Here is a 57,671-nt window from a genome sequence, read left to right as displayed (position 1 = left end):
CGCCCACCTGGAGCGCACCACCGGTCTCGAAGTAGTCGATGATGTCCTCGACGTCTGCGCCGCCCGCCCGGATGTCGAAGGTGAACGACGCGCCCTGCTGGATGAGCTCCTGCGCAATCTTGTCCGACCCGTGAAGCTCGCCCTCGTACTCGAGCTCCAGCTTGCCGGTGATTGCGGGAAGCGCGGCATACAGATCCCCGATGCGCGGCACGGCGGTGTCTTCCCCGTGCTGGATCGCGCGTCGCTCAGCATTCGAGACGATTGTCTCCATCACGGTGATCGGCATTCGCTGGCTGACGCCCGAGCGCTGATCGACGCGCTTGTCCTCGCGCGCGATGAACGCGACGCGCTCCACCGTCTCTTCCATGAAGTCGGGGATCTCCACGGACGTGCCTCCCCGGCCGACCCACGCCTCCTGACGCGTGATGTCGATTCCGGTCTCGAGATCCGGCGGGTAATGTGTGCTGATCTCAGCTCCGATTCGGTCCTTGAGCGGCGTGATGATCTTCCCGCGCGACGTGTAGTCCTCGGGGTTTGCCGTGAAGACCATGAACACATCGAGCGCGAGGCGAACGGGGTATCCCTTCACCTGAACATCCCCCTCCTCGAGGATGTTGAAGAGGCCCACCTGGATCTTGCCTGCGAGGTCGGGCAACTCGTTGATCGCGAAGATGCCGCGGTTCGCACGCGGGAGCAGCCCGTAGTGGATCGTCAGCTCGTCCCCGAGGATATGCCCACCGTGCGCTGCCTTGATCGGGTCGAGGTCACCGATCATGTCCGCGATGGTCACGTCGGGGGTGGCGAGCTTCTCTACGTAGCGGTGGTCGCGCCCGATCCACGCGATCGGCGTCTCGTCACCGTACTCCTCCAAGCGTTGCCGGCCGTACTTCGAGATCGGCGCGAGGGGATCATCGTTGATTTCGCTTCCGGTGATGATCGGTACCGACTCGTCGAGTAGCGAGACGAGTTGGCGCAGAATCCGGCTCTTCGCCTGGCCGCGGAGCCCGAGCAGAATGAAGTCGTGCTTGGCCAGGACCGCGTTGACGATCTGGGGCACGACGGTGTCGGAAAAGCCCATGATGCCAGGGAACAGCTCTTCGCCTGAACGCAGCTTGCCTATGAGGTTGGAGCGCATCTCGTCTTTGACGGTACGCGGCTCGTAGCCCTCAGCCTTCAGCTCACCCAGTGTGGTCGGACGGTGCTCGCTCATGCGCCGGACACTCCTCATGGAGTCAACGAACGGGGCCCCCGGAAGGGTAGAGCCCCGCACGCGAGTTGGCGATCTTTTGAGTCGATTCAGGTACACGCTTCCGATTCCACGGATCCCGCCACCTCCACATCCCGGAGCACACATGTCCGAGGGCACCAGCGTCCTCCGCACATCTGTACGTTCGATCGATGCCCAGCCGCCGCTTCCGCGCGACCGGTTCATCGTGGAGGATCAGCCCGACGCCGAGGCGATCCCCATGGACGTGGTCTTCGTGGGTGGTGGTCCAGCAGGCCTTGCGGGAGCGATCGAGCTCGCGCGGCTCGTTCAGGGGGACAACGAGGCAGGCGGAGGGCTCGGAGACGTCGAGATCGGCGTATTGGAAAAGGCAGGCCAGCTCGGGGAGCACAGTCTTTCAGGGGCGGTAGTGAACCCGAGCGGCTTCCAGGAGCTCTTTCCGGAGTTGTCGCTGGCGGACTTCCCGTTCCGGCGTCCGGTCGACAGGGAGTCGGTCTATTTCATGACTGGGTCGAACGCGTTCAGGATCCCGACGCCTCCGACCATGAAGAACCACGGCAACCACATCGCGTCGATCTGTGAGATCGTGCGCTGGCTAGGCGACAAGGCCGAGGGTCTCGGCGTCAATGTCTTCCCGGGTTTCCCGGTGGACTCGCTGCTGGTCGAGGGCCAGAGAGTGATCGGGGTGCGAACGACCCCGGCGGGACTCGACCGCAACGGCGAACCAACCGGCCCGGACGCGATGCCCGCGACGGACCTCACTGCCCGAGTCACGGTGCTCGCCGAGGGTACGCGCGGGCCGCTCTCCCAAGCGTGGCTGGAGTGGCAGCAGGTCGCTTCGGACAATCCGCAGATCTTCGCGCTCGGCGTGAAAGAGCTGTGGGAGGTGAAGAAGCCTCTGGACCGGATCATCCACACCATGGGGTGGCCGCTGCCGAGGGACGCATTCGGCGGCTCCTTCATGTATCCGATGTCGGACGATGTCGTCGCTCTCGGCCTGGTGGTCGGACTCGACTACCGGGACGCGCGCTTCGACGTACACGAGGCGCTGCAGCGCATGAAGCTGCACCCGCTTTTTCGGCAGTACCTCGAAGGCGGTGACATGGTCGAGTGGGGCGCCAAGACGATCCCGGAAGGAGGCTTCTATTCGGTGCCCTCGCGGCGTCACGGGGACGGCGTGTGCCTCGTAGGGGACGCGGCGGGCTACGTGGAAGTCTCGTCGCTCAAGGGGATCCACTACGCGATGCATTCCGGCATCATGGCCGCGCGCCAAATTTTCGAGGCGCTGAAGGTGGACGACACCTCGGAAGTGGGACTTGCCGGCTACACCGAGGCGGTCGACTCGAGCGTGATCATGAAGGACCTCGAGGAGTGCCGTAACTTGCGGCTCGCCTTCAAGAGCGGCTTCTTCATCGGAGGAGCCAAAGCGGTGCTCATGTCACTCACGAAGGGCATGTTTCCCGGCGGCAAGATCTCGATCCAGGAAGATGCAGCGGAGTCGCGCACGCTAGGCATCGCCGCCGAGCCATTCGTGCCGGACGGGAAGCTGACCTTCTCCAAGGTCGACGGCGTCTACAAGTCTGGGAATCAGACCCGGGACGATATCCCGTCACACCTCCTCGTGGGCGAACACGTGAGCGCGGAGGCCGCCGAGCTGTTCGTGCACATGTGCCCAGCCGGGGTCTACGAGCGCGATGGGAGCGAGCTGCGCGTCAACGCTCCGAACTGTGTCGACTGCAAGGCGACAGACGTGTTGGGGCCTCGGTGGACGCCGCGTGAGGGTGGGAGCGGGCCGGCGTACCGGCAGATGTAGGGCGCCTTGGGCCGACGCCCGCCGTCCTGGAGGCGCGAGCCCGCCTGGTTACCCCCTACCTTCTCGCGCGCAGCTCCCGGAACCGGTTCACGACCCATACGAAGCGCGCGGGCACGTCAGGGTCCCGCTGGTCAGGCAACGAAGGGGCTGGTCAGACGGTCTCGATGGGACAGGTAAAGCCCTCGATGGGTAGCTCGACGCCCACCTCGTCGCATGCGCGGCACAGGCCGTAGATCTCCAGCCGGTGCCGCAACGGGAGGAAGCCGCGTTCGCGGCGGACCCGGTTCTCAACGCCGTACAGCTCCCTGCTCTCGAACTCCACCACGATTCCGCACTCGAGACAGATGAGGTGCTCGTGGACGGGGCGCTGCGAGAGCCGGTGCTCGTACCGCTTGAAGCCTTCTCCGAAGTCGTGCTCCTCTACGAGTCGGCTGCGCACGAGCAGATCGAGGGTGCGGTAGATCGTGGCCTTCCCGATCCGGTCACCGCGACCGCGGAGCCACTGGTCGATGTCGTCGACCGACGGGTGTGCGTCTGAAGTGAAGACGACCTCCGCGACGGCCTGTCGTTGCTGCGTCATCGGGAGACCCTGGTCGCGGAGGTAGCGACCAAAGAGCCGAATGAACGTCGGCAGCGCTTCCACCGAACTCACGGCTGCGAGTTTTCCAGAAAGTCCATATCGAACTCCTACCATCAACTCCTCTAATCTACGCGCTGAGCCATCGAATTCCACCTTCCGCGCGCTGCGGATCTTCTGGCTCTGGACGACATCACGACAGCAGGAGCGTGGATACCGGAGATCGGACTCGACCCATCTACGACTCTCGGAAGGCGGGGAGCCGCACCGTGTCGCATCTCCGCTTCGGACCGCGCCCCGAATCCAGTCCACATATCTCATCGGCTCCTCCGACTTCGTGGCATGCCACCAGCTTCAGTTCCTCGAGCAGATCGACGTGCTTTCGGTGGCCAAGCCAGGGAGCGTCTTCCTCCTCAACAGTCCCCACCCGCCGGACGAGGTCTGGGACGCGATCCCGCGCGAGGTGCAAGAGCAGATCCGCGACAAGAAACTCCAGCTCTACGCGATCGACGCATACGCCGTCGCCCCTCAGGTCGGCATGGGCACGCGTATCAACACGATCATGCAGACGTGCTTCTTCGAGATCGCGGCCGTAATCCCCAGCGACGTGGCGGTACGTCAGATCAAGGAGGCGATCGAGAAGACATACGCGAAGAAGGGTGCGGATGTGGTGGCGAAGAATTTCGCCGCTGTGGATGAGGCTGTAGCGAACCTGCACCGCATCGAGGTGCCGCGGGGTCGGAGTACGGGCCGGCCCCTGCCCGTCCTGATCCCCGATCACGCTCCGGACTTCGTTCGCAACGTTACCGCGATGATGCTCGCGGGCCGGGGCGACGAGCTCCCGGTCAGCGCTCTGCCGGTGGACGGGACATACCCTATGGGCACGACCGCATGGGAGAAGCGAAACCTCTCGACCGAGGTACCGATCTGGGAGCCCGACATTTGCATCCAGTGCGGCAACTGCGCCTATGTGTGCCCGCAGGCGGTTATCCAGGCCAAGTTCTACGACGAGAGTGAGCTCGAGGGTGCGCCCACCGGCTTCAAGTCCGCGCCGCTCGCCGGACGTGGCTTCCCGGAGATGAAGTACACGCTCCACATCTCCGTCGAGGACTGCACCGGCAGTCTGATCTGCGTCGAGGCGTGTCCGGCCCTGAGTCCCGACCGGGAGGACTTCAAGGCGATCAACATGGGCGACAAGACGCCCATCCTCGAGGAAGAGAAGGAGAATCTCACCTTCTTCGCCCAGCTGCCGGAGCACGAAGTCCACCGCATCGACACGACGCACGTCCGCGGCGTGCAGTTCCTGCGGCCGCTCTTCGAGTTCTCGGGCGCGTGCGCCGGCTGCGGGGAGACCCCCTATATCAAGCTGATGACGCAGCTCTACGGCGACCGCCTCCTGATCGCCAACGCGACGGGGTGCTCGTCGATCTTCGGGGGCAACCTCCCGACGCACCCGTGGACCGTGAATGCCGACGGCAGAGGGCCTGCGTGGTCCAACTCGCTCTTCGAGGACAACGCCGAGTTCGGGTATGGCTTCCGACTCGCGGTGGACAAGCATCGCGAGCACGCCGGCGAGCTCCTCCGGGCTCTCGCGCCCCAGCTGGGCGACGCATCCATCGACGAGCTTACGACGGCTCCGCAGAGGACCGCTCAGCAGCTCCAGGCGCAGCGCGTGCGCGTCGGCTCATGGCTACAGCCTATGGGAGCGTGTCCGTTGCGCAGATCGCCATGGGAGGCAACGATGAGCAGACGCTGCGGGCGTTCCAGGAGGCCGAGGAGTATGAGGGCACGTCGCTCATCATTGCGTACAGCCACTGCATCGCCTGGGGGATCGACATCGCCGATGGGCTGCTCCACCAGCAGTTGGCTGTCCGGTCCGGGTATTGGCCCCTGTACCGCTACCACCCCGACGGAGGTGCGAACGGTGTCGCCCGACTCCAGCTCGATTGCTTGGAGCCCTCGATCCCGTTCAAAGAGTACGCATACCGTGAGGGGCGTTACCGGCTCTTGGCCCACGCCCGGCCGGAAGACGCCGATCGGCTGATGGACGAGGCTCAGGCCGAGGTGGACCGCAAATGGCAACTCTACAAGGACATGTCACGGCAGGGTGTGGAAGTCGTCGCCAGCGACCTGGCTGGCGGTACGACGGACGGAACGCCATTCGTCTCACGCGACGCCTGATCACGCGTGCGTGGGGCGACGAAGTAGGAGAAAGGCCGATGGAATCACAGACCGTCTACTGCCCACGGTGCGACAAGACGGTGCACGCTGCGGTGACACGGGTCGCACCGCACGACACGCACGCCAACGTTCCCGATGGCGGCAAGCTGGTGTGCCTCGAAGTTGGAGAGGACTGTGAGGGGATGACGTGCCCCCTCTCCGGAAGCTCGACGCTCTTGATGGCGGTACGCCTGGCCAGAAGCGGTGTGATACCGGACGAAGACTGGCCACACGTCCGGCTCGCATGCGGGGGATGTGGGTGCGTGGTCGAAATGGAAGTGCTCGATGGCGGCCACGTGTTTTGCCCACTCTGCGATACTACCAACCCGGTGGCGCTCTTGAAGAAGGCGGACGGAAGGTACGCGGTGCTTGCGGCCCGCTAACCGCCGCGAGCTCGAGCACGACGGTCCCCCCTAGGCCGAGGCCATGCGCTCCGTTTCCGTGGCCTGCCACGGAATCACGAGGCGAAAGTGCATGCCCCGGCCTCGGCCGGACTCGATCTGGAAGGTGCCGCCGATGTGTCGAGCCCTCTCGTAGAGGGTCAGGTAGTCGGAATGCCTTCCCATTTCCCCAGAGCCTCGTCCGCTGCCCGCACCCGTGCCGTCATCGGTAACATTAGTGACCAGCGCACTCTCCGATGAGTGGAAATGCACGGTGACCTTGGACGCGTCCAGCCGTGCCGCGTTGGCGGTCAACTCCTCGACGATTCGAAAGAGTTCCAACCGTGCGTCAGCGGATAGTCGCAGCTCGGGGATGTCACCGATCAGGCTCACTTCCATTGCGGTTTGCTCGGTGACCGAGCGGGCATGGGCTGCAAGCGCCGCGTACACTCCCAGCTCGTCAAGTTCGGGCGGATGCAAGTGGCGCGCCATCCGGCGGACTCCATCGAGGGCGGCCCGGATCTCGTGCGCCAGACCGGCAGTGCCACCGGGCGTGCCCGAAAACGGCTGGTCCAGATCGGTTTGGAGCCGGACCAACACCCCGGCCAGCCGTTGAGCGACGTCAGAATAGAGCCCACGTGAAACCCTTCTCCGCTCCTGCTCGCCGGAGCGGATGAGCTGCTTCGAGCTCTCTTGCTGATGGCGTTGGGCTTCTTCGAGCGTTTCGAGCATGTGGTTGAAGGTCCGTGAAAGGCGCCGCAGATCCGGGTCGGCGAGGGCCGTCTCCGGGACACGGATGCTCAGATCTCCCGCGCTCACGTGCATGGCGGCATCTTCCAGCGACTCCAGCGGACGTAGCGCGAGATGGATGAGCGCGGCGTTCACCAGACCGGCTCCCAGGATCACCGCCGTGATCACCTCCACCACGGGAAGCAGCAGCAGCCCGCCCGACGCGCCCCGCGTGAGCCACGACCCGGCGACGATCCCCAGGCCGGCGACCACGAGGTTGCCAAGCAGGATCTTCCAGAACAGGGGTACCGCGAGGAACTTCTTCGCGTATGGTGATTGCGGCAGCGACGTAGCTGTTGCATTGGTCCGCGACGTCGGCGGGATCGTCTTCGAGACCTCCTTTTGATCTGGCGGCAGTTTGACCCTCATAAGCCCGAAGTTGCGGACCTGCCGTGACCAGCACGGCCTCGACTACATTATTCTTCGAGAGGCAGGCTGCGATCGCTGTCAGGGACTCTGCGGAAATCACGGTGGGGAATGTGCTCCTCGGCATGTAGGGGTTTCCTCCCCCAAAGCTTCAGATGAGAAAGGAGGTCACGGTTCCGGTGCTGTCAGCGGAGGAATACCGCGCGATCTTCGAGGCGTCGCCCGATGGTTGCATGGTTGTCGATTCGAAGGGTGTGATTCGCGAAATGAACCCGCAGGTCGAGGCCCTATTTGGCTGGCCGCGTGAAGAGCTGGTAGGTCAGTCGGTAGAGACGCTCGTGCCGGAGGCTCAGCGGTCGGGGCACGAACAGCAACGGCATGGCTACACGGCTAACTCCTACGTTCGCCCGATGGGTGCCGGACTCGACCTGAGCGGTCTGCGTCGGGATGGATCGCGATTCCCAGCCGAGATCAGCCTCAGCCCCTGGACGTCACTGGACGGTGACACACGGGTGATTTGCTGCGTGCGCGACGTGTCCGATAGAAAGCGTCTTCAGGATTTCTCGGAGGGCATGCTGCGCGCCACGGAAGACGAGCGCCGACGGATCGCTCGGGAGCTACACGACGACACTGCGCAGCGTCTCGCAACCTTGATGCTTCGAGTGCGCGTGCTTGCTGAGGAGCCAGATGAGGAGAGCCGGAGCTCGCTGCTCGAGGAAATCCGCCAAGAGATCGTCGAGACCGTCGAGGGGGTAAAGCGCATCGCTCGGGGCCTCCGGCCCCCGGAACTCAGCGAGGTAGGCCTCGCTGCCGCGCTTCAGTCCCACTTGAGGGGCCTTCGCGAGGGGGCCGGGTTGGATGTCGATTTGGAGGTCGGGCTCGTGGATCCATTCCTCGACTCCAACGAGCGCCTCTTGATCTACCGAGTCGTTCAGGAGGCGCTGTCGAACGTGATGAGGCATGCCGACGTGCGGGTCGCGCGCCTGGTGGTGGGCGTCGACAACGGATCGGTCTTTGCCGAGGTGTCGGACTCTGGACAGGGCTTCGAACTCGCACGCAGTCCCGAGGGGGGAGGGGGGCTCGGCTTGTTGGGCATGCAGGAGCGCGCCACCATGTTCGGAGCTCGATTGACGATCGAGACTGCTCCCGGTGAGGGAACCCGGGTTCGCATCGAACTCCCAAAGACGGAAGGCGGCTAGCGCATGGTGGAAGCATTGACCGTTCTCCTCGTAGACGACCACGCCATGTTTCGGGCAGGTATCAAAGCCCTGCTCGAGGCGGAGGGTCGGGTCACGGTGGTCGGGGAGGCGTCCACTGGTGACGAGGCAGTGGATCGCGCCCGCGAGCTCAAACCGGACGTCGTCGTCATGGACTTGTCGATGCCCGGCTCGAATGGGCTGGAGGCAACTCGGCGGATCGTCGCGTTGGGTCTCGATACCAAGGTGCTCGTGCTCACGGTACACGCCGAAGAGGAGTACCTCGTACCGGTCGTCGACGCCGGGGCAAGCGGATACCTGACCAAGACCAGCGCCGATACAGAGCTTCTGGAGGCGATCAAGATCGTCGCCAGGGGACAGGTGTTCCTGCCTCCGAAGGCTACTACGCTGCTGCTCCGGCGCTACAAGCAGGCGGACGGCGACGACGGTGTAGGTCTCCACGACCTGAGCACACGCGAACAGGAGGTCATGGCGCTGACGGCGGAGGGGTTCAGCTCTCGTGAAATCGGCAAGAAGCTATTCATCAGCCCGAAGACTGTGGACACGTACCGCTCGCGAATCATGGAAAAGCTAGGGCTCAACCACCGCAGTGAACTCGTGCGCTTCGCGTTGCGCGTGGGGCTGTTGAAAGAGATGTGACCATCCGTCGTCAGCGTGATGGGTCGACCCGGCAGCACAGCGGGAGCGGACCACAGGTGTGGCCCGCCCCCCTCGACTTGTACGCCGTGCGCTCTTGGAAGCCGGCGGATCGGTCTCCGTAGCGGGACGCTACTGATCCGCTACCGCGGAATCTGTACGCCGTCGGGCTTTTCGAGAACTCTGACGTTGGAGAAGTGCAGATGGATCCAAGCGGTGTGTGGCGGGAAATTATTCTGATCGGGCTGCATCGTGTGGGCGACGAAGTGGAACTCCGTCTCGTTCGAATTCACGAACCCGGTCTTGACCTGGGCCATCGGTGAGTACACCGCACCGGAACTGTTCTCTATCCTTCCGTTCTGGCCGCGGGCCTGTTCGCTGAACATGGTGTGGCTACCCACCATCGATACCACTTCCTCGCCGTTGACCCAGATCTTGGACGGTCCCCAAGTCGCGAAGTAGTTGTAGATGTTGGGCATGACTGGAGCCTCATTCCCCGTGTCACCGTGGAGCATCAGACCCTCCTCGATCCTCGCGCCCTCCATCTGACTCGTGTTCAGCTGCTGCACGATCCGAATCTTGCCGCTCCAGCTGTCGTCCTTCGAGTACCGGATGGGACCCGACTCATCCGTGGTCTCCACCTCGATCACGATCCGCGCGGTTCCGCTGGACGCATCCACCTCGATCTCCGCCTTCCCGTCCAACCACCGCACGTTCTCGCCATTGTAGGCGAAGTTCTGTCCGTAGCCGCCCACGATGCGCACACCGGTGGCCTCGAGGCGCCACGTTCCGGCGGTAGCTTCGGCCTCTCCTGCCGTACGATCCCCTGAACGCACGGTGGCAAATGCGGTGGTCGTCGCGAGCAACGTCGCGAACCCGAGCCCGTACAGTAGTCTTGCTGAATTCTTCATCGTCCTCTCCGAGGTTTCCAAACTGGGTTACGTGATGCACGCCTTGGCGTGCGTGCCTGCACCTGACCGCACGAATCGCTTACCGGCCGAGATCGTTCCCACATGACTGGGCGGGCGGTGGCGATGCTCGGTCTCATGCCAGTCCGGTAACGGCGGCCAGCTTGCTTTTCACGGCGTCGGATCGAGCGATCAACTCCTCGTAGTCCGCTGCCGCTTCGACGCCCTCGACGAACCCGCTCATCGCGGCGGCGAGCGTACCGCGCTGGTCCGTGGCCGCCACGAGATCCTGGAGCCCCGCGTCTCCCCCCATCCCCGCCTGGGCGCGCCGGGCAGACGGAGTCGCTTCCTCGCCATTGGCGATGAGGTAGAGCACTCCGTTCAGCCGCGCAGACCATTCGAACGCGCGTCCTGCCGGACCCATGATCGACTCGACGGACGGCATTGTGCCCCGCGCCACCTCGGGCAGCCCGGACAGTGGGCGCGCCACGGGCACCTGCCCACCCTGCGCCGGGCCGACAATGATCCGCGCAACCATGCCGAACAGATAGTGTGGTTGGCAGAAGTAGTCGTAGACGCCCTCCACGGTAAATGTGTGCTCGTACTGTGTCCCGTCCATGAGCCCGAGCATTCCCGAGTGCCAGGGCTCCGCCCCCTCCGGAATGCGCAATGGAACGTCCCCGCCCAACAGGTGGCTGTGGTCCGGGTGAAAAGCCGTGCTCGAGTGGAAGTCTCCCATGTTCAGCCAAATCACGCTGGTTCCGGGCTCGATTCGCAGGCCCACCGGATCGAACCGGAAGTCCCCACCGGAGGTCCGAAGCCCCACGACCCGAGGTGGCCGACTGCCGAGCTCCTCATCACCGTCGCCTTCCGCGCTCGAGGCTGCACGCCCCCTTCCGAGCCGAAGCCCTGTTGCAATCACCCCTAGACCGGCGATCGCTCCGGCGGTAGTGCCCAACATCTTTCTGCGACTCCATGTATGCCGCATCGGTGTCTCCCCAACGTCAAGTCGTTTGCTTTCTTCCGGGCGAAGCGTCCCCGGGGTGCACTTGAAGCGAATAATGGAGAGGCCGGGAGGGTTCCTGTCGACGCCCACGCGACGTTGACGCTCCACCTGCCGAAGCCTGGACTATGGAGTCCTGCCGATGGCCTGCTCTTCATGGCGGACCTCGGAATTCCCACTGGAGTTTCGCGCCGCCTGAGCCCCTTCCAATCCGCAAACCAGCCGGCCCGGTTCCGTGGCACGCGAGCTTCGAGACCGCCTCGTCCACAACGCCAGACCCGCCGGGAACCGCGATCCGGCCGTCAGGCGTTTCTTCCCCTGCGAGGCCTCGCATGAGTGGGTCTGCCCTCGCGATAGGAGGGCGGCCCTTGTTGCTGAATCCACAATACTTGGGAAACTGACGATGAAGACTATGAGAAAAGCTACCATGTTCGCTTTGGCCTTGTGGCCCCTCGCCTCGGCTCTAGAGTTGACCGCCCAGTCAACTCACGACCCCGCGCAGGACATCATCACCCTGAACGTGATCGGCGGAGGGTTCAGTCCAGTGTCGGACCTGGGCAGCAGCCAGTTCGATGCTGCAGGAACGGTAGGCGGAACGGTTGGAGTTTGGCTGCACCGGTACGTGGGCATCCGGGCGAGCGTGGTGTGGGCCCAGACGGACGTGAGTGGGCCGGCGTCGGCAGATGTTACGGGCGTTGACCCGAATGTTTGGGCATACAGCGGCGACGTTGTCCTGCGCGTGCCCATCGATGCCCGGAGCGGATGGATCGTTCCGTACATCGTCGGTGGTCTAGGTGCGAAGACTTATGACTTCGATGGCGTCGACACGGAGACGGAGCTCGCAGTGAGTTTCGGAGGCGGAGTTGAGTATCGCTTTCCCTCCTCGCGATGGGGGGTCAACCTGGAGGCGCGCGACTACGTCTCCAGCTTCGAGCTCTATGGGATCGACGAGACCCAGCACGATTTGGTCTGGACCGGCGGGATCACGCTGAGCTTCTGATCGAAGCTTCGTGAGCGACCGTGTGTCTTTGCCGGGCTCCGACCGGGCGCAAGCCCGGCTCCGGAGCCCGGCTACGGACGATGGAGATGAACGGAACGCGATGTCGAGCGGCATGCGTGTAGGGTATTGCCCGACACGGACGTGCGGGGGGATTCCGACTGGGCACGCGACGGCGTGATTTGGAGATTTCCTCATCTGAAGGTGTGGAACTCGAAGCTCCAAGTGGCGGGTAAGGTCTATGTCGACGCTTCGTCGCGTTCGTCGGATCGGAAGAACGGCCGCAATCGGCGTGTCGCTCTCGATTCTCTCTCTGCTCATCCCGACCGCGGGCTCTGCCCGCCAGAGTCCGATTGAGCAGGGACAAGAGATATTCGAGACCACCTGCTTCGCGTGCCACACCGTGGGCGGTGGACGCTTGGTGGGACCCGATTTGCAAGGCGTCACCGAGCGCCGGGACGAAGACTGGATCATCAGCTTCGTGCAGCGTTCGCAAGCCGTCATCGAGTCGGGAGATCCCGCTGCCGTTGCGCTAGCGGAGGAGTTTCCCGGGCTTCTGATGCCCGACAACGCGCTCACCGACGCTCAGGTTCGAGCCGTGATGGCGTTCGTCGACGAGGGACTGGCGACGACGGCAGCGCCGGTCGAGTTGGGACCGGCCACCGAGGATCAGGTGATCCTCGGGCAAGGCCTCTTCCAAGGCACCACGCGCCTGACGAACAGTGGCCCTTCCTGCAACTCGTGTCATGACGTCACCAACGACGCCGTGATCGGTGGAGGCATACTGGCTGCCGAGCTCACGACCGTGTTCACGCGACTCGGAGGTGCCGGCGTCCGGGCCGTCATCGGGAGCCCGCCGTTCCCGGTCATGCAGCGCGCGTATGAGGGCAGGCCGCTCACCGACGAAGAGGTGGTCGCGCTGGTCGGCTTTCTCGAGCAGGCCGATGCCGAGCAGGCGTTTCATCAGCCCAGAGATTACGGCCCGAAGCTGTTCCTGGCCGGTCTCGCCGGGTGCGTGATCCTCCTCGGGTTCTACTCCCTCCTATGGAACGGACGCATGAGGGGCTCCGTCAACCAGGCGATCTACGACAGACAGGTGAAATCCACGTAAGCACACCACTCACGACAGCTGGGAAATCAATCACATGGGTTGGATCAAAGACATCGTTTCGCCGGAGACGCGGAAGTGGGAGGAGTTCTACCGCAACCGCTTCCAGCACGACCGCATCGTGCGCAGCACGCACGGTGTGAACTGTACCGGAGGCTGCTCCTGGCAGATCCACGTCAAGGACGGGATCGTGACGTGGGAGACGCAGCAGATCGACTACCCGCTGCTCGAGGACTCACTGCCTCCGTACGAGCCACGAGGGTGCCAGCGTGGCATCTCCTATTCTTGGTACCTCTATAGCCCCCTCCGCATCAAGTATCCGCTCATTCGGGCCGCTTTGATCGACGCCTTCCGCGCGAAGAAGCGCGAAACGGGAGACGCGATGAAGGCCTGGAAAGCGCTTCAGGCCGACGAGGGTGCGCGACGCAAATACCAACAGGCACGCGGCAAGGGTGGTTTCCGGCGAGCGAGTTGGGATGAGGTCATGGAGATCATGGCGGTGGCCAACATCAGCACCGCCGAGGAGTACGGGCCCGACCGGGTGATCGGTTTCAGCCCGATCCCGGCCATGTCGATGCTGAGCTACGCCGCGGGCGCGCGCTTCCTCCAGCTCTTTGGGGGCGTCAACCTCAGCTTCTACGACTGGTACTGCGACCTGCCGACCGCCTTCCCGGAGATCTGGGGAGAGCAGACCGACGTCTGTGAAAGCGCCGACTGGTACAACTCGAAGATGATCGCGGACATGGGTGCGTGCCTCAATATGACGCGCACGCCTGACTGCCACTTCTTCGCCGAGTCACGGCACAACGGGACAAAGGCTGTGGTTTTCTCGCCCGACTTCAGTCAGGTGTGCAAGTACGCAGATCAGTGGGTGCCGCTACACGCGGGAAGTGACGGCGCGTTCTGGATGGCGACGACCCACGTGATCCTCAAGGAATTCCATCACGAGAAGCAGACGCCGTACTTCCTCGACTATGTGAAGAAGTACACCGACAGCCCCTACCTCGTGAAGCTGGAGAAGGACGGGGACAACTACAAACCTGGCCGCCTGCTGCGCGCCAACGAGATCGGCGAGTACGAGGACATCTCGAACGGCGACTGGAAGTTCGTGAACATCGACGCCGCTACTGGCGACTTCGTGGTTCCAAAAGGCAGCTCCGGTTCCCGGTGGGACGAGAAGCAGGGCAACTGGAACATGAAGTATGAAAACATTGCCGACGATCAGCCGTACGATCCAGTGCTCACGCTGCTCGGACGGACCGAGCAGGTGGTCCAGACCGCGTTCACTGAGTTCGGACTCGATCAGACTGTGTACCGTGGTGTTCCGGTCATGGAGGTCCAGACTCCAGACGGAACGGCGTTGGTCACGACCGTCTACGACCTCACGATGGCGCAGTACGGCGTGAGCCGTGGACTGCCCGGCGCATACCCCGAGGACTACACCGACAAGGACGCCGCGTACACGCCGGCCTGGCAGGAGATCTTCACCGGCGTCGCTTCCGCCACGGTTCTCCAGTTCGCGCGTGAGTGGGCGAATACCGCGGAGGTGACCGGCGGGAAGTGCATGATCATCGTGGGCGCCGGCATCAACCACTGGTATCACGGGAACCTCATGTACCGGGCGGGCGCCATGGCGCTCATGCTCACGGGTTGCGTGGGTAAGAACGGTGGCGGCCTCAACCACTACGTGGGCCAGGAGAAGCTCGCGCCCGTGGACTCCTGGAGCGCGATCGCGTTCGCCAAGGACCACGTCGGTGCGGTTCGGCTCCAGCAGGCGCCCATTTGGCACTACATCAACACGTGCCAATACCGCTACGACGGACAGTTCTCCAAGTACAACACGGTGCCCGACAACGACATGACGCGGCAGCACACCGCCGACCAGATCTACAAATCGGTTCGCATGGGCTGGATGCCGTTCTATCCGCAGTTCGATCAGAACACCCTGGACCTATGTAGGGAGGCCATCGAGAACGGGGCCACGGACGACGACGGCATCAAGCAGTACGTGCTCGACAAGCTCAAGAGCAAGGAGTTGAAGTACTCGGTGAGCGATCCCGAAGCCCCCGAGAACTTCCCGCGCGTGTGGTACATCTGGAGAGGCAACGCGATCATGGGGAGCATGAAGGGGCACGAATACGCCCTGAAGCACTACCTGGGCACGCACCACAACTCGATCGCGGAGGACTCCGAAGACCACACCACGGAAGTGAAGTGGCATGAGTTCGCGCCTGTCGGCAAGATGGATCTCATCGTCGATCTGAACTTCCGCATGGACTCCTCGGCGCTGTACTCGGACATCGTGCTCCCGGCGGCTTCCTGGTACGAGAAGGCGGACCTCAACAGCACCGACCTACACTCCTTCATCCACCCGCTGTCCGCGGCGATCGCGCCGGTGTGGGAGTCCAAGACCGACTGGAACATCTTCCGCGACCTCGCGAAGGTCACCAGCATGGCGGCCGAGAAGTACTTCTCGGAGCCGCAAAAGGATATCGTCGCCTCCCCCATCGCACATGATTCCTCCGGTGAGATTGCGCAACCGGTCATCAAAGACTGGTACCGTGGTGAGTGCGAGCCAATCCTGGGCAAGACCATGCACGACCTCACCGTGGTGGATCGCGACTATACCAAGCTGCACGAGAAGTTCATCACGCTCGGTGAGCGCATCCGCACCACCGGCCTCGGTGCGCACGGGAATCCGTACGACTGCGCGGACATGTACGACGAGATGATCACGTCCAACCACTTCCCGGTGGAGCGTGAGAACGGCAGCGTGCTGCCCTCGCTGAGAGAGGACGTGTCGGCGGCCAACGCGGTGCTTCACCTCTCGACGCTGACGAACGGCGTGCTCAACATGCGCGCGTACCGAGACGCGGAGAAACGTACCGGCCTCGAGCTCGCGGATCTCGGGGCCGGCAGCGAGGACGTCCGGATCCGGTATGCGGATCTCCAGGCTCAGCCCCGGCGCTACAACACCGCGCCGGCGTGGTCCGGGATCATGACCGGTGGCCGGGCGTACGCCGCCTACACCTATAACGTCGAGAAGCTGGTTCCGTGGCGGACGCTCACGGGTCGGCAACACTTCTACCTCGACCACGAGATGTACCTGGCGTACGGCGAAAACCTGCCGACGTACAAGCCGTCTCCCAAGCCGGCCGCGTACGGCGATCTCAAGACCACGCTGAAGAACGGCGAAGCTCGCATCCTCAACTGCCTCACCCCGCACGGGAAGTGGCACATCCACTCCACCTACATGGAGAATCACCGGATGCTGACGCTCTCCCGGGGCTGCGAGCCCGTCTGGATGAGCGAGGCCGATGCGGAGGCGCTCGACATCCAGGACAACGACTGGGTCGAGGTCTACAACGACCACGGTGTGTACGCCGCGCGCGCATGCGTGAGCGCCCGGATTCCCAAGGGCGTCTGCATCGTCTACCACGTGCCGGAGCGTACCGTCGGCATCCCCAAGTCCCAGGTACGTGGCGGCAAGCGGGCCGGGGGTCACAACAGCTTCACGCGTATCCACCTCAAGCCGAATTTTCTCGCCGGAGGCTACGGGCAGTTCACCTACGGCTTCAACTACTGGGGCCCCATCGCCCCGAATCGCGACACCCATGTCGTGGTCAAACGCATGGACAAGGTGGTGTTCTGATGACCACGAAATCGCGCCGGGGAAGGGGAAACTGACATGGATGTCCGCTCGCAAATCTCGATGGTGTTCCACCTCGACAAGTGCATCGGCTGCCACACGTGCTCGATCGCCTGCAAGAACATCTGGACGGACCGCAAGGGCGCGGAGTACATGTGGTGGAACAACGTCGAGACCAAGCCCGGCACGGGGTATCCCGGGAAGTGGGAAGACCAGGACATCTACAAGGGTGGCTGGGTGAAGGACGGTGACGGCATCGAGCTGAAGGGCGCCGGCAAGCGTAAGAGCCTCACCAACATCTTCCACAACCCCAACATGCCGGTGATCGACGACTACTACGAGCCGTTCACCTACAAGTACCTCGACCTGATCGAGTCACCGGCCGGGGACGACCAGCCGACCGCTCGACCCATCTCGATGATCACCGGCGAGCCGATGGACATCAAGATGGGCCCGAACTGGGACGACGACCTGAGCGGGACGCCGGACTACGCGCGTAACGACCCCAACCTGAAGAACCTCACTCCCGAGCAGCAGAAAGCCATGTTCGAGATGGAGCGCATGGCCTTTTTCTATCTGCCACGGATCTGCAACCACTGTCTGAACGCTGCGTGCGTCGCCTCGTGCCCCTCGGGTGCGATCTACAAGCGTGGAGAGGACGGCATCGTCCTCATCGATCAGTCGGTGTGCAGGGGTTGGCGCATGTGCGTCACCGCGTGCCCGTACAAGAAGACCTACTACAACTGGAGCACCGGGAAGTCCGAGAAGTGCATTCTGTGCTACCCGCGCATCGAGTCCGGACACGCGCCGGCGTGTATGCACTCCTGTGTGGGTCGGATCCGGTATCTCGGCGTCATGCTCTATGATGCCGATCAGATCGAGGCTGTGGCCTCGGCCGAAGAGAGCGAAATCGTGCAACGGCAGATGGACATGCTCCTGGATCCGTTCGATCCGGCTGTCATCGCCGCGTCAGAGGAGAACGGGATCGCCGATTCCACGATCCACGCAGCTCAGAACTCCCCAACGTACAAGTTCGTGAAGGAGTGGAATCTGGCGTTGCCGCTGCACCCGGAGTTCCGCACGCTGCCGATGCTCTTCTACGTTCCGCCGCTGCTGCCGGTGATGGCGTCGGTCACCGACGTCGACAACACCGAGCAGTCGAAGAAGATGAACGAAAAGGCGAAGTACTGGCCGGACAACTGGCTGTACGATACGAGCACAAAGGAGATGTTCGGCACGATCGATAACCAGCGTTTCCCGATCGAGTACATGGCGAGCCTGTTCAGCGCCGGGGAGACGAGCTGGGTGAGCGACCGCATCAAGAAGCTGATGGCGGTGCGCTTGCACAGGCGGAAGGTCACGGTGGGTGACGTCGACGACAGCGTGGTGGAGGCGGCGCTATCCGACACCGGCCTGACCCCTCAGACCGCCGACGACATCTACTACTTGACCTCGTTGGCCAAGTTCGACGACCGCTTCGTGATTCCCGCCGCGCATCGTGAGCAGGCCATCGAGATGATGGAGTTCACCGGTGACGTGCAGGGCAGCACGGGCTTCGGCTTCAAGGCCGAGACCGCCGTGCGGGGGGCCTGAGCATGCATCCGTTCGCACACTACGAGCACCTTGCCAGGCTCTTCGACTATCCGCGGCACGACTATCCCGCATGGGTCCAGAGCGTGTACGACATGCTCGCGGGCCGGCACGTGCTGGCCGCGGCCGAGATCGACGCATTCGCCCGAGCTCTGCCCACTGAGGGGGAGCCGCTCACTCCGGAAGCACTGGATGAGGTCCAGGAGATCTTCACGCGCTCGTTCGACGTGCAGGCGATCACCACGCTCGGCGTGGGCTACGTCATGTTCGGCGACGACTACAAGCGCGGCGAACTGCTCGTGAACCTGAACCGAGAGATGCGCGACGCGGGCATCGACTGCGGAACGGAGCTCTCCGACCACCTGCCGACCGTGTTGCGGCTCGTAGCGCGGTGGCAAGATCGCGAGCTGGCGCGGGAGTTCGTGGAGGAAATCCTCCACCCGGCGCTCGAGTGCATGGTGGCTGAATTCAGCCAGCGGCGCATGGCGGCACGTGAAGGTCTGTACCAGAAGCACTACAAGACGCTCATCATCTCGTCCGCCGAGCGAGCCACGATCTTCCGCGAGCCCCTCGCGGCTGTGCTGCAAGTTCTCAAGGACGACTTCGAGCTCGCCGAATGGAAGCCGCCCGAGCAGGACAACGACTTCCTGAGCTCGATCGGGCGTGAGATGGAGATCGAAGCCAACGAGGGCAAGGCGGCCCCATCCGGGAGGATGCTGTGAATGCGCTCAACACGTTTCTGTTCGTGGCGTTCCCCTACGCGGCGGTGCTGGTCTTCGTGGTCGGCGTCTCGTACCGGTACCGGCAGAAGGGCTTTACGGTGTCGTCGCTCAGTTCGCAGTTTCTGGAGGGGAAGGGCCTCTTCTGGGGGAGTGTGCCGTTCCACATCGGGATACTCGTGGTGCTCTTGGGGCACCTCACAGCGTTCTTGCTTCCACAGGCGATTCTCGCGTGGAACCGGATTCCGCTTCGGCTCATAGTTCTGGAGGTGAGTGCTTTCGTGTTCGGGCTCACCGTGTTCGTCGGACTGGTCGCGCTCATGTACCGGCGGCTGACGAACGCGCGCATCCGTGCGGTGACCACCCCGGCCGACATCGCCATCGAGCTCCTTCTCTTGGCTCAGGTGGTGCTGGGGCTCTGGATTGCCCTGGGCTTCCGTTGGGGCTCGTCCTGGTTCGCCGCCGACCTCACGCCCTACCTGTGGTCGCTCGTGAGATTTTCGCCCGAGACATCAGCGGTCTTCGCACTCCCCTGGGTCATCAAGTTCCACATCGTGGGCGCGTTCGCCCTCGTCCTCATGGTCCCGTTCACTCGCCTGATGCACTTCATCGTGGCGCCGCTTCACTACATCGGGCGGCCGTATCAGCTGGTCATCTGGAACTGGAACCGCAGGACGATCCGGGACCCGGGCACCGCGTGGAGCGACGCGCGGCCACACAACAACTGAACCGAGGCAACGTAGGACCCTCCCGCCGACGCCTGCGGGCGTCGGAGCCCCTCGCGGGCTAGCGTCGAAGCCGCATCCCGAGAGTCGATGAGCAGTTCCGTCGCCGGCAAGATCAAAGAGTGGGAGATCGAGCGGCCTGACTTCTGGCTGAGCCAGGGGAGAACCGTCGCCTTCCGGAACCTCTTCATCTCCATTCCGTGCCTGCTATTCGCTTTCGCGATCTGGCTCTACTGGTCGATCATCATCGTCCAGATGCAGACCTTGGGCTCCCCCTTCTCCACCGCCCAGCTCTACACGCTCCCCGCGATCGCGGGTTTGGCCGGAGCCACGCTCAGGATCCCAAACTCGTTCATGATCGGGATCTCGGGGGGCCGCAACGTCATTGCCGTGACGACCGCGCTCCTGGTCTTGCCCGCGGCCGGCGTGGGCATCGCGCTCCAGAACCCCGACACGGGCTACACGACCTACGCGGTGCTCGCGGCGTTGAGCGGGATCGGTGGCGGTGCCTTCGCGTCCTCGATGTCCAACATCAGCTTCTTTTTCCCGAAGCGGATGCAGGGCCTGTCCCTCGGCCTCAACGCGGGACTGGGCAACGTCGGCGTGAGCATCATGCAGGTGGTGCTCCCCTGGGTGACCACCTTCGGACTGTTCGGAGCGCTTGGCGGCGAGGGTAGAGCCGTCCCGGCCGACCCCGCAGGCGGGATGCTCTGGATCCAGAACAGCGGGCTGGTGTGGATCCCGGTCCTGCTGCTGTTCGTGATCCTCGCGTTCGCGTTCATGAACAATCTGCCCCAGCACGAGGTCGGCTCCACACCGGTCGCGATCGGGAAGATGCTCTGGCTCGAGGCGATGGGGCTGCTCGGGGCCGCGGTCGGCATCGGACTCCTTCTCGGCCCGACGTTCGGCCTGCCCGATCTGCTGAAGGTCTTCCTCGTGCTCGTCGTCACCATCTGCGTCACGCTGGCGGTGATGCGCTACGCGACGCCTAGACCTGTGCGCGACAGCCTCGCCGGCCAGTTCGTCATCTTCCGGAAGAAGCACAACTGGGTGATGACCTGGCTCTACACGATGACGTTCGGCTCCTTCATCGGATATTCGGCCGCGTTTCCCAAGCTGATCCAGGACATCTTCGGCACGCTCCCGGACGGAGCGCTCAACCCCAACGCGCCGAACCCACTCCAGTACGCCTGGCTCGGTCCCCTGGTCGGGTCCCTGGTGCGACCCATGGGTGGATGGCTCTCCGACAAGCTCGGCGGAGCGCGGGTCACGCACTGGGACACCGTCGTGATGATCGGATCTGCCGCGGGGGTCGCCTTCTTCATCAAGGCCGCGGGGACGTCCACCACGCCCGAACAGTATTGGTGGCCGTTCTTCTGGCTCTTCATGCTGCTCTTCGTCACAACCGGCATCGGGAACGGCTCAACCTTCCGGATGATCCCGATCATCTTCAAGCCCGAGCTCGCCGGCCCGGTGCTCGGCTGGACCTCGGCGGTCGCCGCCTACGGAGCCTTCCTGATCCCGAGGATCTTCGGCGGCCAGATCGAGGCCGAAACGCCCGAATACGCCATGTACGGATTCATCGCCTATTACGTGAGTTGCCTCGCCGTGAACTGGTGGTTCTACGCGAGAAGGAACGCTGAGATGCCATGCTGACCATCCTCGAGGTCGGCTTCTACGCCGTGGTCGGGCTGCTCTTCGCTCCTCTGCTGGCCGCACTCGCCTGGACGAACGTAGCGGCCGGCAACCTCATCGCCGCCGGGTCCATGGGCTACTACCTGTGGACCGTGCGCCCCGGGCTTCGTCAAGTACTCAGCGGACAGCCAACGGAGCGCGGCGAATGAAGGAGCGGCCGGTGGCCTGGCGAGTCCTGGCCCTCAACACGACCGCGTTCACCGTCTGCTTCGCGTGCTGGATGTTGAACGGCGTGCTCGTGACGTTCCTGGTCGAGAACGGAGTGTTCGACTGGGATGCGGCTCAGATGGGCACGTTGATCGGCATCCCCGTCCTCACCGGGTCGGTCATGCGTCTCCCGCTGGGCATGTTCACCGACAAATTCGGGGGCCGCCCCGTCTACACGGCGCTCATGCTCCTGTGCGCCGTGCCGATGTATCTGCTCAGCCGTGTGGATTCGTACAACGGCTATATGCTCGCCAGCCTCGGCTTCGGCCTGACCGGCACGGCGTTCGCGGTGGGAATCGCGTTCTCATCCGTCTGGTTCACCCGAGAGCGTCAGGGTACCGCGCTGGGCATTTTCGGAGCAGGCAACGCTGGTGCTGCGCTCACAGCGATGGGCGCGCCGAGCGTGCTACGCTGGCTGACCGACGACGGCCAGAACCTCGAGGGCTGGCGGACGCTTCCCGTGTACTACGCGATCACGCTCGTCGTCATGGCGATCCTGTTCTACGTGTTCACCGAAAACAAAAAGCCGGAGGCCGCGGCTCAGCGTACAGTGATGCAAATGCTGCGGCCGCTCAAAGACGTCCGCGTGTGGCGGTTCGGACTTTACTACTTCCTGGTATTTGGCGGATTCGTTGCGCTAGCTCAGTGGCTCGTTCCCTACTACGTGAACGTCTACTCGATGACGATCGTCACCGCGGGACTACTCACGTCGCTCTTCTCACTGCCCGGCGGCGTGATCCGAGCCTTCGGCGGATACCTGTCGGACAAGTTGGGGGCCCGCTCGGTGATGTATTGGACGCTGAGCGTGATCGGTGTGTGCTGCTTGGCCCTCTTCTTCCCGAGGATGGAGATCGAGTCTCCCGGCAGCGGCGTCATGGCGACACGTGGCGGTACGGTGACCGTCGTGTCGGACACCGAGATCCGTGTCGGGGAGGACTTGTATCCGCTCCAGTCGATGGTCCTCAGCGAGATCGACGAATCGGAGACGCACCTCATGCCCGTCATCAGGTCGTGGCACGTGCCGGAGGTCGAGGTGGGCCAGTTGGTTGAGCGCAGATCGCTACTGGCGAGCGGCGTCACCAACATCTTCTTCCAGGCCAACGTGTGGGTCTTCACGATCTTCGTCTTCATCATCGGAATCGCGATGGGCATCGGGAAGGCCGCAGTCTACAAGTACATCCCCGAGTACTTCCCAGAAGAGGTGGGGGTCGTGGGCGGCATGGTGGGTGTCATCGGAGGCCTGGGCGGGTTTTTTTGCCCGATAATCTTCGGATATCTACTCAGGGGCATCGGTCTCTGGACCACGACCTGGATCTTCTTCTTCTTCGTGACGTTGGCCTGCTTGGTTTGGCTTCACATCACGGTCATGCGCATCTCGAAGCGGGAGACCCACATCGAGCAAGTTGGGTGATGCCGGCGTCAGGATCCCGGCTCGGTGAAGCTGGACCCGCACGCAGAGGACCAGCCCCGCTCGCAGGCCAGCGCGTACAACACGCCTGTGTCTCGTTCCTGAACCGGTCCCTTGCTGCCTCTGAGGAGGATGCTCTGAGGAGGATGGGCAGCTCCCCGGAGAGGGGGCGCGCTCTCGCCAACGGCGGAGCGCCCGTCCCCATTGGCTGAGCGGCTGGCGTCAGGCAGTGCGGGGTCACCGACCTGGATCTCCTTCGTCTTCTTCGTGACGTTGGCGTGCCTCCTCTGGCTTCACATCACCGTCGTGCGCATCTCGAGGCGGGAGACCCACATCGAGCTCAGTATCGGTCAGCACCAACACGGCAATGCCAGCGAGTAGGGCCAGGTTGGGGAAAAGGAGCGGGGAAAAGATCGGGGCCCCGTAGAGAAAGTTCTCCCGCATGCCGCCAGGTCCGCGAAGGTCTGCCGCGAAGTGGAGCGCGAAGCCCACAACCCCGACAACGATTTGGAGCGCCAGAACCAGCCCAACGAAGGGCAGGTACCCCCTGTCGTGAGGCTTCGCCAGGGCGACGGCGAGCGTACCGATCGCGAGCGCGCTTGCCACGACGGGAATCCACTCTGACGTGACGAAGAACCCGTTCTGCGCGTGATCGAGCAGCGACAGGATGAAGTTGCCAACGAACCCGCCCAGAGCAAAGAAAAGCACCCACCGGGCCCACTCGGTCGAGCGACGCTCCAGCATACGGTTCGCGAGCAGCAAGAACCCGAGTCCCGCGTACGCGAGCGGTGCCGCGAACGGGGCGGCGTACACGAGGTTTCGAATCGTCTGATACGAGAAGAAGTGGCTGTCGAGGTGCCAGAACATGCCCGCGATGCCGACGAGGATCGCGAGCGTGCCCACCGCCGACCCGACGGGGGACGGCTGCCAGTGCTCTCCCCTCCCCAGGCTGCGTATCACGCCGGGTAGCAGCGCGAGGGCTGCCGCGATCGAGAACACGAACGGAATCCACTCCGCCCAGTGCCGAAACCGGTTGATCGAGTGAGCTACATAGATGTCGAGGCTGAGGAAGGCGAAGTTGGCGAAGATGAAGATCTCGAGAAGCACATCGGCCTCTCTGAGGCGCTTCCGCGCGATCAACGCAGTCCTCTCATCTCCGCGGCAAGCTCCTCCATCTCCACCATCTTGGCCAGAAGCTCGTAGTTCCCATGCCACTGCACGAAGTCCGCACCGCCCATGAACGCGCCGTGCTTGGCCGTGCGTCCGTAGTAGTGCCAGAGGTCGAAGAAGACGAAGTCGATGGAGGCGTCGAACGGCTCGGCCGTGATGAGGCCCTCGTCCGCCAGCTCCGCCATCAGGTCCATCGCCGCCTGCACCTTCTCATTGGTGGAAGTGACGACGGTCTCGGCGGCCTCGTAGAAGGCCTCCACGCGCGGGGCTGTGTGACATTTCTGACACAGCGTCTTCATTTCCGCCTGGCCTTGCAGGTAGGTCGGGCGCCGCTCTGAGATCGGGGCGAAGAGCCACCACGAAAGTCGCTCGGTCACGTCGTGCGTGAACCCCATGCCGTCGAGCCCGCTCATATGGCAGGTCGCGCAGGTCGGGACGGACATGTCCGCCGTGGAGAGCGTCCTCGGGTCGGCGTGCAGGTTCTGTGACGCGCGTTGCGAGTTGAAAAGCACCCCATGCTTGGACTCGTTGTAGATCTCCAGCTGGGAGTGGTCCGGACCCATGTGGCACTGACCGCAGGTGGCGGGCTCCCGGGCCAGCGAAACCGACGCGGAGTGTGCGGAGTGGCACTCGGTACACTTCCCGACGGATCCGTCGAGGTTCGGCCGGCCGATGTCATGACACCCCTGACAGCCCACCTCGGACGCGCTGGCACCTTCCAGAAGCGCCAACGGGTTCGGCGCCCGTCTGACCGCCCCCGGATGCAAAAGCTCGGAAGCGGCGATCACATCCTCGCTGAAGCCGGTGCTCCCAAGTACCGCTGCCCATGCCGGTGCAGCGTGTCGGCTGCGCAAGAACTGGTCGTACTGAGTCGCGTGACACGCCGCGCAGTTCTGCGACGTAGGCATTACGGTGATCGTGAAGCCCCGATGGTCGAGCGGTTCCTGACGGTCGAGCACCTGGTGGCAGTCGAGACACGTCACGCCTCGCCCCGCGTGTACGCTACGCTCGAACTGATGCACGATCCCGCCAGTCTCTTGCATGTGGCACGAAGCGCATCGTCCGGTGGCCCGCACGAAGTCGGCGGACGGCTGGCCCGTCTCCACGGCAGGACGGGCTCGGTTGATCAGCACCGCCGCCAGGATTAGCGATGTACCGAGAAAAACCGCGATGAATACGCTGCGGAACTGCATGAGTCCGGTCGACACAGGTGGGTTGGATCCCTGCTGAGACAATAGCTCGTCAACGGCCGCCACGCCTTCCCCCAGCGACCCAGCGCGACATTGCCTGGGATCGCTGCGGGAAAAACTCCCTACGCTAGCTCGCGGGTAGCTCCCGCTCGCCCGAGTCTGCCCCTACCCTCGATCTTTGACAGGATCTCCTTGCCCAAGGAGGCTTGATGTGTCCGCCATACACCATCATCCGATGGCAGGGTTGGAACTTCTGCGACAGGCCGTGGCCGCAGCCCTTGTTGCCATCTTGGCCCCCGTCGCCTTCGCGGCCTTCATCCTTGCCTGGTTCGCCCTGGCCTTGATCCTGGGACCCTTCCTCTGAAGCTTGGTCGGGTCAAGCCTTCTAGAGGAGCAAGACCCATGAGTCGCGCGGAGAATCGACGTTGGGCACGCAACAGAGACTCTCGTGGCCGCGGAGGACCCGGCCGCAGCCGGCACCCCGCGTGGATTCTGGTCGCGAGCGCTGGGGCAGCATTGCTTGTGCTGGCGGTCATCAGCCAAGTAGGGCGAGGCGGTGCCCTACATCCCACTCCGCGAGTCGTCGAGATGGCATCGCATGTCGTGCCCGACGCGCGATATGCCGGCCAAGCAAGGGCGCGGCAGGCGTACCAGATGGCGGCCGCGGTCCCCGGAGTCCTCGATGGACTCTACTGCTACTGTCGCTGCTCCGAGCACTCGGGCCACTATTCGCTGTTGGACTGCTTCGCGAGCGATCACGCGGCCGGGTGCGACGTGTGCATGTCTGAGGCCGAGATCGCGCATGAGATGACCAGGGAGGGTGCGTCGCTAGGGGCCATTCGAGCGGAAGTGGACAGGACGTACGGGGCCTGAGAGCCCGGTCTCTTCGAACACCGCGATAGGGGCCCTCGTGACGACAGCCTACTTCCTGACCGTGACTCTGCACGTGCTCGCCACGCTCGTGTGGCTCGGTGGCATGCTCTTCTTCGCGCTCATCGCGCCGATCTTGCGCGACATCGAGGACGATGCGCTGAGGGCGAGCCTCTTCGGGTCTCTGGGCCGGAGGCTTCGGACCGTGGGATGGGTGTGTATCGCCGTGCTGCTCGCCACTGGTGTCGGCCAATTGCACTTGCGCGGTTGGTGGGGTGGCGCGTTTTGGGGAACGCCAGGGTTTTGGGGCAGCGCGCTCGGTTCTGCGCTGGCCTGGAAGTTCGGCCTCGTGGCGATGATGCTCACTGTGCAGGGCGTGCATGACTTTTGGCTCGGGCCAGCCGCCGGGCGCGCCAGAGCGGGCTCCGAAGAGGCGCGCTCGCTCCGGATGAGAGCAGCCTGGTTGGCGCGAGCGAACGCGCTCTTCGCATTGCTGCTGGTCTACTTCGCGGTGAAGGTGGCACGGGGCGGGTAGGCAGCTCCGGGTTCCACTCGGCGTCCAGCGCGTCGAATGGAGAGTTGAGTTCCGCCCGCTTGTCGAGGACGCCGCCGGTGGCCATCGGCGGGCCCGTGGGGAGTTTCCCCACCGACCGGTCCATTTTCCTCCCGACATCCGACGGAACGGGCCACCCATAGCTTCTCAATGGGCCAGCAGCCGTGAGGCTGTACATACAAACCGACCCTCTGCAGGGGGAAGGAATGGCGATGAAGCTACCGACCATCGGCGCGGGTGCGACGGCAGTCGACAGGGTGGCGGAGGAGTGAATTTCCCCACGGACGGTTCATCCTACTCCCGCTAACTGAGTCGCGGCGATCTCACTTTCTTCAGGCAGCTGCCACCGAGGTGGCTAATGTCGGCCCAGTCTCGCTGGCTGAGGTCCCGGGCGCACTACCGGAAGTGGCAGGCGCAGCCCCGTGACGGAGGTGATTCGATGGACGACCAAGGTTGTACCCGGATGATAAGACTCGAGCGGGCTCTTTCTGAGGGCGATAGCCGGGGCGGTCACGATGACGAAGCTGGCAGAGTTGATCTGGCTACGAGGCGGTGGGCACGGAAGTGGTGGATCCGTGTGTGGACGTGGATTCTCCTGGCGGGTTGCGCCACGGCGCCGGCCAGCCGGCGAGACCCGCTCCCATGTCCCGTGGTCCTGGTCGAGAACCAAACTCTCGAGAATGTGGTCGTCTACCTCGAGTCACCCAGGCGTCGGTTGGGGATCGTCGAGGGGTTTGCCTCTGAGAGCCTCGAGGTGTGCGGCGTGCTCGCGGCCCCGGCTTTCGAGGTGCACGCCGTCGGTGCCCGGTTCGATCATGTGATTCGGGGTCACGGCAGTTGGATGTATCCGGGCGACAGCTACACGCTGGTCGTGGGACCGACACACGGCCTGTCCTATCTGATACTCTCCGACACATCGCACTAAGGGTGCCCTTATCGGGCTCAGCGTGGACACCATCGACTCGATTCGATTCATCAGCGCGGCCGTAGCTACGGCACGGTGGGGCGTGGGCCACGCTCGTGGAGTGATCCAGGTGGTGACCACGCCGGGACTCCCTTGAGCGCGAAAGTCGTTCGCGTGAAAACACGTCGCTTGGCCGCAGCAGGACTCGTCGGGGCCGTGATCCTCGTTGCCGCGTGCGGGCCGCTCCGTAAGGGAGAGAGCGCCACGAACCGCAACGGCGTCAGCCACGAGCGTGGCGGCTTCGTGCTTTCAGGCAGGGCGCTCGAAGACGGCCCAGGCTCGGTGCTCGCGGCGATGGAGGGCAAAGTGCCGAACTTCCGGTTACGGCGGAACTCGGGGGGGTGCCCAGTCGTGACCCTGCGGAGCGCAGTGACCTTCCAGGGCGTGGTGAATCCGCACGTATACGTCGACGGAACCCACGCGCACGGTCTGATTCTCGTCTTCATGCGATCGGGATAGATCAGAAGAAGCCCCCCGGAGCGAGGCTCCGGGGGGCTTCGTGCGCCTTGGCGCATTGGTGGTCGGCGTCAGTTGATCTGCCACCACACAGGAGTCACGAGGTCGAGGCCACCGCCCTGCCTGGAGACCGCAGCGGCGAGGTTGGCCGCGTTCAGCGACTGTTCCAGGTCCGGATACTTGAACCGCACCGGGATCCTGCTCAGCGTCAGATCGGGACCCGCCTGCAGGGCCGGAAGGCCGGTCCGGCGCACGTGGGCCCACGCCTCGCTTCCGTTCATGAAGAGCCCGATCCACTGCTGAAGCTGGATCTGCTCGAGACCGGTCGCGGCGTCGTATGCGACCACGGGTTGTGCCAGGTAGGCGTCGATCTCCACGGTCGTCGGCGAGTTGGCCGCACTGTACTGCGTCATGTTGGCGCGGATGCCGTCGGCATAGAGCGTGGCCGGGTCTCCCGCGATCCACCCGCGGTGCGCGGCCTCAGCCGCCAGCAGCATCACCTCGGAATACGTCATCACCGCGGTGGGCGTCGCGGCCCCGCCGGAGCGCCAGTGGTTACCGATGCGTGAGTACCAAGCCAGCGACAGCTCCGGCGTGATGTCACCGTTCTGGAGACCGCGGTACTCGCCGTCCTCCGTAGCCGGTTCCGCGTACAGCGCGAGGCGCGGGTCAGCCATCGACTTCAGCGTGTCCACCATGGTGGCACTGATGCCGTGGTCGTCACGTCCCTGCCAATCCTCGAAGAGAGGATTGCGGTAGGGCGAACCCGGCCAAGAGAGCATCGCGTTGTCGTCGTTGCTCAGGAAGCCGCCGGCGTTGTACGCCGCCACGAACTCGGATCGGGCTGTGGCCGCGTCGACTTCGGACATCCGCATCGCGAGACGCATGCGCAGCGAGTTGCCGAATCTGCGCCACTTCTCCATGTCGTCCCCGTACAGGACGTCACCGGATCCTAAAACGGAGGATCCACTGGACAACATGGCCGCTCCGCCCCCGAGCGTCTGCAGGAGACCGGCATAGACCTGCTGTTGCGTATCGTACGCCGGCGTGGTGACTCCGTCCGCCCCCGCTAGTGCTTCGGAGTACGGTAGGTCGCCCCACAGGTCCGTCGCGATGTGGAAGATCCAACTCTTCCAGATCATGCCTACGCCCTCGATGTTGGCGTTTCCGATCTCCCGGCCTTTGTCGATTACCATCTGGATGTCGGCGAGGGAACCCGCGTAGTAGCCGTCCCAATACGCCTGCATGCGGCTGGCACGGACGATTCCCTCTTCCTCGTCCGGGTACTGGAGCTGGACTGCGTGCTGTGGCCAGATGGCCGTGTGAGACAGCATTTGGCTGCTGCCGAACGTGGCTTCCACGGAGGCGCGGATCGCCTGAGGCAGCAGGAACTGTGCGCCGACGTCGGTCGGCGCGTTGGGGTTCAGGTTGATCTCGGTCAATCCTTCGTCACAAGCACTCATCACCAGCACGAGACCGGCGACCAGTACCCGCTTGGTTAGCATGGCTCTGTTCATGATTGTCTCCTGGCTCACGGCTGGATGGAGATGGAGAAGCCGAGGCTTCTGGCGGACGGGAACTGCCCGAACTCGATGCCTTGCACGTTGCTGGCGTCGAAAGCGGTCTCCGGATCGATGTTCGGCATGTTGGGCGCCCACAGGAACAGGTTACGGCCGATCACTGCGACACTCCCACTGGAGAACCCGAAGCGGTCCAGGACTCCGTCCGGCAGGCTGTAACCGAGGCGGAGCTCGCGCAGCTTGAAGTACGTCGCGTCGTTTATGCCCGCTTGCTGATTGCCCCAGTTACGACCGAAGTAGCTCTCCGGACATACCATCACGTCGTCGACGCCGTCGCCGTTGACGCTGCCGTCCGGCATGATGCCGTCCACGATGATGCCCGGATCACAGAAGTCGTCCTCCCGGCCCCTGAGCGTAGACTCGAGCACCCCCGCATACTCGCCGAACCAGTTCGTGACCGAGAAGATGTCTCCGCCCCTCTGGCCGTCGACCAACACGCTCAGGTCGAGAGGCCCGTAGCTGAACCGGTTCTGGAAACCGCCGAACCAGTCCGGGTTGTAGTTGCCCAGGATCCGCCGTTCCGGATCGGATCGCGGCCGTCCACGGGAATCGAGCAGCCAGGTGCCGTTCTCGTCGGTCAGGTAACCGTTGCCGTACATCACGCCGTAAGGCTCACCCTTCCGAGCCTCGATGTTCATGCTCCAATACGTGCCCAGAACCAAGGTCTCGAGGTCGCCGTACAGGTTCTTGACCTCGGAGTTGTTCTTGCTCCAGTTGAGCGTCGCGTCCCATTGGAACCCGTTCTCGAGGCGAACCGGCGTGGCCCGCACCAGGAGCTCGTATCCCCAGTTTTCGACCTCACCCGCGTTGAGTACCTGGTTCGTGAATCCGCTCGTCGCCGAGATCTGCACACCGAGGATCTGGTTCTTCGTATTGCTGCGGTAGTGCGTGAGCACGAAGCCCAAACGCTCGTTGAAGAGTCCGATGTCGGCGCCGAACTCGTACGCTGTGGTCTCTTCAGGCTTCAGCCCGAGGTTCGGTAGCTCGTTCGGCACCGCGAACATCGGTACCGAGCCAAACGCCTGTTGAGCGTTGTAGACCGACGTCATCTGGTAGGGGTTCGTGTCGTTCCCGACCCGCGTCCAGCTCGCGCGGATCTTACCGGAGCTGAACACGTCGCTCTCGAGATCGAGCGCGTCGCTGAAGACGAACGCTGATGAGACCGAGGGATAGAAGTACGAGCGATTGTCCTCGGGAAGAGTGGAAGACCAGTCGTTGCGGCCCGTGAGATCGACGTTGAGATAGCCGCGGTAGTTGAAGCTCGCTAAGGCGTAAACGCTCCTCACCTTCTTGTGCGACTCGAAGTCCGTGGGGTTTGGCGTTTCGGACGCGTTGTCGATCGTGTAGATGCCGGGCGCCGTGAGCGCGCCGACCGACACTCCGGACGTCTCGTAGTCGTTCGTCCGGATGTTGCCGCCGGCGGTTACGTCCAACGACACATCGGGCGTGAGCTGCCGGGCCGCGGTCAAGATCATATCGGCGTTCGTCTCAGAACGGAAAATCGATGTCTGAGTGAAGCCGCCGTCACCCGCGTCATCGAGACTGTTGAACGCGGTGACCTTCTTGCGGTTCTCCCGATACCAGTCTCGACCGACGCGGCCGGTTGCGGTGATCCAATCGTTGAGCTGATACGTCGCGGACACGTGACCGAGCAGCCGGTCCCGCTGGTCCTCGTTGGTGTTGACCAACTGCTCCCAGAATGGGTTGTTGTGGTAGTTGTAGTTCCAGTTGTACTGACCGCCGTCGGGGTCGCAGGAGCTCATCTCGGTCCCTGTGCAGCGGAAGTTACGTAGAGCGTCCATGTCGACTTGGCGCCCGAACCAGATGAAGCTCTGCATCGGATTGTCCTCGTCGTACCCGGTGCCCATACGGTTTTCGCCCTGCTGAGTCGAATAGTTGAGCGATGCTTGGGTCGAAAGCCGGTTCGATACCGTCGTGCCGCCCTTGAGCGCCACACCCACTCGGTCGATGGCTTCGCCTGGCGCCATTCCTTCGACCATCATGTTGCTCAAGGACAGGCGCACGTTGCCGCGTTCGCTCGCCTGCTCGAACGACAGGTTCGTGTGCGAGGTCAGGCCGGTGCGGAAGAAGCTGCGCACGTTGTCGGGCTGTGGCAGCCATGGCTGATTCGGCCCTGTAAACTGGTCGATGAGGCGGCCGTCCATCTTCGGCCCCCAACTCTCGTCGACGAAGTCCCAGGTCCCGGCGCCCGCACCGTCCACGAAGCGGAACTCCCCATCGACCCCTTGGCCGTAGACGTTCTGGTAGCTCGGGAGGCGGAGCGGGTTCTCGGTCGTGAAACTCGACGTGATCGAAAAGCCGCGCGAGGTGCGGCCGGACTTGGTCGTGATTACCACGGCCCCGTTCGATGCACGCGAGCCGTAGAGTGCCGCGGCGTTGGGGCCCTTGAGCACGCTGATCGACTCGATGTTGGCCGGGTCGATGTCCTGGATCGCATTGCCGTAGTCGATGCCGCCGTACCCCGTGTTCCGTGGAGCCGAGTTGTCGACCGGCACGCCGTCCACGACGAACAAGGGCTGGTTGTCCCCGGCGATGGAGCTCGCGCCACGGATCACGATGCGTGACGAGCCCCCGGTGGGCCCAGCTGCTGTGACGTGCACGCCCGCGATCCGACCTTGCAGAGAGTTCACGAGGTTGATCTCGGGCACTTCGGTGAGCTGGGCACCACTAATGTCCTGCACCGAATAGCCGAGGGACCGCTTCTCCCTCTGAACGCCGAGCGCGGTGACCACGATGCCCTCGAGCCCCAACGCCTGCGGCTCCAGGACGACCTCCATGTTGTCGGAGATCAGCATCTCGACCGACTTGAAGCCGATGTAGGTGAAGACGAGGTGTGTGGATCCCTCCGGAACGGGCAGTGAGAACCGACCCTGCGCGTCCGTTAGGGTTCCCCGAGTCGTGCCCATGACCATGATCTGCACGCCGGCCACGGGTTGTGACGAGCCTCCATCCGACACGAGTCCAGACACCGTGCGCATCTGGGCTTGCAGAAGCCCAGGCACGGCGAGGAACACGGCCAGGAGGAGCACTTTCGTACTAGTGAGACGGTTCATACGCCCCCTCTTGAGTGGAAGTAAGGGAGGGTCGATGAATTTGCCCTACCGTCGCCCCGGACTGCGTCCCGAGCCGACATCGAGCACGATTGTTTCTTAGTGACATGACGACTGCGGCTGCCCTCAGCAGGAGCGGTGGATCGCTTGTCGTGCGCCGGCCCGGCAGCGCCGCGGGCCGGCACACAACCAAGAAACGCTACCGGTTCCCTTCGTTGCACGATGCCGGGAATCTCCCGGAGGTTGTGTGGGGAATTGTGCCGAGTGAGGCGGAAACGTGGGACGCCGTAGCCCATCATCTCGAGCGCTGTCACCAGGGCATTGGCAATCGCACGACCTGGGCCACGACCTGAAAAAGAGTGATGTCTCCAGGCCGATCCGATGGCATCGCAACGGGACGGGTGGATGATCACGCCACGATTCCGTATTATTGGGGACCCTCCCGCCGACGCTCGAATGTCCATGAGCTCGGAGGGGTGGGTCATGCCTGAACACATCACCCGTGCCACGCCAGCGGAGGACCGGGCCGCCGCATGGCGGTCTCGCCTCTCGATCTTCGTGGCCGGCATCCTCGTGTTCGAGACCCTCTCGGGGTTCTCGATCTGGCTGCTCCCCTTCGGCGTCCCGAACCAGATCCTCGTTCTGCTTCACACGCTGGGAGGGCTCGCGTTTCTGGCTCCCTATCTCGTGTACCAGTGGAAGCACTGGCAGCGGTACCGGAATCGGGCGCTCTCCCACTATTCCGTAACCGGGTACGTCGCGTTCGCGGCGATCGTGCTCAACGCGCTCTCCGGCGTGATCCTCGCGGCGCAGGCCGTCTTCGGCACGCGCATCTCCTACGTCTGGGACGACGTACACATCGTCACGACCGTCGCGGTGGTCGCGTTTGTCGTACCGCACGTGGTGTTGCTCTTCCTGCGCTCCGCCAAGGCGACCTTCGCCGGTGCGGACCTGGTACTCGCCGCCGAGCGACGCTGGGTGGCCGGAACCCTCGGTCTCACCGCCGTCGGCTTCTCGGCGCTGCTGGCCTTCGCTTGGATGTACACGCCGGTCGAGTGGGTCGATCGGTTCCCGGAGGACTACGTGATCGAGGAGGGCCGGACGCCGTTCAGCCCGAGTCTCGCAATGACGGAGACGGGGGGAGCGTTCGACGAGCGCACCCTCTCGGGGAGCGAGGGGTGTGGGAGCTCGGGTTGCCACGAGCAGATCTACGAGGAGTGGTCGATCAGCGCGCACCGCTGGTCGTCGATGGACCCGGCGTTCCAGGTCATCCAAGAGCTCATGGCGACGCAGAACGGACCGGAGAGCACGCGCTACTGCGGTGGGTGCCACGATCCCATCTCGCTCTTCGCGGGCACGAAGAACATCTTCAACGAAGAGCTCTCGTCGCTGCGAGGGTACAACGAAGGCGTGTCCTGTCTGGTCTGCCACTCGGTCCGCGAGACCGACCTCCAGGGTAACGCCGCGTACACGGTGGCGAAGCCCGATCGCTACCTGTTCGAGCTCGCCGAAGACGGGGCCGCGAAGTTCGTTTCCGATTTCCTCATTCGCGCCTACCCGAGGCACCACGTCGCAGAGCTGTCGAAGAGCCTGTTCAAGACCCCCGAGTACTGCGCCGCCTGCCACAAGCAGTTCATCGACGAGGAATTGAACCAGGTCGGTTGGGTGCAGCTTCAGAACCAGTACGACAACTGGCGCAACAGCAAGTGGAACCCGGAGGACGACCCCGAGAACGTGGTCGAGTGCCGCGAGTGCCACATGCCTCTCCAGGCCTCGAAGGACCCGGCGTCCGGGGACGCGCTCGACTCGTACCGATCGCCCGATGACGGAAAGCACCGCGATCATCGGTTCATCGGGGCAAACGCGTTCATTCCAGAAGTTCTGAAGCTCCCGGGTTGGGAGGAGCACAAGCGCCTCACGGAGGAGTGGCTCCAGGGCCGTCGCGAGATCCCGGAGATCGCCCACAAGTGGGCGAGCGGGCCGGCGGTCTCCGTCACGATCCAGGTGCCGGACACGGTCGGAGCCGGAGAGGATATCCGCATCCGCGTCGTGTTGGAGTCGAACAAGGTCGGTCACGACTTCCCGACCGGGCCGCTCGACATCATCCAGTCCTGGATCAACATCGAGGTCACCGACGACGCGGGCGCCGTCGTCTTTTCGAGCGGCGCCGTCGATGAGGACAACTTCATCGAACCGGGCGCGTTCATGCTCAAGGCAGAGCCGGTCGACCGCTACGGAAACCTGATCGACCGCCACAACCTCTGGGAGATGGTAGGCGTCCGGTACCGACGCGCCCTCTTCCCGGGGTTCAGCGACGTGGCGAACTACACCGTGTCGTCCGTTCGGCCCGGCTCGCTACACGTCCGAGCCTCCCTCGACTACCGGAAGGTCGATCAGTACCTGCTGAACTTCGTTTTCGGCGACGACACGGAGCTCGAGTCGCCCATCATCCGGATGGCCACCGACGAACGGACGATCCACGTGCGGCCCCGCGCGGCTTCCGACGGGGAGGTGCAACATTAGCAGGCTATCGAAGCGCCGGCGGCTCATATGGAAGACCTCGTTGCTCGGCTCGATACCGGTACTGCTCGTCACCGGTTTCCTGCTCGGTTCGCGCTTGCGTGAACGTGCGACGTACGTGCCCGACCAGAGCGCCGAAGGAATCACGAGCGCTCTGGACCGGTCGGGAGGAGGCGCTGAATCGGGTCTGCTCTTCACGGACGTGACGGCCGAGGTCGGCATCGACTTCAATCACTTCCCGCACGAGCGGACGAGCCAGATCCCCGAGGACATGGGACCCGGTGCCGCGTGGGGTGACTACGATGGAGACGGCTTCCCCGACCTGTTCCTGGTGAATTTCGCTGCGCCCATCGGGACGCCGCCCGCCGAGCTCGAGGCCTCGGGCGACACCGATCGCCTGTATCGGAACCGCGGTGACGGCACCTTCGAGGACGTCACGCTCGCCGCGGGAGTCGGGCGCGCGCACTACGGGATGGGGGCAGCATGGGGGGACTACGACGCGGATGGCGACCTCGACCTGATCGTCACCTCATGGGGCGACATCGTGCTCTGGGAGAACGGGGGCGACGGGACGTTCACCGACGTCTCACTCCGGGCGGGCGTGCGAGGACGAGGCTTCTGGACCGGCGCCTCGTGGGCGGACTACGACCTGGACGGCGATCTCGACCTCTACGTCGTCGGCTACGTGCAATACGAGCCGGAGCCCGCCGGCCTGGAAGCGGACGGCAATCGCGACGCCGACTTTCCCTTCACACTGAATCCATCTTCCTACCCGGCCGAGCCGAACCGGCTCTTCGTGAACCGAGGCGACGGGACGTTCGTCGACCTAGCGGAGTCAGCGGGCGTTCGCGACCCCGAGGGCAAGGGAATGTCCGCAGCATGGGTCGATCTGGACCAGGACGGTTGGCTCGACCTGTACGTGGCGAACGACGTTTCGGACAATCGGCTCTACCGCAACCGGGGCGACGGGAGCTTCGAGGACGTGAGCTACAGCGCGCTCGTTGCAGATTACAGAGGTGCGATGGGAATCGCGGTCGGCGACTGGGACGGTGATCTGGATCAGGATCTCTTCATCACCCACTGGATCGCGCAGGAAAACGCGCTCTATACGAGCATGCTCTCGGACCTCGAGGGCTCCGGCGTGGAGGGCACACTTAACTTCGGTGACGATTCGGACCGGCTCGGTCTCGGGCAGATCTCGCTCGACGTGATCGGTTGGGCTACCTCGTTCAGCGACTTCGACAACGACGGCTGGCTGGACCTGTGGGTGGCGAACGGGAGCACGATGCAGGATCGCAAGGACCGGTCCCGACTCGTCCCGATGGACCTACACCTCTATTGGAATCGAGGCGGGGCCGACGGCTTCTTCGAGGTCGGTGAGGCGGCCGGATTCCGCGTCGAGCCCCCCGGCGTCGGACGTGGCGGGGCTGTGGCTGACTACGACCAGGACGGCGACCTCGACGTGCTCGTCATGCACGTAGGCGGGCCCGCGAAGCTGTTCAGGAATGACTCGCAGACCGGTCGTTGGATCGGGTTCAGCGTGGAGGCCTCCTCGGGACATCCCTCGGCTATTGGTGCGCGGGTCATCGCGTTTACCGGAGACCGCGGCTTTCTCCGCGAGGTCGGAGTCGGACCTTCGTACCTGTCGCAGAACGACGCCGAAGTGCGGATTGGGCTCGGGAGTGCGCAGCGTGTGGACAGCGTCGTCGTGACGTGGCCGGGTGGACATCGGGAGGTTTGGCGCGACCTGGCATCCGATCGACGATACCTGCTCCGGGAGGGAGAGCCTCCGAGTCGGCTCGCCGGACGCCTCACGAGAGAGGAGACGCGACGCTTCTGGGAGCTGGACCGCACGGTCCGTCGGGCGTACAACGAAGGCCGCTGGGCAGAGGCGGTCCAGGGCCTGGAACAGATGCTGTCGCTGAACCCCGACCACGAGGACTCGCTGTACGACCTCGGCAACGCGCTCCTGGAAATGCGGCGCTACGACGAGGCTATCGCCGCATGGCGTCGGCTGGTCGGCGTGGACCAGGCGAGCGCCCGCGCATGGGCGCAACTGGGAATCGTCCACACCATCCCCGCCGCCGGCGCTCTGTTCGACCTGCGGGAGGCTCTTCGGGCTTTCGAGGTCGCGTATGACCTGAACCGCGAAGAGAGCAACCCGTTGGTGCTTCGGGGAGAGGCGGCGTTGGCCCTCGGCGATCTGGCCACAGCACGTACTTCTCTCCGGGCCGCGTACCGGATGAACGACCGGGCGGCGTCCGCGCTCTTCTTGAGCGGTTACCTGGAGTGGAAGGACGGGAACGAGGCGCGAGCCGTCGAGCTGCTTTGGCTCACCAAGGGCGCACTGGGTGGTCTGGGGGAGGTGGCAGGCGCCTCGGGGGAGGGAGACACGCGCTCGGATCGGATGACCGAGGCCCGCCGGATCGCCGCCGGCCGCCGGTTGTTCGCTGAGTGCCTGGATGCGGTCGCGACCGAGTCGACCATTGCCCCGGACCAGGCATATCCTTGCGTCGACCGCGCGCGAGCGGATCTCACGCAACGATAGCCTCAGTCCCCCATAGCCATGACTGAGTACTCCGGGCGAGAGGCGTCCGCAACTCCGCAGCAGCTTCGCGCGGCGGTCGCCGAGGGTACTCGCGCCACGGTCATGGGTCTGGTGGTGAGTGCCGTGCTTGCCGTCGTCAAGCTGGGCGCTGGAATCCTAGGAAATTCGTATGTCCTGATCGCCGATGGCGTCGAGTCGACCCTGGACATCTTCAGTGCACTTGTGGTATGGGGCGGGCTTCGAGTCAGCGGTGCACCACCGACCGATAGATTTCCATACGGGCAGGGGAAGGCAGAACAGCTGGCTGCGCTCGCTGTGGCGACGATGTTGCTGACTGCCGCGGTGGGAATCGCGTTGGGTGCGCTGCGAGAGATCGTCGTCCCGCACGAAGCACCGGCGGCTTTCACACTTCCCGTACTTGCCGGAGTCGTGATCGCGAAGGAGGTGACTTATCGAATCCTGCGCTCCAAGGGTCGAGAGTTGGGCAGCCAGGCGCTGAGTACAGATGCTTGGCATCATCGGTCTGATGCGCTGACGTCTCTTGCCGCGTTCGTAGGGATCTCGATTGCGTTGCTGGGGGGCGGCGGTTTTGAGAGTGCGGACGACTGGGCCGCGTTGTTGGCGTGTGGCGTAATCGCGTGGAATGCCGTTCGCCTGCTCCGGTCAGCCGTGCGGGACGTGCTCGATGTCGCGGCCCCCGGAGATATTCACGCGCGAATCCGACAACTCACGGAGGCTGTGCCAGGCGTTGAAGGAGTCGATGTCCTGAGGGTCAGGCGAAGCGGGCTGGTGTTCCTGGCTGATATTCATGTTGAAGTGGACGGCGGTTTGCCAGTCCGGGAGGGGCACGCGATCGCTCATCGCGTCAAGGACCGAATACTTCAATCAGAGCTGCCCGTTCTGGATGCGCTGGTTCACATCGAGCCGAATACGTCGCGTAGGCACCACCGAAAGATTTGAGGGAGGTACGCGGTCCCGCGAGGGAGCCGCTGCCGGTCGCTTCGATCCTGAAGGCTTCTTCATCTCCATCTCACCGGACCTTCACGTATCCGAGGGCAACTTCCGTTCAGTCATGACGGACCTCCTTCGAGAGCATGCCCGTGAGATCTCAGGAATTTGCCCGGTGCCTGACCGCAACTGCGGTCACGCTTCTGCTCAGTGGGCCGCTGGCCGCCCAAACCGCCCACACCGCACTCCACCTCGACGAAGTCCTGGAGCTGGTTAGGGACCGGAATCCGCGTCTGCAGGCCCTTCAGTCTGCCGCCGAGGCTGCGACCTATCGAGAGCCGGAGGCGTCGACGCTACCCGACCCGACGCTGCAGCTCGGCATAATGAACTTCGGCGTGCCGAATCTGAACACAGATATGGCCATGTCGATGGCCCCGTCGGTCCAGCTCATGCAGATGGTGCCGTTCCCCGGGAAGCTGTCGCTCAAGGGCGAGATCGCCGCATACGGGACGGAGATGGCCTTCGCGACTGCGGACGAGGCATGGTGGAACGTACGTGGGCAGGCGTCCTCGCTCTTCTTCGATATCTATTCGCTGGACCGGCGGATCGGAGTCATGCGGGAGACGCTGGCGCTTCTGGAGGACTTCCAGCAGGTTGCGAAAGCGATGTACTCGGCCGGTACGGGGCGTCAAGCCGACGTGCTCAGAGCCGACGTCGAGGTCGCGCGCGTCGATGGCGACATTCGCCAGATGCAGGCGTTTCGCATTGCCAAGGCGGCCATGCTCAACGGAGTCCTGGATCGGCCCTCGGATGCCACGGTGGCGTCTCCGGCTCTGGGCGACCTGCCCCTGGACGTCCCCGATCGTGATGAACTGCGTGCCTCGGCTGCCCAGAGCCGACCCATTCTGGCCCGGGCGCGGCTCGGTGTGGCCCAGGCCCAATCACTATCGGCGCTCGCCGACCGTCAGATCTGGCCGGACCTGACCTTCGGGTTGTCGTACGGACAGCGCGATCGCGGTGGCGGCACCGAGCGCATGGCCAGTGCGATGTTGGGCTTCAGTCTTCCCATACACGCGGGGAAGCGCCAATACGCGCTCCGCGATGAAGCGGCCGCAATGGAGCGACTGGCCGAGGCAGAGCTGTCCAGTCGTGAGGCCGAGGTGGACGCCGACATCGGAGTACTGCTGGCCGAGTTGACCCGAGCCAGGAGCCTGGCCGAGCTGTACCGGGACGAAGTCATCCCAGAGGCGCGCGCCACGGTGGAGTCGGCGTTCTCGTCCTACAGAGTCGGGGCGGTGGACTTCCTGACGCTCGTCGATGCGCAAATGACCGTCAATCGATATGAAGGGGAGCTCTTCACGCTCCTCGGCGACTACGGGAAGGCTTTCGCCACGCTCGAGTCGACGATCGGCCGAGCACTCCCGAGATCAGGACCCGTCCTTACGGAGGAACGATGAGCACGCCCAAGCAGATCGCACTGTCCGTGTTCGTCGTTGTGGCGGCGGTGGCGGTAGTGACGTTTCAGATTCGCTCTGGCGAGCCTGCCGCCGAGCAGGCGGTGGGCGGGGAGCATGACATGGCGGCGATGACGGCCGGGGGCGGGGACATGCAGCCGGTCGTGCTGGACGCGGAGGCAGCTCGGCTAATCGGTGTCACGTTTGCCTCGGTGGAGCACAGAGTGCTTCCCGGCTTCGTCCAGACCGTGGGTACGGTCGTATACGACGAGACGCGTCTCACGACGGTCAGCCCGAAGGTCGAGGGCTGGGTCGAGCACCTGTACGTCGACTTCACGGGCGCGCCGATTCGTGAGGGCGAACCGCTCATGGAGATCTATAGCCCGGCCCTCGTGTCGGCGCAGGAGGAGCTCCTCCTCGCGGCGCGGCTCGTCCGTGAAGCCAAAGCGGGCCGGCCGCTCACGAACGCGGAAGGGCTTCTGGCCTCCGCTCGGCGACGCCTCGCGTACTGGGATATCCACGAGGACGAGATCCGTCGCATAGAGGAGCGCGGCGAGCCCTCCAAGACGCTCACGCTGCGCTCGCCGGCGACCGGAATCGTGGTGGAGAAGAACGTCGTCGTGGGCGACCGCATCATGGACGGCATGACCGTGTATCGTATCGCCGACCTCTCTCGCGTCTGGATCGAGGCCGACATCTTCGAGAAGGACCTCGCGCTCGTGAGAGAGCGCCAGGGTGCCCTGATCTCTTTCCAGGCATACCCGGGGCAGGTCTTCACCGGGCGCGTCACCTATGTCTATCCGACGGTCTCGGTGCGGTCGAGAACCGCACGCGTCCGTTTGGAGCTGCCCAACCCGGACCTCGCGTTCAAGCCCGGGATGTACGCCCAAATCCGACTCGAATCACTCCCGACGCCGGCGACTCTGGTGGTCCCGCGTAGCGCGGTCATCGTGACGGGAGAGCGCGCGTTGGTCTTCGTCCAGGAAGCCGACGGAGCGTTGCTGCCGCGGGAGGTCCAGCCCGGTAGGACAGCGGGCCGGTACATGGAGATTCTGTCGGGGCTCGAGATGGGTGAGCGGGTCGTCTCGTCGGCCGCGTTCCTCGTGGACGCCGAGTCCAATCTGGGCACGATGACCGGCGATCTGGACATTACGGACGACGCCGGCGGAATGGAAAGCATGGACCACTCCGGGAGCGACACCCTGTCCATGGAGCCGGACACGGCCAAGCCGAGCCGCGAGACGTCCCACGAAGGGCACGAGGAGTAGGGAATCGTCATGCTGAAGCGCATCATCGAAGCGTCAGTCAGGAACAGGTTTCTCGTCCTGGTCTTCGCGCTCTCCGTGGCCGCCGCCGGTGTCATGGCCATGCGGAATACGCCGCTCGACGCGATTCCGGACCTCTCGGACGTTCAGGTCATCATCCGGACCGACTATGCGGGCCAGGCGCCGCAGATCGTTGAGGATCAGGTCACGTATCCGGTGGCCTCGGAGATGCTCAAGGTTCCGGGTGCCCAGACGGTCCGTGGCTACTCGTTCTTCGGTACGTCGTTCGTCTACATCATCTTCGAGGACGGAACCGACCTCTATTGGGCGCGGAGCCGGGTCCTCGAGTACCTGTCCTCGATCCGCGGACGCCTCCCCGAGGCGGCCCAGCCCTCGTTGGGTCCGGACGCGACGGGACTCGGATGGGTCTACCAATACGTGCTGTTAGACACCACGGGGACCATGTCCTTGGCGGACTTGCGGTCCTATCAGGACTGGTATCTACGGTACCAGCTCACGGCGGTGCCCGGCGTCAGCGAAGTCGCCACGGTGGGCGGGTACGAGCAGGTCTACGAGGTGACGGTGGACCCCATCAAGCTTCGCGGCTTCGGTATCCCCGTGACTCAGGTGATCGCAGCCATCCGGGCCTCGAACGAGGATGTCGGGGCGATGGTCCTCGAGTTGGCCGAGCGGGAATACATGATTCGCGGGCTCGGGTACCTCGAGGGGCTCGAGGACATCGAGAAGGTCGTCGTCAGCGCTACCGATCACGGCACTCCCGTGCGCGTGGAGGATCTGGCGACGGTCCGTCTCGCGCCGGACGTGAGGCGCGGGGTCGCCGATCTCGACGGTAGGGGCGACGTGGTTGGCGGTATCGTCATCATGCGCTACGGTGAGAACGCGCTGGCCACGATCGACCGCGTGAAGGCCAAGCTCGCGGCGATCGAGTCGGGATTCCCGGAAGGGCTGGTCATCAGGCCGGTGTACGACCGCTCGGATCTGATCCACAGGGCCGTCGACACCCTCAAGGAAAAGCTCCTCGAGGAGTCGCTCGTGGTGGCGCTGGTCACCGTGATCTTCCTGGTCCACGTGCGCAGCGCGCTCGTCGTGATCCTCACGCTGCCTCTCGGCATCCTGATGGCGTTCATCGCGATGCGCGGGCTCGGCCTGGGAGCCGACATCATGAGCCTCGGTGGTATCGCCATCGCCATCGGTGCGATGATCGACGCCGCGATCGTGATGGTCGAGAACATGCACAAGCACCTGGAGCGCGCCATCGACGAGAAGCGACGACGAGCGAAGGAGCTGGGCGTCTCGATTCCCGGCGATGAAGGAGGAGATTACCTCCACACCCGGTTGTTGACGTCGAAGGAGCGCTGGGAGGTGGTCGTGCGGTCCTCCAAGGAAGTGGGTCCTGCGCTCTTCTTCTCCCTGCTCATCATCACCGTGTCGTTCCTCCCCGTCTTCAGCCTGGAGGCCCAGGAAGGTCGACTCTTCAAGCCGCTGGCGTGGACCAAGACGCTCGCGATGGCGAGTGCGAGCTTGCTCTCCCTGACCCTGGTTCCCGTGACGATGGGGCTGTTCATCCAGGGACGGATCCATAGGGAGCACAAGAATCCGGTCAACCGGGTCCTCATGTCGCTGTACCGTCCGATTCTGGAGACCGTGCTCAACTACCGCTGGCCGGTCATCGCGGTGGCGGTGGCGGTGCTCGTGCTGACGGTATTACCGCTTCGTCGCCTGGGTTCGGAGTTCATGCCGCCCCTCAACGAAGGCACCATCCTCTTCATGCCGACCACCCTTCCCGGGGTCAGCGTTGCGAAGGTCCAAGACATACTGCGGGTTCAAGACTCGATTCTCGCGACGTTCCCCGAAGTCGAGAGCGTTTTCGGCAAGGCCGGCCGAGCCACGACGGCCACGGATCCAGCTCCCCTCTCGATGATCGAGACGACCATCGTGCTGAAGCCAGAGGAGGAATGGCGCCCGGGGATGACGCAGGAGACGCTGATCGAGGAGATGGACGCCGAGCTTCGCATGGCCGGTGTGACCAATTCCTGGACGATGCCCATCAAGGGACGCATCGACATGCTCGCGACCGGAATCCGAACCCCGGTGGGCGTGAAGATCTTCGGTCCGGAGCTGGCCGTGCTCGAGAGACTCGCGACCGAGGTGGAGGCGGCGGTGCGGACCGTTCCGGGCACTCGGTCGGCCGTCGGAGAGCGGGTCGTTTCCGGGTCGTATCTGGACATCGACATCGATCGCGACGCGGCGGCCCGATACGGGATCAGCGTCGCGACGATTCAGATGGTGATCGCATCGGCGGTGGGTGGCATGAGCATCACGCGGACGGTCGAGGGGAGAGAGCGCTACTCCGTGCGCGTGCGCTATCCCCAGGAGCTTCGGGACCAGCCCGAGAAGCTGGCGGAGATTCTGATTCCGGTCGGATCCCGGAGCACCGGCATGGATGACATGGTCACACCGGCCACGATGGCCGGGATCGACGGGATGGCGCCGACCGCCTCGATGGGCGGGAGTAGTGCCATGGGGGTCGCGCAGATCCCACTCGGGCAGGTCGCTGAGATCCGCATCGTGGATGGCCCCATGGTGGTGAAAACCGAACAGGCGGTCCCCACGGCGTGGGTATTCGTGGACGTCGAGCAGAGCGACCTGGGCTCCTACGTCGCGGCCGCTCAGGAGGTGGTGTCCCAGATGGTGGAGCTCCCGCCGGGCTACACGCTCACCTGGTCCGGGCAATACGAGTACATGCAGCGGGCCCAGGAGAAGCTGAAGGTCGTGGTCCCGGCGACACTGCTCATCATCTTCCTCCTCCTCTACATCAACTTCGGGGCCTTGGGCGAGACGCTGATCGTGATGCTCACTCTCCCGTTCAGCCTCGTGGGCGGCGTGCTGATTCTGGCCGTCCTCGGCTTCAACTGGTCCGTTGCCACGGGAGTGGGCTTCATCGCTCTCAACGGTGTCGCGGCGGAGATCGGGGTGATCATGCTGCTCTACCTCGGCAATGCATGGCGCGAACACAAGCGGAGGGAGCCGAGCGTCGCCTCCCTGCGGGAAGCCATCATGCAGGGGGCGGTGCTCCGCGTCCGTCCCATCATCATGACGGTCACGGCGATCGTGGGCGGTCTGCTGCCGATATTCTGGGGCCACGGCGCCGGAGCGACCGTCATGCGCCGAATTGCGGCGCCGATGGTCGGTGGCATGATTTCGGCCACGGTCCTGACCCTCCTCGTGATTCCAGCGATCTACTCACTTTGGCAGGAGGCCGTGCTCCGAGCGGAGGCCCGCGCGTCGTCGCGCGAGCTCGTGACTCTTGAGCCGTTGCCTTCGGGTGCCGATTAGCACAGGGTGCGAAGCGTCGCCGGTCACATCCCAACTACGGAGGTTTCCATGGGCGATTCCGTTTTCGTCGAGCTTTCGCTTCCCTATGCGGAGGCGCTGGACCGTGTCACCGACGCACTGATGGCAGAGGGCTTCGGCGTGCTAACACGAGCCGACCTTCACGATGCCTTCGCCGAGAAGCTCGGTGTGTCATTCCGGAAGTACACGATTCTCGGTGCCTGCAATCCGGCGCTCGCGTTCAAGGCTCTCAACGCGAGTCCGGAGGTGGGTCTCTTCCTTCCCTGCAACGTCACCGTGGAAGAAGCCGGCCCGTCGTCGTCGTTGGTTCGATTCATCGACCCCGCTCTGATCATGGGGCAGGCGTCGTTCGGCGAGCTGCCGGCGATGCAGGAGGTCGCCAAGGAGGCGAAGCAGCGGCTGACCCGGGTGGCCGCCGCGATCCGGTGAACGTCCGTCCCGGCTCTAGCGTCCCGGGCCACTCCCGATCGGCGAAGCCGGCTTCTTCGTAGCCTGGGACGCTTGCCAGCGCATCAGGAGTGCTCGAAGCTCCAACGGCATCACTGAGTTCGTTGGAATGACCGACGCGGACGCCGTCCCCCGCGGCGCTCCTCCTTCCGGCAGGTTGGTCGCCTGAAGAAACGCCAGCACGGCGCCGGCCTGGCTCTTGGTCAGGTTCCCCCGTGCCCTCATGTGGGCGATGATCGCCACCCACTCGTCGTCGGTACGCTCGGTCCCGGATCGCGGGCTATGGCAGCGCGAACAGTTTGCCGCGTAGACCAGGGCTCCCTCACCGATCTTCGCCGGATCCTGCTGGGCCTCCGCGGAGACCGGCAGGAGCAAGACCAGCGCGGCAGCCCACGCGAATGCTCTCTTCGTCATCGTTCTGTTCTCCGTTTGCTTTAGAATCCGTACGCCCACTGGATGTACAGGCGGTCGTCGCGACCCTGGTGGAACTCGTACGCGAACTTCACCGGCACGGTGGGTTCGAGCCAAAAGTTCAAGCCGAAGGCCACTTCGTTGTGGCCCTCGATCACCTCGACGCCGTCCACGGTGCTGTCCACCAACCGACCCCACCGGACGACCGGCTCCCACTGGCCGACCTTCTTCGACGCCTGCGCGTAGAATCCCCCGCGGTTCAGGGTCTCGAAGTGATCATCGCCCTCGAATTCCTGACGCGTGATGACGCCTTCGGTTCGGAACTCGAATCCGCCCCGCCTCCACTCCAGGGAGAGCGCCCCGCCCTTGAAGTCGAGGAAGTTCCCTTCGTCGTACATCGCGTGGAAGCCGGACGCGTACACCTCGAACGACGGACCTTTAACCAGTCCGATGCGCGCCCCGAGCATCTTGTTCTTGTTGTTGTCGGCGAACGACGTGCCAAAGGCCACGGGCGGTGCCGGAACCGCGTCGCCGTGTTCCGGCTCCGATGAAAGGAGTGAGACCTGGGGGGAGGCGTGAACATCATCGTGCCCGTCGTCTCCGGCCGCTTCCTCGGTCGCGATCCGTGGGCCTTGTGTCACGTAAGCCGAGAAGTCGAGCGCCCACTTCGAGGCGAAGGGCTTTGCCCACCGCATCATCACTCCGGCGTCCGACATGATGGGGAGGAGCGCACCCTCGGCGACGCCGCCATGCGCGTGCCCGTACAGCACCGGTGCCGTGGGCAACTTGTTGATCCACGTGGGGTGCTGGCGTTCGCCGAAGATCCCGAACGGCAGCAGGAACTTACCGGCGATGATCTGCACGCTCTCGAAGCCGAGGTAATCGATCTGGGCGTACCCGAGCCCGGTGGTCGTAGCAGCCCCCGAGAGCCCGAACTCCAGTTCGGCCTCGAAGAGGATGTTCCCGCCCATCGTGTACAGAAAGATGGGGCTCACGGAAGCTGAGAAATCGTTGGGGTAGTCGCTGGTCGCGGCCGCTTCGTACGTAGCGTCTCCGTATCCGCTCAGGACGAAGATGCTCTGACCCTGTCCCGCGAGAGAAGTGAATGGCAGGCCGCTGAGACACGCGGCCAGGATCGCCACTCGAATCGTCTGGAATCGCATGGTCGCCTCCTCTAGTGGCTGTCGTCGACATGGACACGGAACGCGGCTGTGTGGTGTGCACCGTGCTCATCCTCGAACTCGATCATAACCTCGTTTTCCCCATGTTCGGCGAACACGTGGTGCGCCTCGTACACACCGGTCGTGTGCTCCTCGGCGCGATGGGACATGGAATCGCCACTATCGATGTGCGAGAGGTGGATGTCCGCGGTCAACCCGCCAATCGAGTGACCGCTCCCGTGTCCGTCCGAGGCCTCCAGAATCCAGAACTTCACCTCCGCCTCGACACCCTCGTGTAGGTGGCCAGGGAAAGTCTCCATCTCGATCCGAAACTCGCCCACCTCCTTGTGGATGCGCTCGACCTCGAGGTGGCCGTCTCGCTCGAAGATGGTCTCGGAGTGGTCCGCACCGTGCCGCTGCGCCACGACCCGTGCCTCGTACTCGCCACTCGAGTAGAACGTGTGTTCGGCGCTGAAGTGGCTGCCGTGGAGCTCCAGCTCTCGCGCCACCCAAATCTCCTCACCCTCGAGCTTGAACTCGACGGCGACGGCCATGAAATCGGTGTCTGATGCCCCGTCGTGACCCGTAATCTCGACCTCGATCTCGAGCTCGGTCAGCGTCGCCAGATGCTGCTCGGAGAAAGTCAGCGCGACGTCGAGCTCCTCCCCGTGATCGTCGTGGGGGGCGAGGACGGGATTGTCCACGCATGCGGCCCCCGTCAGCAGGGCCAGGACTGGCAGCCCCCTTCTGAACGTTGTCGTCATCTCTAGTCTCCTATGGGTTACCGGTCGCCCGGAACGACTTTGATTTGTGCCACCATGGCCAGGGGCTTGATCTTGCGCATGGAGAACCTCTGTGTCAGAACGGGTGGCCGGAATCGGTCGGAATAGGTGACCGGAATCAGTCGGAATAGCTGGCCGGAATGGAGCGGAATCCCCCTTCTGAACGTTGTCATCATCTCTGGTCTCCTATGTGATTACCGGTCGCCCGGAACGACTTCGATTTGCGCCACCATCCCCAAGGGCTCGTGTGGCGTGCACACGTACTTGTAGAGTCCTGGCACGAAGCGCTCGTCTATTTCCACTTCGTAGACATCGCCCTTCTGGATCAAGAACGGACCCATGATCGCGACGCCCAGTTGGGCGTCCGCGGGGACGTCCTTGAATTGCACGTTGTGGGGAGCGACGTCGGCTTGTACGAAGCGCACCACGTCTCCGAGGCGCACCTGGATCTCCGAGGGCTCGAAGCGCCACTGCGTGCTTCCCTTGTCCACCATCTGGACCGTGATCACCCGGGGCGGGTCGTCCCCGACGTCGGGTGCTTCCTTCTGTCCGGGTGGGGCCCAGGCCACGAGTACCAAGGTTACGGCGAGGGCGATCATGCGAGTCATCGTGCGGTTCCCTTTCTCGAGTGGTGTCACTCAAATCAGTGACGCCTTCGAGAGGTGCAACCTGCGTGCCGGGCGTGGGTATAGCCCCTAACCTGTTGTTGTCTACCGTCTTAGGAGGATATGACGCTCCCAGATAGAGCGCCATGGCGGGCCATTTGCCCCAACTACCGAGTCAATTCCGGATGGCGTAGGGTGATTTAACCCACTATGATATACGGTCCAGAGCTTGATCCTCCTGGAGGGAGAAGGACAAGAGGACAACCCGGGGCGCTCGGCCCAGTGCTTGCGTGGGCTCGGACGCATACTCGGATTCGTTGATACGGGCTCCCAGAACGACTTTGCGCACGGATGAAGAACGTACCTGCGAGAGAAGGTGTGCTCAGGAGGCGGCTTCTCGCGGCCTTCCTGGCGGTTTCCCTGGTGCCGTTGTTCGGATCGAACGCCATGGGCTTCCTTCGCTCGCGGGACATTGTGGGAGGCCTGGTCGAACGGTACGTGGCCGGCGTCGCGGACCTCCAGGCGTCGCATGTTCAGGAGCGGATCGAGCAGCAGCGTCTTTATCTGGAGGCCGTCGCGAGCGGCAACCGCTTCCTCCAGGCCGCGGCGGAGCGCGCCACGTCCGCTGCCAATCCCGGCATGAGCACAGCCGCCAGCCCTGAGGCGACGACCGAATACCTGCAGCGCAAGCTCGAGGAATCCGGGCACTTCGACGCATTTGCGCTGTTCGAGCCGGATGGAGTGGCGTACGCCTCATCGAGTGCTGGGCATCCCGTCGAGCAGTGGTCTCCCCATGGAGCCGCGCCGTTCGGGCTGGTTTCCACCGGGCCGGACTCCCCGCCCATGCTGAGGTTCGTCGTTCCGGTCACGGACGCCGGTGGTGCGACTGCGGCTTATCTCGCGGGCACAGTGCTGCTCGGCCGCGGGGAGGGGTTTCTGGACATCCCCGAGCACGTCGCGGGCGCGATCGAGTCGTTTATCGTCGATGATCGGGGACTCCCTGTATTCGTCTCGCATCCCCATGGTCCTCTCCGGTATGACCGCCCGCTGGACAGCCCCCTCGTCGGCGCGCCACCCGGGCGCACGGATCGTTACATCGACAGAGGGGGCGTCGACGTCATTGGGGCGTCGGCCGCCCTGCCTCGTTACTCCTGGCTCTTCGTCACCGAGGTCCCCGAGGCGGATGCACTGGGCGAGCTTCGTGGTCTCCGAAGTCTCTCGTGGGTGCTCGGTGGGGTGTTTTCGCTGATGGTGGTGCTGGCGGGCTGGGGTCTGGCGGGTGGGATCGCGGCGCCAGTCCGCAGGCTCCTCGCCGCAACGCGCAAACTTGCGGACGGTGACCTGGCGGTACGGGTTCCCGAGGGAGGCGGAGACGAGATCGGCGAACTGAGCGAGGCCTTCAATCAGATGGCCACGGAATTGGCGGCAAACCAGGAGAGGATCCAACGACTCCACCGGAGAGAGATCGAGCGCGCCGAGCAGTTGGCAACGGTCGGAGAGCTGGCCAGCGGCATCGCACACGAGATCAAGAACCCCGTCGTGGGAATCTCGAACGGACTCGACCTGGTACTCAGACACGTGGAAGACCAGCCGGATCTCACGCCGATCACCACGGAGATGAAGCGTCAGCTTCACCGGATCGAGCGCGCCGTTCGCGACCTCTTGGCGTTCGCGCGCCCCAGGGAGCCGAAGCTGGAGTCGACCGACGTGAACGAGGTCGTGAGGAGGGCGCTCGCGCTCGTGGAGGCGGGGGCGCGGAAGAGTGGAATCCCGATTCGCGTAGATCTCGGGCAGGACCTCCCGCACGTGTGGGCGGATGCCGAGCTGCTCGGCCAGGCCGTCGTCAATCTGGTCCTCAACGCCATCCAGTTCTCTGGCGAAGGCAGCCCCATCGACGTGCAGACCTTCGTGTCCAGCGGCGAGTTGGGAATTCGCGTGGCAGACCGGGGCCCCGGCATTGAGCAGAAGAACCTAGCAGCGCTCTTCAAGCCGTTCTATACGACGCGACACAGCGGCACCGGTCTGGGCCTGTCGATCACGAGAGGGATCGCCGAACAGCACCAGGGCCGGATCGACGTCGACTCCACCGTCGGCGAGGGAAGTTGCTTCACGATCGTACTGCCTCTCGACGCCCGGTCGGCGGAGGTGCCCTCATGAGTCGAGCAGCGATCGCGGTTTGCGACGATGAGATGCTCATCCGCCTTTGGCTGGAAGAGCACCTCGAGGACGAGGGGTTCGAGGTACGGACGTATGAACAGGGCACGGATCTGCTCGAGGGCCTGGTCAGTGACCGGGCGGACTTGGTCCTGCTGGATCTGCGTCTGCCCGATGGCTCGGGACTCGACGTGCTCACGAAGATTCGTGAGCTGGATCCGACGATTTCGGTCATCATGATGAGTGCCTACGGCGAGGTCGAAGTCGCGGTGAAGGCGGTCCGGGCCGGCGCCTACCACTTTCTCGAGAAGCCGATCGAGCTACCGGAACTGTTGCTTCTCATCGATCAAGCGCTTGAAAAGTACCGGCTGGCCGGCGAAGTCGGACGATACCGCGAGGGCAGCGCGTGGCGCTTCCGGGACGTCACGTTGGTCGGCCGTTCGTTCGCGATGCGCAGGGTCGTCGAGCTCATCACGCGCCTCGCGCTCCGCGGGAGTCCCGCGAACGTACTCATTCGCGGGGAGAGTGGTACGGGCAAGGATGTGATCGCGCGTGCGATCCATGCCCGCGGACCACGCCGGGACCGGCCTTTTATCAACGTGAACTGCACGGCGCTCCCCGAGGCCCTCGTGGAGAGCGAGCTGTTCGGCCACGAGGCGGGTGCCTTCACCGATGCCCGGGAGGCAAAGACCGGTCTGTTCGAACTGGCGACTGGGGGCACGCTCTTTCTCGACGAGATCGGGGACATGCCGAAGGCGGCGCAAGCCAAGCTCCTGCAAGTATTGGAAAACCATAAGCTACGGCGTGTGGGTGGGGTGAAAGACATCGAGATCGACGTGCACGTGATCACCGCGACCAATCGTGACCTCGAGCAAGCGGTGGCGGACGGCGACTTTCGGGAAGATCTCTTCTACCGCCTGAACGTGATCCCGATCGAAATCCCACCGCTTCGCGATCGTCCCGAGGACATCGCGCCGCTCGCCCTGCATTTCATCGATACTCTCTGCACCGAGATGCGGCTGGAAACCCGACTGCTGGTCCCGGATGCGCTGCGTGCCCTGGAGTCTCATGCCTGGCCGGGAAACTCGCGGCAACTACGCAACGTCCTGGAGCGTATTCTGCTGCTTGAGGACGGTGAGACCATCGAAGTCGCCAGTCTTCCACCGGAGATCCGAGGGACCGGTGCCGCTGGAGCCGAAGAGTCGGGGGTGTTCGTTCTGCCCGCGGAGGGGGTGGACCTCGATGCGGTGGAGCGTGATCTGATCCGTCAGGCCCTCGAACGTACCGGCGGCAACAAGTCTGGCGCGGCGCGCCTGTTGGGGATGAGTCGAGACACGTTCCGGTATCGGGCGGACAAGCACGAATTGGCTCTGGAGAGGCCGGACAGCGATTGAAGGACAGGGGATGCGAGGCCCCTGATCGGGAGGTCACGAAGAATGAAGGCTCGGTACATCGCGCTCACAGCGCCTGCCGTTCTGGCCACTTTGGCCACGCTGCCTCCGATGAGTGCCGCCCAGCAGCCGGGCTTCGCTGCCCGGAGTGGACAGCCGCAGGTCGCCCCTACGGGTGCGCTGGAAGTTTATGTGCGTCTAGCAGGTGAGTCCCGGCCGGCACCGACGGGTATAAGGAACACGACAGATCCAGAGGCATGCGGTCTCGAACACACCCTCGAGGACTTGGTGCTGTCGGCGGACTCTCGAGGCGTTCAGCATGTGATCGCGGCGTTGCTCGACGTCCCCGAGGATCGGATTCCTGCCGGACCTCCGCAGCGGCTCGCGATCGACAACCGCGAATGTCGGTTCGCTCCCCATGTGGCGGTAGCGAGAGTGGGGGACACGATCGTGGCGAAGAACAGTGACCCGGTCATGCACAACACTCACTACTACGGTCCCCTCAGGTCCAACATAGCGCTGCCGGTGGAAGGAATGACCGTCTCCCGAGTGTTCCGGCGTCCGGGCATGATCGTGGTGTTGTGTGATGTCCATGGCTGGATGCGAGCCTACATTCGAGTGGATGTCCACCCCTTTCATGCGGTTTCCGACGAGCTCGGCTTCGTCCGGATCTCCGGAATCCCGCCGGGGAGCTATACACTGGAGCTGTGGCATGAAACGCTGGGCACAAAGCAGGTTCAGGTTGAGATTCGATCGAACGAGACGGTGCGGCTCGACATCGAGTACGAACCCACACCTTCTCGACCCTAGACTCGAACGAAAGGCTGGAGGCGCGCCATGAAAGGCACAGCTGCTCTCATGCTCCTCGGGACCGTTGGGGCCCTCTTTGGCGGGGTTGCCGAGGGCCAGGAGGCCACGCCGCGGAGGCAGCCGGGCGCTGCCATGACCTTGTACACGCCCGAACAGCACGATCTCTACGACGGCCGCTGGGTGCTCTCCGCCGGCCGTGTATACCAGGTCGGAAGTCTCCGAGACGCGGCTGGGTGGGATCACATGGGCAACGACGGAGCGGGCGTGCACCCCGTCGGTGGCACGGTCGAGATCGACGTGAACGAGATCGGCAACACCGGGCGGTTCGTGGCGCGGCTGGAGGTCCCGGAGGGAGAGTTGTCCATTGAAATGGATCGATTCAATGAATTCAGCCCCTGTCAGGACGGAGGAATCGCCGCCTTCATCTTCGAGCACGGCGACTCAGGCTGCGGTGATACCAACTGGCCCAAGACACTTCTGTATGTGGCGGGCTGGGGGTTTGGTCACGCGACCCTGAACGGCGCGACGCTCTATGAGGACTATGAGATACATTTCATGGTGACGCAGGGCATGCGCGACCGGGAAACCCTGGAGGTGAACTATCCGCTCCTGAACAAGAGCTCCGCGGCGGGCGCCGTGAATCCCGCGATGATCCAACTCGACTTCTTCATTCGCAGCCCCGAGGGGGACGACAGAAACAACCCCACGCGGGCGGTCTTCGATCATTTCTTCGCAATGGAAGTGACCTGGAGGTAGAGCGTTACAGGTAGAGGGGACCGGCGTGGGACAGCCGTGGGACCGAGAAGGCGGTTCATGGATCAGTTGCTCCGGGGGCGGCAGGTGAGCAGGAGGGAACACTGGGAAGAGGTCTACGCGCGACACCGGCCAGACGAACTGAGCTGGTACCAGGGATCTCTGGCACGATCGCGCGGTTTTCCATTTCCTCGTTGATCCTGCGGATCGCGTTCTGTATCGGGACTCGCTCTACCGGTCGGTCCCTGAGGGCGGCCACGTCATCGTCGCTACGTTTGGGCCCAATGGGCCGCACCGGTGCAGCGGCCTGGACGTCCTTCGGTGCTCGGCCGAGGATGTCGCGAGGGAGCTGGGCGACGGAGTGTGTCTTGTCGGGTCCGGGAGCGAAGACCATACGACCCCGTCAGGGGCCACACAGCAGTTCGTGTATGCTCTGCTGCGTCGAGTTTCGGCAACTGTCAGATCAGGAGTCCATCCGGTAGAGAGGCTCGAATCGGGCGGTGAAGTGCCGTAGCACGGCTGCTTGCTCCACGAAACGGAAGCCGCCGATGGAGTCCCTGCGCGCCCATACCGCCAACGTCACGTCGATGACGTAATCGATTTGGCTCTTCGTATAGACGCGTCTCGGAATCGCGAGGCGGACCAACTCCAGCTTCGAGGGCACCTCTTCGCCGGTCTTCGGGTCGGGGTGCCCGAACATCACGGTCCCGATCTCCACCGTCCGCACACCACCCTCGATGTAGAGCTCGCACACGACAGACTGACCCGGCAGATCCTTGGGCGGCACATGCGGTAGGAACGCCGCAGCGTCGATGTACACGGCGTGCCCACCCGGCGGCTGCACGATGGGGACGTCGCCCTCCGTCAGGTGATCCCCGAGATAACGTGTCACCTCGATGCGGTACCTCAGGTAGTCCTCGTCCAACACCTCCTCGAGGCCCACCGCGATCGCTTCCAGGTCCCTCCCGGCGAGGCCGCCGTACGTCGGAAAGCCCTCGGTCAGGATCAGCAGGTTCTGCTCCTGCTTGGCCAGAACCTCGTCGTTGGTCGCGAGGAATCCGCCGATGTTGGCCAGTCCATCCTTCTTCGCGGACATGGTGCAGCCGTCGGCGTAGGAGAACATCTCCTGAGCGATCTCGCGTACGGAGGCGTCCGCGTAGCCGTCCTCACGAGTCTTGATGAAGAACGCGTTCTCGGCGAAGCGGCACGCGTCCAGGTAGAGTGGGATGCCGTGCGCGCGGCAGGTCTCGCTCACCGCGCGGATGTTGGCCATCGAAACCGGCTGGCCGCCGCCGGTGTTGTTGGTGACCGTGATCATGCAAATCGGGATCTGACAGGCGCCTCGCTCCTCGATCAGAGCTTCCAGAGCCGCGACGTCCATGTTGCCCTTGAACGGGATCGACTCCGCGGGGACCAGGCCTTCAGCCACCGGGAGGTCGAGGGCCTCCGCTCCCGTGGCCTCGATGTTCGCACGGGTCGTGTCGAAGTGCGTGTTATTCGGGACGACGTGGCCGCTTCGACAGATCGTACAGAACAGGATCCTCTCCGCGGCCCTACCTTGATGCGTCGGAATCACGTGCCGAAACCCTAAGATGTCTCGGACGGACTTCTCGAAGCGATACCACGAAGTGCTGCCGGCGTAGGACTCGTCACCGCGCATCATCGCAGACCACTGCTCGGCGCTCATGGCCCCGGTGCCCGAGTCGGTGAGCAAGTCGATGAGTACGTGCTCGGCCCTCAGCTTGAACACGTTGTAGCCAGCTTCCTTGAGGTGAGACCGGCGCTCGGCCGCGGTCGTCATCCGGATCGGCTCTACGACCTTGATGCGGAACGGCTCGATGATTCGAGTCACGTCAGATCACCGTGATGGGGGGTACTGCCGGGCGCGCGGCGGGTCGACCAACGCCCGGCTGAGCCAGAAGCCGACCAGCGTCAACGTCAGGGCTCGAACACCCCAAGTGAAGCTCATCGGCAGCCCGAAGGTGCCGGCGATGCCCGCCGGCACAAACCAGTAGTAGAGACCCACCGCCAACGCCGCGCAGAGGAGCAACGCGCGCGCTGACGGCACCCGCAGCAGGAGGAAGACAGTCGAGAGCGCGAGCCAACTCCCGGCCGACCAGATCAGGACCGATCCGTACACCTGGAGTGCAGTCGACGGCGGTCCGTCCTCGAGCAGGTAGTACGCCGCCACGAAGCCCGGGAACGCGAGAGCGAACGCACCGTAGGCGGTTACAACCCAGCGCCTGCTCATGTACGCCTCACCCAGCATGCGCAAGACGGACCTCTGGGGTGCGAGATCCAGGCAGCCGATGCGCGTGCACGAGCTGCACGGCTGGCACCGCGTGTTTGGGACACGCAGCAGGGGCCGCTGTCCGTAGAGGCGCTCTACGGGAAGCACCGGGCAGACAGCGTTGCAGAACCCACCTTTCTTGTCGAAGAAGATGCCGCCGATCAGCGCGAGTAGCGCGACCGCCAGGACAGTAAGCGCGAGCACGGGTCCGTCCGTATTGAAGACGAAACGCCGCGCCGGAACCATCACAGTCAGGAGCAAAACCCCCGCTCCACCCATGCTACGCATCCACAAGGCGTCGAGGCGGCGTGAGCCGATTCGATTTCCAGTAAGGGTGTTCAGCGTCGCGAGGGGACAGACATTCCTCCAGATCTGAGCACTCACCAGGAACGTGGCAGGAAGAACCGGAATCACGACGTACCACAGGAGTTCGAGCGCCGGACGGGGCCAGAATACCAGCGCGACGAGCAGCACTGGCGTGAGTGCTAGACCGATCCACTGTGCGGCCGCCCACAGCGGCGCCGCTGCCACAGCACGTGATGCTGGGCTCACGGCGTCACGACCACGCGGATCGCGTCCCCGGAGCGAAGGGTCTGGAGTGCCGCTTCGATCTGTTCGAGCGGGAAGCGGTGAGTGACGAGCGGGGTGAGCTGAATGCGGCCCTGACGTACCATCTCAATGACCCGTGGGTAGTCGACGGGTCGGCAGCCCAGAGAACCCACGACCTCCAATTCTCGGAACATCACGCGACCGGCGTTGAGCGTCATGGCGTCGGCGCTGTATCCGACGAAGACCGCACGACCACCGGTTTTCAACGACGCCAGCGCCTGCTCCTGCGTGCTGGGCTTCCCGACAACCTCGAACGCGACATCGGCCCCGCCTCCGGTGAGACTCCGGAGCGCCTTGTCGACCTGGTCCACGCTCGACGGATCCAGAATCGCCTCCGCTCCCAGCTTCTCGGCCCAGGCGAGCTTGTCGGCCGCTATGTCCACGGCGATGACGCGAGCCCCCATCGCGGCGGCCATCTGCACGACGTTGAGGCCCACTCCTCCACATCCGAAGACCACGACTGCGTCGCCCTGACGCACCCGCCCGCGGTTGACCACCGCGTGATAGGGAGTGGTGATCGCGTCGGCAATGATCGAGCCCTCCTCGAGAGGGATCTGTTCGGGCAGAGCGAACGTGTCCTTCGCCGGCGCGACCACGTACTCCGCGTATCCACCGTCGACGTTGTTGCCCAGCATCTGGGCATTCGCGCAAATGTTCTCGCGTCCCTCACGGCAGGCATCACAGGCCCCGCAGCTGGTCACGGCAGCGAGCAGGACGCGATCGCCGACCCCGTGCCGGGTCACGTCCGCCGCGACCTCTTCGACCGTTCCCGAGATCTCGTGACCGAGCACCAGGGGCGGCTTTTTGAACGTCGGCGTGCCATGATCGATGTAGTGCAGATCGGTGTGGCACACACCGCATCCCGCAACGCGGATGAGCACTTCGCCAGGACCCGGAGAGGGTGTGGGGATCTCCTCGACCCTCATCGGCCGGTCGGGACCGTGGAAGACAGCGGCCCTCACGTGCGACTCCCGTGCGCGGCATCGGAGCGCCGTGTGTAGATGACCTTGAACAACGCCAGCGCGAGGGCGCACCCCTCGCACTCCCGCGCCAATTCACCAGG

At 64.1% G+C, this 57,671-nt stretch carries 48 protein-coding genes (2 of these 48 running past the window's edge); 30 read left to right on the top strand and 18 right to left on the bottom strand.

Annotated features, from left to right (window positions below; translation table 11 throughout):
• Positions 1-1,210, bottom strand: the 5' portion of a protein-coding gene (locus IIB36_01020; protein MCH7530326.1) for a magnesium chelatase. The gene continues 260 nt to the left of window position 1, outside the view; only the first 1,210 of its 1,470 coding nucleotides appear in the window; the start codon lies at positions 1,208-1,210; its stop codon lies off the left edge, out of view.
• A 142-nt stretch (positions 1,211-1,352) separates the two neighbouring features.
• On the opposite strand from IIB36_01020, the gene IIB36_01015 reads away from it, so the two are divergent.
• Positions 1,353-3,038, top strand: coding sequence for a 4Fe-4S dicluster domain-containing protein (locus tag IIB36_01015; GenBank protein ID MCH7530325.1), 1,686 nt, complete (start codon positions 1,353-1,355; stop codon positions 3,036-3,038).
• 151 nt (positions 3,039-3,189) lie between these two features.
• Here IIB36_01015 and IIB36_01010 read toward each other — a convergent pair whose 3' ends face one another.
• Positions 3,190-3,618, bottom strand: a complete 429-nt coding sequence (locus IIB36_01010; protein ID MCH7530324.1) for a transcriptional repressor — start codon at positions 3,616-3,618, stop codon at positions 3,190-3,192.
• A 40-nt stretch (positions 3,619-3,658) separates the two neighbouring features.
• Here IIB36_01010 and IIB36_01005 point away from each other — a divergent pair, with 40 nt between their 5' ends.
• From IIB36_01005 to IIB36_00995, 3 genes are read left to right on the top strand one after another with little or no spacing between them, the layout of a single operon-like run.
• A complete protein-coding gene (locus IIB36_01005) occupies positions 3,659-5,659 on the top strand; it encodes a 2-oxoacid:acceptor oxidoreductase family protein (protein ID MCH7530323.1) in 2,001 nt (666 codons plus the stop codon).
• Positions 5,659-5,796 (top strand): hypothetical protein, encoded by a 138-nt coding sequence (locus IIB36_01000; GenBank protein ID MCH7530322.1) that lies wholly within the window; start codon positions 5,659-5,661, stop codon positions 5,794-5,796. Before IIB36_01005 ends, IIB36_01000 begins: the two co-directional genes overlap by 1 nt.
• Before the next feature lie 38 nt (positions 5,797-5,834).
• Complete coding sequence (locus tag IIB36_00995; GenBank protein ID MCH7530321.1) at positions 5,835-6,218, top strand: hypothetical protein; 384 nt, start codon at positions 5,835-5,837, stop codon at positions 6,216-6,218.
• 30 nt (positions 6,219-6,248) lie between these two features.
• Here the strand turns inward: IIB36_00995 and IIB36_00990 are convergent, their stop codons facing one another.
• The gene (locus tag IIB36_00990) at positions 6,249-7,373 is read right to left on the bottom strand and encodes a HAMP domain-containing protein (protein MCH7530320.1); all 1,125 of its coding nucleotides are present in this window, start codon (positions 7,371-7,373) and stop codon (positions 6,249-6,251) included.
• Positions 7,374-7,525: 152 nt separating this feature from the next.
• Here IIB36_00990 and IIB36_00985 point away from each other — a divergent pair, with 152 nt between their 5' ends.
• Both IIB36_00985 and IIB36_00980 read left to right on the top strand, forming a co-directional pair.
• Positions 7,526-8,569: a PAS domain S-box protein gene (locus tag IIB36_00985; GenBank protein ID MCH7530319.1), complete on the top strand. Its 1,044-nt coding sequence runs from the start codon at positions 7,526-7,528 to the stop codon at positions 8,567-8,569.
• Between the two features lie 3 nt (positions 8,570-8,572).
• Positions 8,573-9,226, top strand: a complete 654-nt coding sequence (locus IIB36_00980) for a response regulator transcription factor (protein MCH7530318.1) — start codon at positions 8,573-8,575, stop codon at positions 9,224-9,226.
• 140 nt (positions 9,227-9,366) lie between these two features.
• Here the strand turns inward: IIB36_00980 and IIB36_00975 are convergent, their stop codons facing one another.
• The gene (locus IIB36_00975; protein ID MCH7530317.1) at positions 9,367-10,134 is read right to left on the bottom strand and encodes a hypothetical protein; all 768 of its coding nucleotides are present in this window, start codon (positions 10,132-10,134) and stop codon (positions 9,367-9,369) included.
• Between the two features lie 133 nt (positions 10,135-10,267).
• A complete protein-coding gene (locus tag IIB36_00970) occupies positions 10,268-11,092 on the bottom strand; it encodes a hypothetical protein (protein MCH7530316.1) in 825 nt (274 codons plus the stop codon).
• A gap of 454 nt (positions 11,093-11,546) precedes the next feature.
• Here IIB36_00970 and IIB36_00965 point away from each other — a divergent pair, with 454 nt between their 5' ends.
• The 9 genes from IIB36_00965 (at position 11,547) to IIB36_00925 (ending at position 23,235) form a co-directional block, all read left to right on the top strand.
• Positions 11,547-12,134, top strand: a complete 588-nt coding sequence (locus IIB36_00965) for a porin family protein (protein ID MCH7530315.1) — start codon at positions 11,547-11,549, stop codon at positions 12,132-12,134.
• A 238-nt stretch (positions 12,135-12,372) separates the two neighbouring features.
• Positions 12,373-13,242, top strand: coding sequence for a cytochrome c (locus IIB36_00960; GenBank protein ID MCH7530314.1), 870 nt, complete (start codon positions 12,373-12,375; stop codon positions 13,240-13,242).
• A gap of 34 nt (positions 13,243-13,276) precedes the next feature.
• Positions 13,277-16,891, top strand: coding sequence for a nitrate reductase subunit alpha (locus IIB36_00955; protein MCH7530313.1), 3,615 nt, complete (start codon positions 13,277-13,279; stop codon positions 16,889-16,891).
• A 36-nt stretch (positions 16,892-16,927) separates the two neighbouring features.
• The gene (gene narH / locus IIB36_00950; GenBank protein ID MCH7530312.1) at positions 16,928-18,481 is read left to right on the top strand and encodes a nitrate reductase subunit beta; all 1,554 of its coding nucleotides are present in this window, start codon (positions 16,928-16,930) and stop codon (positions 18,479-18,481) included.
• A gap of 2 nt (positions 18,482-18,483) precedes the next feature.
• A complete protein-coding gene (locus IIB36_00945; protein ID MCH7530311.1) occupies positions 18,484-19,200 on the top strand; it encodes a hypothetical protein in 717 nt (238 codons plus the stop codon).
• Complete coding sequence (narI, locus tag IIB36_00940) at positions 19,197-19,925, top strand: respiratory nitrate reductase subunit gamma (GenBank protein ID MCH7530310.1); 729 nt, start codon at positions 19,197-19,199, stop codon at positions 19,923-19,925. The genes IIB36_00945 and narI overlap by 4 nt, the downstream gene beginning before the upstream one ends.
• Before the next feature lie 87 nt (positions 19,926-20,012).
• Entirely contained in the window at positions 20,013-21,578 is a 1,566-nt protein-coding gene (locus tag IIB36_00935; protein ID MCH7530309.1) for a hypothetical protein, read from the top strand.
• A complete protein-coding gene (locus IIB36_00930) occupies positions 21,572-21,766 on the top strand; it encodes a hypothetical protein (protein ID MCH7530308.1) in 195 nt (64 codons plus the stop codon). Before IIB36_00935 ends, IIB36_00930 begins: the two co-directional genes overlap by 7 nt.
• Complete coding sequence (locus IIB36_00925) at positions 21,763-23,235, top strand: NarK/NasA family nitrate transporter (protein MCH7530307.1); 1,473 nt, start codon at positions 21,763-21,765, stop codon at positions 23,233-23,235. Before IIB36_00930 ends, IIB36_00925 begins: the two co-directional genes overlap by 4 nt.
• Before the next feature lie 234 nt (positions 23,236-23,469).
• Here IIB36_00925 and IIB36_00920 read toward each other — a convergent pair whose 3' ends face one another.
• Positions 23,470-24,372: a hypothetical protein gene (locus IIB36_00920; protein MCH7530306.1), complete on the bottom strand. Its 903-nt coding sequence runs from the start codon at positions 24,370-24,372 to the stop codon at positions 23,470-23,472.
• The gene (locus IIB36_00915) at positions 24,369-25,595 is read right to left on the bottom strand and encodes a nitrate reductase (protein ID MCH7530305.1); all 1,227 of its coding nucleotides are present in this window, start codon (positions 25,593-25,595) and stop codon (positions 24,369-24,371) included. The genes IIB36_00920 and IIB36_00915 overlap by 4 nt, the downstream gene beginning before the upstream one ends.
• Before the next feature lie 399 nt (positions 25,596-25,994).
• On the opposite strand from IIB36_00915, the gene IIB36_00910 reads away from it, so the two are divergent.
• The 4 genes from IIB36_00910 to IIB36_00895 all read left to right on the top strand — a co-directional run bounded on the left by IIB36_00910 (position 25,995) and on the right by IIB36_00895 (position 28,438).
• Positions 25,995-26,465, top strand: a complete 471-nt coding sequence (locus tag IIB36_00910) for a hypothetical protein (protein ID MCH7530304.1) — start codon at positions 25,995-25,997, stop codon at positions 26,463-26,465.
• Between the two features lie 37 nt (positions 26,466-26,502).
• Positions 26,503-26,997 carry a CopD family protein gene (locus tag IIB36_00905; GenBank protein MCH7530303.1) on the top strand — a complete coding sequence of 165 codons (495 nt, stop codon included), beginning with the start codon at positions 26,503-26,505 and terminating at the stop codon, positions 26,995-26,997.
• 457 nt (positions 26,998-27,454) lie between these two features.
• Positions 27,455-27,940, top strand: a complete 486-nt coding sequence (locus tag IIB36_00900) for a hypothetical protein (GenBank protein MCH7530302.1) — start codon at positions 27,455-27,457, stop codon at positions 27,938-27,940.
• 153 nt (positions 27,941-28,093) lie between these two features.
• Positions 28,094-28,438: a hypothetical protein gene (locus tag IIB36_00895; protein ID MCH7530301.1), complete on the top strand. Its 345-nt coding sequence runs from the start codon at positions 28,094-28,096 to the stop codon at positions 28,436-28,438.
• Between the two features lie 68 nt (positions 28,439-28,506).
• Here the strand turns inward: IIB36_00895 and IIB36_00890 are convergent, their stop codons facing one another.
• Together IIB36_00890 and IIB36_00885 are read right to left on the bottom strand one after the other, a co-directional pair.
• Positions 28,507-29,952, bottom strand: a complete 1,446-nt coding sequence (locus tag IIB36_00890; GenBank protein MCH7530300.1) for a SusD/RagB family nutrient-binding outer membrane lipoprotein — start codon at positions 29,950-29,952, stop codon at positions 28,507-28,509.
• Between the two features lie 14 nt (positions 29,953-29,966).
• Positions 29,967-33,089 (bottom strand): SusC/RagA family TonB-linked outer membrane protein, encoded by a 3,123-nt coding sequence (locus IIB36_00885; protein MCH7530299.1) that lies wholly within the window; start codon positions 33,087-33,089, stop codon positions 29,967-29,969.
• Between the two features lie 480 nt (positions 33,090-33,569).
• Between IIB36_00885 and IIB36_00880 the strand changes: the two genes are divergently transcribed.
• The 7 genes from IIB36_00880 to IIB36_00850 all read left to right on the top strand — a co-directional run bounded on the left by IIB36_00880 (position 33,570) and on the right by IIB36_00850 (position 45,625).
• Positions 33,570-35,609 (top strand): hypothetical protein, encoded by a 2,040-nt coding sequence (locus IIB36_00880; protein MCH7530298.1) that lies wholly within the window; start codon positions 33,570-33,572, stop codon positions 35,607-35,609.
• A 40-nt stretch (positions 35,610-35,649) separates the two neighbouring features.
• Positions 35,650-38,154 carry a VCBS repeat-containing protein gene (locus IIB36_00875; GenBank protein ID MCH7530297.1) on the top strand — a complete coding sequence of 835 codons (2,505 nt, stop codon included), beginning with the start codon at positions 35,650-35,652 and terminating at the stop codon, positions 38,152-38,154.
• A gap of 18 nt (positions 38,155-38,172) precedes the next feature.
• On the top strand, positions 38,173-39,114 hold the full coding sequence (locus IIB36_00870) for a cation transporter (protein ID MCH7530296.1): 942 nt from the start codon (positions 38,173-38,175) through the stop codon (positions 39,112-39,114).
• A 140-nt stretch (positions 39,115-39,254) separates the two neighbouring features.
• Complete coding sequence (locus tag IIB36_00865; protein ID MCH7530295.1) at positions 39,255-40,559, top strand: TolC family protein; 1,305 nt, start codon at positions 39,255-39,257, stop codon at positions 40,557-40,559.
• Positions 40,556-41,824 carry an efflux RND transporter periplasmic adaptor subunit gene (locus tag IIB36_00860; GenBank protein ID MCH7530294.1) on the top strand — a complete coding sequence of 423 codons (1,269 nt, stop codon included), beginning with the start codon at positions 40,556-40,558 and terminating at the stop codon, positions 41,822-41,824. Before IIB36_00865 ends, IIB36_00860 begins: the two co-directional genes overlap by 4 nt.
• Before the next feature lie 9 nt (positions 41,825-41,833).
• A complete protein-coding gene (locus tag IIB36_00855) occupies positions 41,834-45,178 on the top strand; it encodes an efflux RND transporter permease subunit (GenBank protein MCH7530293.1) in 3,345 nt (1,114 codons plus the stop codon).
• Between the two features lie 48 nt (positions 45,179-45,226).
• Complete coding sequence (locus IIB36_00850; protein ID MCH7530292.1) at positions 45,227-45,625, top strand: DUF302 domain-containing protein; 399 nt, start codon at positions 45,227-45,229, stop codon at positions 45,623-45,625.
• A gap of 15 nt (positions 45,626-45,640) precedes the next feature.
• Here IIB36_00850 and IIB36_00845 read toward each other — a convergent pair whose 3' ends face one another.
• The 5 genes from IIB36_00845 to IIB36_00825 are packed head-to-tail and all read right to left on the bottom strand — an operon-like array spanning position 45,641 to position 48,604.
• The gene (locus tag IIB36_00845) at positions 45,641-46,057 is read right to left on the bottom strand and encodes a cytochrome c (GenBank protein ID MCH7530291.1); all 417 of its coding nucleotides are present in this window, start codon (positions 46,055-46,057) and stop codon (positions 45,641-45,643) included.
• A gap of 20 nt (positions 46,058-46,077) precedes the next feature.
• A complete protein-coding gene (locus IIB36_00840; protein MCH7530290.1) occupies positions 46,078-47,217 on the bottom strand; it encodes a hypothetical protein in 1,140 nt (379 codons plus the stop codon).
• An 11-nt stretch (positions 47,218-47,228) separates the two neighbouring features.
• Positions 47,229-47,978, bottom strand: a complete 750-nt coding sequence (locus IIB36_00835) for a hypothetical protein (protein ID MCH7530289.1) — start codon at positions 47,976-47,978, stop codon at positions 47,229-47,231.
• 17 nt (positions 47,979-47,995) lie between these two features.
• Complete coding sequence (locus tag IIB36_00830; protein ID MCH7530288.1) at positions 47,996-48,172, bottom strand: hypothetical protein; 177 nt, start codon at positions 48,170-48,172, stop codon at positions 47,996-47,998.
• Between the two features lie 18 nt (positions 48,173-48,190).
• Complete coding sequence (locus IIB36_00825; GenBank protein MCH7530287.1) at positions 48,191-48,604, bottom strand: hypothetical protein; 414 nt, start codon at positions 48,602-48,604, stop codon at positions 48,191-48,193.
• A gap of 348 nt (positions 48,605-48,952) precedes the next feature.
• On the opposite strand from IIB36_00825, the gene IIB36_00820 reads away from it, so the two are divergent.
• The 4 genes from IIB36_00820 to IIB36_00805 are packed head-to-tail and all read left to right on the top strand — an operon-like array spanning position 48,953 to position 53,712.
• The gene (locus IIB36_00820) at positions 48,953-50,758 is read left to right on the top strand and encodes a HAMP domain-containing protein (GenBank protein MCH7530286.1); all 1,806 of its coding nucleotides are present in this window, start codon (positions 48,953-48,955) and stop codon (positions 50,756-50,758) included.
• Positions 50,755-52,149 (top strand): sigma-54-dependent Fis family transcriptional regulator, encoded by a 1,395-nt coding sequence (locus IIB36_00815; protein ID MCH7530285.1) that lies wholly within the window; start codon positions 50,755-50,757, stop codon positions 52,147-52,149. The genes IIB36_00820 and IIB36_00815 overlap by 4 nt, the downstream gene beginning before the upstream one ends.
• A 42-nt stretch (positions 52,150-52,191) precedes the next feature.
• Positions 52,192-52,956 carry a hypothetical protein gene (locus IIB36_00810; protein MCH7530284.1) on the top strand — a complete coding sequence of 255 codons (765 nt, stop codon included), beginning with the start codon at positions 52,192-52,194 and terminating at the stop codon, positions 52,954-52,956.
• Positions 52,957-52,983: 27 nt separating this feature from the next.
• Entirely contained in the window at positions 52,984-53,712 is a 729-nt protein-coding gene (locus IIB36_00805; GenBank protein MCH7530283.1) for a hypothetical protein, read from the top strand.
• Between the two features lie 460 nt (positions 53,713-54,172).
• Here IIB36_00805 and IIB36_00800 read toward each other — a convergent pair whose 3' ends face one another.
• The 4 genes in view from IIB36_00800 to IIB36_00785 are tightly spaced (at most 6 nt apart) and all read right to left on the bottom strand, a layout consistent with a single transcriptional unit that may run on beyond the window.
• Positions 54,173-55,561: a tryptophanase gene (locus IIB36_00800; protein MCH7530282.1), complete on the bottom strand. Its 1,389-nt coding sequence runs from the start codon at positions 55,559-55,561 to the stop codon at positions 54,173-54,175.
• Positions 55,562-55,567: 6 nt separating this feature from the next.
• Positions 55,568-56,551 carry a hypothetical protein gene (locus IIB36_00795; GenBank protein ID MCH7530281.1) on the bottom strand — a complete coding sequence of 328 codons (984 nt, stop codon included), beginning with the start codon at positions 56,549-56,551 and terminating at the stop codon, positions 55,568-55,570.
• Complete coding sequence (locus tag IIB36_00790) at positions 56,548-57,570, bottom strand: zinc-binding dehydrogenase (GenBank protein ID MCH7530280.1); 1,023 nt, start codon at positions 57,568-57,570, stop codon at positions 56,548-56,550. Before IIB36_00790 ends, IIB36_00795 begins: the two co-directional genes overlap by 4 nt.
• On the bottom strand, positions 57,567-57,671 hold the 3' end of the coding sequence (locus tag IIB36_00785) for a hypothetical protein (GenBank protein MCH7530279.1). It continues 195 nt past the right edge of the window; 105 of the gene's 300 nt are visible here — the last part of the coding sequence; the start codon falls outside the window, past its right edge; the stop codon is at positions 57,567-57,569. The genes IIB36_00790 and IIB36_00785 overlap by 4 nt, the downstream gene beginning before the upstream one ends.

The organism is Gemmatimonadota bacterium, from assembly GCA_022560615.1.
Classification (GTDB): domain Bacteria; phylum Gemmatimonadota; class Gemmatimonadetes; order Longimicrobiales; family Gaopeijiaceae; genus UBA1138.
This window is presented reverse-complemented; position numbering and strand designations above follow the sequence as displayed.

Coding starts and splice junctions, on each gene's coding strand:
- IIB36_01015 (MCH7530325.1), top strand. CDS start 1,353: ATGTCCGAGGGCACCAGCGTCCTCCGCACATCTGTACGTTCGATCGAT.
- IIB36_01010 (MCH7530324.1), bottom strand. CDS start 3,618: ATGACGCAGCAACGACAGGCCGTCGCGGAGGTCGTCTTCACTTCAGAC.
- IIB36_01005 (MCH7530323.1), top strand. CDS start 3,659: ATGAACGTCGGCAGCGCTTCCACCGAACTCACGGCTGCGAGTTTTCCA.
- IIB36_01000 (MCH7530322.1), top strand. CDS start 5,659: ATGGACGAGGCTCAGGCCGAGGTGGACCGCAAATGGCAACTCTACAAG.
- IIB36_00995 (MCH7530321.1), top strand. CDS start 5,835: ATGGAATCACAGACCGTCTACTGCCCACGGTGCGACAAGACGGTGCAC.
- IIB36_00990 (MCH7530320.1), bottom strand. CDS start 7,373: ATGAGGGTCAAACTGCCGCCAGATCAAAAGGAGGTCTCGAAGACGATC.
- IIB36_00985 (MCH7530319.1), top strand. CDS start 7,526: ATGAGAAAGGAGGTCACGGTTCCGGTGCTGTCAGCGGAGGAATACCGC.
- IIB36_00980 (MCH7530318.1), top strand. CDS start 8,573: ATGGTGGAAGCATTGACCGTTCTCCTCGTAGACGACCACGCCATGTTT.
- IIB36_00975 (MCH7530317.1), bottom strand. CDS start 10,134: ATGAAGAATTCAGCAAGACTACTGTACGGGCTCGGGTTCGCGACGTTG.
- IIB36_00970 (MCH7530316.1), bottom strand. CDS start 11,092: ATGTTGGGCACTACCGCCGGAGCGATCGCCGGTCTAGGGGTGATTGCA.
- IIB36_00965 (MCH7530315.1), top strand. CDS start 11,547: ATGAGAAAAGCTACCATGTTCGCTTTGGCCTTGTGGCCCCTCGCCTCG.
- IIB36_00960 (MCH7530314.1), top strand. CDS start 12,373: ATGTCGACGCTTCGTCGCGTTCGTCGGATCGGAAGAACGGCCGCAATC.
- IIB36_00955 (MCH7530313.1), top strand. CDS start 13,277: ATGGGTTGGATCAAAGACATCGTTTCGCCGGAGACGCGGAAGTGGGAG.
- narH (MCH7530312.1), top strand. CDS start 16,928: ATGGATGTCCGCTCGCAAATCTCGATGGTGTTCCACCTCGACAAGTGC.
- IIB36_00945 (MCH7530311.1), top strand. CDS start 18,484: ATGCATCCGTTCGCACACTACGAGCACCTTGCCAGGCTCTTCGACTAT.
- IIB36_00935 (MCH7530309.1), top strand. CDS start 20,013: ATGAGCAGTTCCGTCGCCGGCAAGATCAAAGAGTGGGAGATCGAGCGG.
- IIB36_00930 (MCH7530308.1), top strand. CDS start 21,572: ATGCTGACCATCCTCGAGGTCGGCTTCTACGCCGTGGTCGGGCTGCTC.
- IIB36_00925 (MCH7530307.1), top strand. CDS start 21,763: ATGAAGGAGCGGCCGGTGGCCTGGCGAGTCCTGGCCCTCAACACGACC.
- IIB36_00915 (MCH7530305.1), bottom strand. CDS start 25,595: ATGCAGTTCCGCAGCGTATTCATCGCGGTTTTTCTCGGTACATCGCTA.
- IIB36_00910 (MCH7530304.1), top strand. CDS start 25,995: ATGAGTCGCGCGGAGAATCGACGTTGGGCACGCAACAGAGACTCTCGT.
- IIB36_00900 (MCH7530302.1), top strand. CDS start 27,455: ATGGACGACCAAGGTTGTACCCGGATGATAAGACTCGAGCGGGCTCTT.
- IIB36_00890 (MCH7530300.1), bottom strand. CDS start 29,952: ATGAACAGAGCCATGCTAACCAAGCGGGTACTGGTCGCCGGTCTCGTG.
- IIB36_00885 (MCH7530299.1), bottom strand. CDS start 33,089: ATGAACCGTCTCACTAGTACGAAAGTGCTCCTCCTGGCCGTGTTCCTC.
- IIB36_00880 (MCH7530298.1), top strand. CDS start 33,570: ATGCCTGAACACATCACCCGTGCCACGCCAGCGGAGGACCGGGCCGCC.
- IIB36_00870 (MCH7530296.1), top strand. CDS start 38,173: ATGACTGAGTACTCCGGGCGAGAGGCGTCCGCAACTCCGCAGCAGCTT.
- IIB36_00860 (MCH7530294.1), top strand. CDS start 40,556: ATGAGCACGCCCAAGCAGATCGCACTGTCCGTGTTCGTCGTTGTGGCG.
- IIB36_00855 (MCH7530293.1), top strand. CDS start 41,834: ATGCTGAAGCGCATCATCGAAGCGTCAGTCAGGAACAGGTTTCTCGTC.
- IIB36_00850 (MCH7530292.1), top strand. CDS start 45,227: ATGGGCGATTCCGTTTTCGTCGAGCTTTCGCTTCCCTATGCGGAGGCG.
- IIB36_00845 (MCH7530291.1), bottom strand. CDS start 46,057: ATGACGAAGAGAGCATTCGCGTGGGCTGCCGCGCTGGTCTTGCTCCTG.
- IIB36_00840 (MCH7530290.1), bottom strand. CDS start 47,217: ATGCGATTCCAGACGATTCGAGTGGCGATCCTGGCCGCGTGTCTCAGC.
- IIB36_00835 (MCH7530289.1), bottom strand. CDS start 47,978: ATGACGACAACGTTCAGAAGGGGGCTGCCAGTCCTGGCCCTGCTGACG.
- IIB36_00830 (MCH7530288.1), bottom strand. CDS start 48,172: ATGATGACAACGTTCAGAAGGGGGATTCCGCTCCATTCCGGCCAGCTA.
- IIB36_00825 (MCH7530287.1), bottom strand. CDS start 48,604: ATGACTCGCATGATCGCCCTCGCCGTAACCTTGGTACTCGTGGCCTGG.
- IIB36_00820 (MCH7530286.1), top strand. CDS start 48,953: ATGAAGAACGTACCTGCGAGAGAAGGTGTGCTCAGGAGGCGGCTTCTC.
- IIB36_00815 (MCH7530285.1), top strand. CDS start 50,755: ATGAGTCGAGCAGCGATCGCGGTTTGCGACGATGAGATGCTCATCCGC.
- IIB36_00810 (MCH7530284.1), top strand. CDS start 52,192: ATGAAGGCTCGGTACATCGCGCTCACAGCGCCTGCCGTTCTGGCCACT.
- IIB36_00805 (MCH7530283.1), top strand. CDS start 52,984: ATGAAAGGCACAGCTGCTCTCATGCTCCTCGGGACCGTTGGGGCCCTC.